Genomic DNA, 57,671 nt, shown 5'->3' on the forward strand with positions numbered 1-57,671 from the left:
ATTTTTTATAAATGGCTGGTTGGGTGGTTTTTACAAGGCAAAGTTTTTTGATCCCGGCCAGCATTAGGCGACTTGGACTGTTTTTTAAGTGTTTTTACCTCCAAGACTTATGAGAATTCCAATATTGTAAATTCCCTGACCCGCTCCGGGTCTTCTGTTCAGATTCCCAAAAGCTTCACCTTTGCCAGCTGAGTAGCTCTTTTCTATATATGTATCAAAAACAAACCCGACAGGATTTAAAACTGCCGGGTTTGTTGAACTCAGATCTTACCTTATATATAAGCAATAAAGAACTATGCTTATATAGCATTTATACTATCTATTACCTCTTTTGTAATGTGGATGCTTTTAAGCTTGGCCTGATGATCGAAAATTGGACCTGTTGCCATTAGCTCATCTACGCGCGCATAGTCAATGAACTTTTTAAGATCTCTTATTAGTTGTTCTTTATCTCCTGTAAAAGTACATGCAGTCATTTGATTGACATGAAAGCGTTCTTCCTCGCTCATAATATCATCTAATGAATCTACGGGTGGCTGTAGACCTTTACGATCACCTCGAATTAAATTGAGAAACATTTGATACAAACTTGTAGATAGTCTTTCAGCTTCTTCATTGGTGTCGGCCGCAATGATATTAACACAAGCCATTGTTTTGGGTTTGTCTAAAAATTCCGAAGGCTGGAAGTTTTCGCGGTAGAACTCAAAGGCCTGTATCATTTGGCGTGGCGCAAAATGTCCGGCAAAGGCATAAGGCAATCCGTAAGCTGCGGCAAGGGCGGCGCTCTCTGTACTTGATCCCAGAATCCAGATGGGAACATTTGTTCCTTCGGCTGGAAATGCCCTTACTTTTGCTGTGGCGTTTTCAGAAGAAAAATAATCCTGAAGTTTGGTTACGTTTTGAGGAAAGCGTTGCGCCTGTTCAAAAAAGTCTTTTCGGATCGCCTCGGCAGTGGGCTGATCTGTGCCCGGCGCTCTTCCTAATCCTAAATCGATTCGGTTGGGATAAAGCGTCTCTAGTGTTCCGAATTGCTCGGCTACTACTAAAGGAGAGTGATTGGGCAGCATGATTCCCCCTGACCCTACTCGTATGTCTTTTGTCTGACCGGCAATATAGCCAATTAAGACTACTGTTGCCGAACTGGCAACGTGCGCCATATTGTGATGTTCAGCGAGCCAGAAACGCTTATAGCCTAAGTTGTCTGCTAGTTGAGCGATTTCTTTTGTTTTTTGAAATGTTTCAGAGGCGTTGCTATCTTGTGTAATGATAGCTAATTCTAATATTGAGATTGAAATTGAGTCTTTCATATATAATGTAGCTTTTATGCAAAATTACTTCATTTGATACAAAGCTTGAATTTTTTCATGTTAAGAGAATTATAAAATTTATCAGTGTTAAATGTTTTAATGCTGTTATAAGTATAATTTAAATATGGCCACCAGGTAGCTTAAAACTTAATTTTATAACTTTATGAGCTTAAAATTATTTTTTGCAAGAATTTGCCATCGATCAAAAAAGTTGAATGATTTAAAGCCTAAATTTGTATCTCAAAAATAAATTTCGATCCTAGCCTTTTTCCTCAAATGACACATAAAATTTTAATTATAGACGACGAAGAAAAACTCAGAAGTCTATTGGCACGTATTATAAAATCAGAAGGCTTTGAAGTTTTTGAGGCCAAAGATTTAAAATCAGGTTTTAAAAAACTCGAGCAAACCGATATTGATGTTGTTTTATGTGATGTAAAATTACCTGACGGAAACGGGGTTGATTTTCTGCAAAACATAAAGGGAAGTTTTCCTTTGATCGAAGTTATTCTCTTAACTGCTTTTGGAAATATCCCCGATGGTGTTCAGGCCATGAAAAATGGCGCTTTTGATTATATAGTCAAAGGTGATGATAACGACAAAATTATTCCGCTTTTGTACAAAGCTGTCGAGAAAGCGCATTTGCAGAAAAAGGTTAAACAACTCGAAAAGCGCATTGGCGATAAATATTCCTTTACTACCATTATAGGAAAATCTAAAGCAATCGAACAAGTTATTGATCTTGCCAAAAAAGTAGCCAAAACCGATTCGACTGTTTTGCTTACCGGGGAGACCGGGACAGGAAAAGAAGTTTTTGCGCAAGCAATTCATGAGAACAGCAATCGCGTCGGTAAATCGTTTGTGGCCTTAAACTGCAGTACTTTTAGCAAAGAAATTCTGGAAAGCGAACTTTTTGGTCATAAACAAGGGGCTTTTACAGGAGCTTTGAAGGATAAAAAAGGGTTTATTGAAGAGGCCAACGGCGGAACTTTATTCCTGGATGAAATTGGAGAAATGCCAATTGAACTGCAAGCCAAGTTACTGCGCGTTTTAGAAACCAGCCAGTATATCCCCATTGGTGATACAACTCCAAAAAAGTCAAATTTCAGATTAATAGCGGCAACCAACAGAGATTTAAAAACAGAAAGCGAAGAGCACCGTTTTCGTTCGGATCTGTATTTTCGTTTGAATATTTTCGAGATTACACTTCCCCCTTTACGCGAAAGAATAAAAGACATTGCTCCTATTACTCAATATTTTGTGAAGCAATTCTCTGAAAAAACAAATAAAAAGAACCTGAATGTAACAGATGATTTTCTTCAGAAACTAGAGCATTATTCCTGGCCGGGAAATATTCGTGAGCTTAAAAACGTGATCGAAAGATCTGTTATTCTAAGCAATGGAGATACCCTAACTTCCGATGTTTTACCATACGAGATGCAGCATCAGCCCGAGAAAGCAACCAAATCAATGTCAGCTTTCTCTATGCAAAGTGTTGAGAAACTCCATATCCAGAAAGTGCTGAACTATACTAAAGGCAATAAGGCTGAAACGGCGCGATTACTTGAAATTGGGATTGCTACTTTGTATCGAAAATTGGAAGAGTACAGTATACAGTAAGTAAAATTCCAAATTACAAGGCCAATACTAATTTTAATCAACACCTTATCATTTCAATAAAAGCTTATCATTTTGATAGGCTTTTTTTATGCCTGATTTTTGGCATAAAACCACAACTCCTTTACTGGCAACACCTTAGGTGATACTGCTGCTTTTCGGTCTGACTTTTGGCATAAGTGGGAAGAACATAAAAATTCATTCTCATGAAAAATCAAGTCACTTCAATCTACAAACAAGCGGAACGTTTTGCCGATATCACCAAAAAATCTATTATTTCGGGTAATATCGTTCGTGCCAAAAAATGTCTGGCACTTGCCGAGCGTCTATTTATTAATGGAAGTATCGAAACAAAAAATGCCATTTCTAATGTGTACGTTTTCTCAGTTTCTTCTTTTATGGAAGTGCGTCACTGCAACATTTCACACCTTTTTCCTCAAACGCTAAAAGCCGAATATATCAAACAGGTGAATACCTCGGGCGTATAAAGTGTAATGGGTTAACTCTTTAATTGGTTAATCTTCTGAAAAATCTAAAATCCAATAATCTAAATAATTCTAAAACCTATGTTAATCACTTTTCTTTTACTCGCATTGGCTGTTGTGCTTTTTGCCATTTGTTTTAAATCAGTTGAATTCTTTGAAAAAATCTAAATCATGACTGCACTATTTATTATTTCCATCGCTGTTTTTGGCTATTTGGTTTATGTATTAATTAAACCTGAAAAATTCTAAAAAAATGAAAAAGTCACAATCAAAAAAAACGCTGTTGGTATCTGTTTATGTGGCTTGGACATTAGCCTTTATAACACTTATTGCGTTTTTATAAAAACCCAAATTTTTATTTAATTTCTAACAAACAAAATATGAACACAGAGTTATTTGGTGTCATCAGTATCTTTATCGTTTCGATAGTTTTAGCCATTCCATTAGGAAAATATATCGCTAAAGTTTATTTGGGTGATAAAACATTCTTTGACCCGATTTTCAATCCAATTGAAAAATTTATTTTTAAAATCAGCGGTATCAATTCCACTGAAGAAATGAACTGGAAAGAGCACTTAAAAGCACTTTTAAGTATCAACATGATCTGGTTCTTTCTTTGCTTTTTTGTCTTATTGTTTCAAGGGTCATTATTTTTAAATCCTGACAATAATCCATCTATGAGCCCGGATCTGGCCTTTAACACTGCCATTTCATTTGTTGTCAATTGTAATTTACAACATTATTCAGGCGAAAGCGGAGTTTCTTACCTATCGCAAATGTTCTTGATGTTCTTGCAATTTGTTTCTGCTGGTGTGGGAATGGCCGCTGCAGCGATGATTTTCACTGCAATGAAAGAAAGAACTACAGATAAACTAGGTAATTTTTACAACTATTTCATTAAAAGCTGTACGCGTATTTTATTGCCACTTTCAGTTATTGTAGCCACTATTTTAGCCTTTAGCGGCACTCCAATGAATTTTGACAGCAAAGATTCTATCACGACTCTACAAGGGGATCACGTTGATGTTTCCCGCGGACCTGCTGCTGCATTTATAGCAATTAAACACTTAGGTACAAATGGTGGTGGATTCTTTGGAGCCAACTCAGCGCATCCCCTAGAGAACCCAACTTATCTTACCAATGCCGTTGAATTATGGTCTCAGTTAATTGTTCCCTTTGCTATGATTTTTGCTTTAGGTTTTTATCTAAAGAAAAGAAAATTATCCTACGTAATCTTCGGGGTCATGACAGTTGGATTCTTACTGCTGGTTATCCCAACAATGATATCAGAGATGAACGGAAATCCGGCTATCGAGAAAATGGGAATTGCCCAAGCAACCGGGGCTATGGAAGGAAAAGAGGTTCGGTTTGGACCTGCCGTTTCAGGATTCTGGAGCATCGCAACTACTGTAATTTCTACAGGTTCTGTAAATAGTATGCACGATAGTTCAATGCCGGTTTCCGGTGCTATGGAATTGCTTGCCATGATGGTCAATGCGTTTTACGGAGGTTGTGGAGTGGGTATTTTAAACTTTTATATTTTCATCATTCTGGCTGTATTTATCTCCGGATTAATGGTGGGTCGAACACCTGAATTTTTAGGAAAGAAAATCGAAGCGCGGGAAGTTAAAATTGCTGCTTTTATCGCCATTTTGCACCCTTTATTAATATTATCAGGTACAGCTTTGGCTTCTTATTTTGCTGCAAATGATACTGCAATGGGCTATTGGTTTAGCGGAAATGCAACAGGCTGGCTCAATAACCCGGGACATCACGGATTCTCTGAAATGTTATATGAATATACTTCGAGCGCTGCCAACAACGGATCTGGTTTTGAAGGTTTAGGAGATAACAATCCGTTTTGGAATATCACTACAGGAATTGTGCTTCTGTTAAGCCGTTTCATTCCTATCGTTGGGCCACTGGCAATCGCAGGATTACTGGCCAATAAAAAATACATTCCCGAAAGCGCCGGAACCCTAAAAACTGATACTTCAATTTTTGGTGTAATGGTTTTTGCCGTAATCGCAATTATTGCCGCTTTATCCTTCTTCCCGGCGCTAGCTTTAGGTCCATTGGCAGAATATTTTACTTTAAAATAATATAAAAGAAAAATGACAACTAATAAATCCAATTCATTGTTTGAAAGCAAACAGGTAAAAGAAGCCTTAGCGCAATCTTTTGTGAAGCTGAATCCAAAAATGATGATCAAAAATCCGGTAATGTTTACCGTAGAGATAGGAACTGCCATTATGTTTGCTGTTTGTGTTTCCATTTTAATGGGAGCAACAGATCAGGGTAGTTTCACTTATAACCTAATTGTGTTTTTAATTTTACTTGCAACGCTTTTGTTTGCCAATTTCGCTGAAGCTATTGCCGAGGCCAGAGGAAAAGCGCAAGCCGATAGTTTAAGAAAAACACGCGAAGAAACTCCTGCCAGACAAATTTTGCCTAACGGAGAAATCAAAAACATCAGTTCATCTGAATTGAAAAAAGGAGATATTTTCGTTTGTGAAGCCGGTGATTTAATTGCAACCGACGGGGAAATCATCGAAGGTTTGGCCACTATTGATGAAAGCGCCATTACAGGAGAAAGTGCTCCTGTGATTCGGGAAGCCGGTGGTGATAAATCATCAGTAACGGGAGGAACAAAAGTACTATCTGATAAAATTAAAGTAATTGTAACTTCTGAGCCTGGCGAAAGTTTCTTGGACAAAATGATTGCTCTGGTTGAAGGGGCGAGCCGCCAGAAAACACCAAACGAGATTGCCTTAACTATTTTATTAGCCGCATTTACTTTAATTTTCGTGATTGTGTGCGTTACGCTAAAACCGTTTGCCGACTATGCAAATGCACCCATCACGATTGCGGCTTTTATTGCACTATTTGTTTGTTTGATTCCAACTACAATTGGAGGTTTACTCTCTGCAATTGGTATTGCCGGTATGGACAGAGCCTTGCGAGCTAATGTAATTACAAAATCCGGAAAAGCGGTTGAAACTGCCGGAGATATCGACGTACTTCTTTTGGATAAAACCGGAACCATTACCATTGGAAACAGAAAAGCAACAAATTTCTACCCAGCAAAAGGTGTTACTCCGGAAGATTTTATAAAGTCTGCTGTACTGAGTTCACTGGCCGATGACACTCCGGAAGGGAAAAGTATCGTGGAACTGGCAGGAGCCGAAACTGCCAATAAATTATCAATTGAAGGTGCTACTTTAATCAAATTTACCGCTGAGACCAGAACTTCCGGAGTTATTTTAAAAGACGGAACCAATATTAGAAAAGGGGCTCAGGATGCTGCAAAAAACATTGCAAAACAAGCCGGGAATTCTTTTCCTGAGGATACTGCCCAAAAAGTAATTGATATCTCTACAAATGGAGGAACGCCACTAGTTGTAATTAAAAATGACCAGGTTCAAGGTGTTATCGAATTGCAGGATATCATAAAAACGGGAATGAAAGAACGTTTTGACCGCCTGAGAAAAATGGGTGTAAAAACAGTGATGGTTACCGGAGATAATCCCCTAACGGCCAAGTTTATTGCCGAGGCTGCCGGTGTTGATGATTTTATTGCCGAGGCGAAACCTGAGGATAAAATGAACTATATCAAAAACGAGCAAAACCTGGGTAAATTAGTGGCTATGATGGGCGATGGAACCAATGATGCTCCTGCCCTTGCCCAAGCCAATGTAGGTGTTGCCATGAACAGTGGAACCCAGGCTGCAAAAGAGGCCGGAAACATGGTGGATCTTGATAATGACCCAACCAAGTTAATTGAGATTATCGAAATTGGGAAACAGCTTTTAATGACCCGAGGTACTTTAACTACTTTTTCTATTGCAAATGACGTTGCGAAATATTTTGCTATTGTTCCTGCTCTTTTTATTACTGCGATTCCTGCGCTTGAAGGTCTGAACATCATGCATTTACACAGCCCTGAGAGTGCGATTTTATCAGCAGTAATTTTCAATGCCATTATCATTCCCATATTGATTCCACTGGCACTTAGAGGAGTTGATTACAAACCAATTGGTGCAAGTGCAATTCTAAAAAGGAATCTTTTGATTTATGGTCTAGGCGGACTTATAGTCCCTTTTATTGGAATTAAATTAATTGATTTGTTGGTTGCCCTATTTATGTAAATCTAAGCTTGTGAGATACTAAGTCACTAAGGTTCTAAGGTTTTTCCTTAGCATCTTAGAAACTTAGGACCTTAGAGCCTCAAAAAATAAAAAAATGAAAACAATATTTTCACTATTAAAATTGACACTGCTTACCTTAATTCTCTTTGCAGTTATTTATCCTCTTGCCATTTACGCAATTGCACAATTTGCTCCAAATCATGGAAAAGGAGAAACTATTTCGGTGAACGGAAAAGTGGTGGGATACCAAAAAATTGGTCAGAAATTCGATAAGTCGAATTATTTCTGGGGAAGACCTTCAGCTGTTGATTATAATGCTGCCGGAAGTGCAGGTAGTAATAAAGGACCAAGTAATGCTGAATATCTGGCTTTGGTTCAAAAAAGAATCGATACGTTTTTAGTTGTTCATCCTTATTTGAAAAAATCAGAAATTCCTGCCGATATGGTTACCGCTTCAGGAAGTGGACTCGATCCAAATATTTCTCCACAAGGTGCTTTAATCCAGGTCAAACGTGTTGCTAAAGAAAGAAAACTCGACGAGAATAAAGTAAAAGCTTTGGTTGAATCTAAAATTAACACAGCTGTTATGGGACCTGAAACAGTTAATGTTTTGGAATTGAATGTTGCACTTGATAGATTGAAGTAATACGTTTTTAAATAACCAAATCTTACAATAAATACCTAACAGGTTTTAAAAACCTGTTAGGATAATAAACACCCTTTTTTACCCCAAAAGACCTAGCCCCGTAGTAGTTGAAAATCTTTTTTTGTCGGGTTCGACACAAAGAATTACTTCCTCAGTTCGCTTTCGCTCGCGCGACAGAGATAGCGGGGAAAAATCTACTAATAAATAATTGAATACCAGAAAAATGAAAAAAATAATACTTACCGCTTTAATCGCTTTTGGTTTTAGCAATTTACACGCGCAAGAAGAAACAAAAAGTCCCTTTACCTTTTCGGGATATGTAGAGACTTATTATAGTTATGATTTTGCAAAACCCGATGATCATACCCGACCAAACTTTTTTTACAATTTTAATAAAAGCAATGAGGTGAACATCAATTTGGGTCTGGCTAAAGTGAATTATTCCAAAGATAATGTTCGTGGAAATTTTGCTTTAATGGCCGGAACTTACGCCGAATATAATATGGCCGCTGAACAAGGTTTATTGAAAAACATTTACGAGGCCAATGTTGGTGTAAAGATCTCGCAAAACCATAATTTATGGATTGATGCGGGCATCATGCCAGCTCATATAGGTTTTGAAAGTGCCATTGGTAAAGATTGCCAGACTCTGAGCAGAAGTATTTTGGCTGAAAACTCGCCTTATTATGAAACGGGAGTAAAAATTGGTTATACCTCTGAGTCCGGAGAATGGTATCTGGCCGGAATGTACTTAAATGGATGGCAACGCATTGAGAAAGTAAAAGGCAATCAAACGCCTGCTTTTGGAACGCAGGTTACCTATAAACCATCGCAGAGCGTAGTTTTGAACTGGAGCACCTATGTTGGAAATGAGCAAGCGGATATTGAGAAAAAATGGCGTTATTTTAATAACTTTTACGGGCAATTTAAGCTAGGCGACAAAACAAATCTTACGGCTGGTTTTGATATTGGATCGCAACAAGCGGCTAAAGACAGCAATAAATACGATACCTGGTTTTCGCCTGTTTTGATTCTGCAATACAAACCAACAGATAAAATTCAGCTTGCAGCCCGTGGCGAATATTATAGTGATGAAAAAGGAGTTATTATTTCAACAGGAACTCCAAACGGTTTTAAAACTTACGGATTTTCAGCTAACTTTGATTACTTAGTTACTGATAATGTAATGTTTAGAATCGAGGCAAGAAATCTTTCAAGTAAAGATGAAATATTTACAAAAGACAATCTCCCAACCGATACCAATACCTTTGTAACGACTTCGCTGGCGATTAGTTTTTAAACATTAAAATTTGTTTTTTTACCATTAAGATAGTAAGAAAGTTAAGCTTTGTCTTTATTGGCTTACTATCTTAATGGTTTAATTATTAAAAAAACTTTATGACTTAGCACCTTCAGTCAAAATCATGGAACAGGAAAAAGAAAATAATGCACAGCACTTTCTCGATTTAATTCAGAAATCACGAAAAGGAAAGTTTAAGGTCTATATTGGGATGAGCGCCGGTGTGGGAAAAACGTATCGGATGCTACAAGAGGCGCATTCATTACTGAAAAACGGAATCGACGTGAAAATTGGTTACATCGAAACCCATATGCGAAAGGAAACGCATGAACTTTTATCTGGTTTGCCCCTTATTCCGCGGCGAACCATTTTCTATAAAGGCAAAGAGCTCGAGGAGCTAGATGTACAGGCCATTATCAATCTGAGACCTGAAGTGGTAATTGTGGATGAATTGGCCCATACCAATGTTGAAGGAAGTAAAAACGAAAAACGCTGGCAGGATGTTCTGGAGATTCTCGAGGCGGGAATCAATGTAATCTCGGCAGTGAATATTCAGCATATTGAGAGTCTGAATGAAGATGTAAAACGCATTACAAATGTTGATGTTCAGGAACGAATTCCCGATAATGTTTTGCGGTTGGCAGATGAAGTGGTCAATATCGATTTAACGGCTGAAGATTTGATTGCGCGTTTAAAAGAAGGGAAAATTTACACACCTGATAAAATTCAGACCGCGTTGACCAACTTTTTTAAATCCGATCAGATTTTACAATTGCGTGAATTGGCCCTGAAAGAAGTAGCAAGTCAGGTGGTTCGAAAAGTGGAAAGCGAAGTGCCTCAGCTACATGCTTTAAGACACGAAAAACTTTTGGCCTGTATTAGCAGTAATGATAAAACGGCTAAAATCGTAATTAGAAAGGCAGCGCGTTTGGCGAGTTATTACAACGGGTCCTGGTATGTTTTGTATGTAGAAACGCCAAAGGAAAGCAGTACTAAAATAGCGCTGGACAAACAACGCCATTTGATTAATAATTTTAAACTGGCCGTACAATTGGGCGCGGAAGTCATTAAATTAGAAAATAAAAATATTGCCGATGCTATTTTAATGGCGGTGGAAGAAAAACACATCACAACTGTTTGCATCGGAAAACCGCATTTGAATTTATTTAAAGTAATTTTGTCTACAACGATTTTCAGACGTTTACTAAACAGTCTGTCTTTATCGAATGTAGACCTTGTTATTTTATCGTAATTTTTTTTACCATTAAGAAATTAAGAAAACTTAAAGCTTTGAACTTACAAAACTTAATAACTTAACGGTTCCTATATAGAAAAACTTGTTTTTAAATAAACGTCATGAGAATTAAAACTAAATTGAATCTGGGAGTTGGATTGTTATTTTTAATGATTATTATACTCTCGCTAGTGAGTGGGTATTCTGTTTTTTTGATAAAAGCAGACACTGAGAATATTCTCAAAGCCAATTATAATACCCTGGAATATTCCAGAAATATGATTTTGTCTTTGGATGGAACTACAATCAGTACCGATAACAAGCTTCATACTTTTAAAGAATATTTGCAAAAACAAATACAAAATGTTACTGAGCCCGGTGAAAAAGAAGCAACAGCAAGTCTGGAGAAAAGCTTTTCTCTTTTAGAAAAAAACAGTTCAAATGAAGCGGTAAAAACACAAATCAGACAGGATATTTTTGCCATTATGAAACTCAATCTCGATGCCATAAAGCAGAAAAGCGATATTGCCAAACATACCGCCGAGACGGCCAATTTATGGATTGCCATTGTGGGAACTTTATGTTTTTTAATTGCCTTTAATTTACTGGTGAATCTGCCCAATAATATTGCCAACCCTATTAAAGAACTCACCCAGAGTATTAAAGAGATTGCCAATAAAAATTATTCGGAACGTGTGCATTTTACCAATCATAACGAATATGGAGATCTGGCCAAATCCTTTAATACCATGGCGCAAAAACTTCAGGAATACAACAATAGTAATTTGTACAAATTATTCTTCGAGAAAAAACGACTTGAAACCCTTATCAACAATATGCACGATCCTATTATTGGGTTGGATAATGAAGGTCTGGTGTTGTTTGCAAATGATGAAGCCTTGAAAATTATCGGAATGAAATCTGAAGATCTTATTGGTCAATCGGCTTCGACTTTGGCTTTATCCAATGACCTAATTCGTTCTTTGATCTTGAAAGAATTAGCCTCTGATTCTCAGAAAAAACAGCCTTTGAAGATTTTTGCTAACGCAAAAGAAAGTTATTTTGATAAGGAAACCATCAATATTACCATAACACCAACGGGAGAAGAAAAACAAATCAATATTGGCGATGTGATTATCCTTCGAAATATTACCTTATTTAAAGAACTTGATTTTGCCAAAACCAATTTTATAGCGACGGTTTCCCATGAATTAAAAACACCAATTGCTTCTATAAAACTAAGTCTTCAATTGCTTGAAAATACCAAAACTGGCCAGATGAATGATGACCAGAAACAATTGGTGGAAAGTATTAAAGATGACAGTCAGCGTTTATTGAAAATAACAGGTGAATTGCTGAATTTATCACAACTGGAAACCGGAAACATTCAGTTGAATATCGAGAAAAGTAATCCCTATGCTATTGTACATTATGCTACCGAAGCGGTAAAGATTCAGGCCGATCAAAAACAAATCAAACTCCTAATTGATGCCGATGAAAATCTACAGGATGTAAGAGCCGACAGCGAGAAAACAGGCTGGGTTTTAATTAATTATCTCTCCAATGCCATTACCTATTCATCTGAAAAAAGTACGATTGTCATTAAATTAAAACAGGAAAATGATCAGATCATATTTCAGGTGATCGATACCGGAAAAGGAATTGATGCCAGATATAAAGACAAGGTTTTCGATAAATATTTTCAGATTCCCGGAAGTCAAAAATCAGGAACAGGACTTGGTCTGGCCATCAGTAAAGAATTTATTGAAGCCCAGAATGGTAGCATTGGCGTTGAAAGCAATTTAGGTTTGGGAAGTACTTTTTGGTTTTCGCTCAAAGTTTAATTATTATTTATTTTTATTAAAATTATTTTAGATTATGAATAAAGAAGAAACATCTGAAAAGCATTTATATGAATTAACTACTAAAGAGGAGTCTTCTATTGAAATAAGTCGAGCTCAAATCAAAAACGGTAAATTTCACAAAAATGAAGATGTAATTTCAGAAATGAAAAAATGGTTAAAAACAATAGCTTGATCGATCTTTAAAAAATACAATATTTTAGTCAATCTTAATTAAACTATCTGTTTTAAAACCAACAGATTAATATTAACTTAAGGTTCAATTAAGCTCCAAATAATTGCATCAGGCATTCGTTATTATTGCAACTTATAACAATAACGACAGATGTTTTACAAAGCGGTTTCTCTGGTATTTTTATTCGTTTTTTTAAGTGCAAATGCACAACAAAACGATTCTATAACAAAACTTGACAGTACTTCAAATCATTTAAAATTCAATTACAAGCAATTGATCATTCCAGGAGTATTAATTGGATATGGCGTAATTGGAATTGGAAATGATCAGCTCTTAAGCTTCAATCACCAAATCAAGGCTGAAGTTACCGAAGATATTGATGAGAAAATCACCATTGATGACTTCTCGCAATATGCCCCTGCGGCATCTGTGTATGCTTTGAATGCTTTTGGAGTAAAGGGCAAGAACAATATGCGCGATCGCTCGGTGATTTTTGTAACGTCTTATGTTATAATGGCTTCAACGGTTTTGGGTTTAAAGTCAATTGTAAAAGAAGAACGACCAGATGCAAGTTCGAAGAACTCTTTCCCCTCCGGACATACAGCAACTGCTTTTGCAGGAGCCGAGTTTTTATGGCAGGAATACAAAGACAAATCGATCTGGTATGGAATTGCAGGTTATGCCGTCGCAACGGGAACGGGATTATTTAGAATTTACAACAACCGCCATTGGCTCACTGATGTTGCCGCGGGAGCAGGAATTGGGATTTTGAGTACTAAATTGGCCTATTGGATCAATCCGTATATTACCAGAAAATTATTCAAATCATCTTCTGAAAGTAATTCAGCTTCTATGATAATGCCTTTTTATAATGGGCAACAATATGGGCTTGGTTTTGTGAAGGTCTTTTAGAAATTCATTGTCTTAATGGTCTTTTTAAAGGAAGTTTTAATCTGCATTTAGAGTAATTTTCTATCCTGTAAAATTGCTGTTTCATACTCAATTGAATTGTTCAGTCTTTTTAAATCATCAATTAAATAGTCTATTTGTGCCAATCCAATCTCTTTATACCTTTCGATATGCTCTTCACTCAATTTAATTTCTCTTTGAATATCTGCTATTCCCCCTAAAAAGCACCAAAGAAAATATTCTTCATTAAATCTTCGAAATATGAAATCCCAATCTTCAAAATATAAAATCTGCCCTTTTACATTAGTAAAATCAAAATAGTTCTCAGCATATCTAAATCCTTCAAAAGCTTTATTTTGAAATCTAATATTTTTGAAGTTATCTTTAACAATGATGCTATTAATACATTCAATATCCTTATGATCCAGATGATATACAAATTTCAATTCTTCCAGTAATTCTTTATCATCAATAAAGCCTACCAACTTTTGAAATCTATACAATTTTTCATTCCATTGTGTAACTGTAAAATTTGTTCTGGTTATAAAACTTCCAATTCCTGTGTAAAGAATAAATATCATTTAGCTTTTATTTTTTCCCTTAAAATTATTCAGACCGACTTCATGTATCCTATAAGGCCACATTTCAGTTCCTTTTGCCCCTTTGAATGTCCCCTATTTGATGTTTTTTATATCCTGCATCTTCTTTGCTTTGACTATCAGAATCATAACTCATAGCATATTGAGAAATGCAAATAGAAGAGGTAAATCATATTTGATGAAATTTTGTTTATCTCACCCAGTATAAACTCTTACGTATTTGACGTATTATTTTTAATTTCCATTACTTCTCTTTTCACTTCCAAAAGCAAATCCTTCATACTTTGAGATTCTGTTTGTTCATGGCGTTTATCACTTCGCCCGATGCTGCATTCATACTCCCAGATTTCTAAAATATCTGAAGCCTTCACTTCATAATTGGGATAAAAACGATTGTCGGATTCCAAAACCAAAGCATTCTTTTTATTCTTGTTCAGACGTTTGTAGACCATCCCTTCATTTTTGGTAATCAAGATATAGGTTCTGCCATCCATGACCTCTCCTAGCCTCTCTACATAGCGACCAATGATAATAGATCCGTCCTCATGTGGGGGCATTGAATCGCCTTCTACGGGAAATCCGCGGTGTTTTCCCGGTCCTAAAAACGGAAGAGAAACCTGTTGCAGACTCTCGATATATTCCGGATCGGCATATCCGTTTAGGTAACCTGCTTTGGCCTTTTGAGATACAATCTCGATATAATTCTCCCCAAAACTATCTACTTGTATGGGTAAAATAAGTCGGTTGCCTTCTAATTTTATCAAGTTTTCTATATTGATTTTACGTATGTCCACAGACAATAATAAATCAATACTCATATGAAAATATAAAGCAATCTGCTTTAAAATATCATATGGCGCCTCGGAGGTTCCATCTTCGTATTTAACGTATCTTCCTCGGGTAATTCTAAGGTTTTCAGCTAATTTCTCCTGAGATATTTTATGCTTAACCCTCAATGCTCTGATGTTATCTGAAAATAAGGACATAATTAATTTGTTATAATTTGGAACAACAAATATACAAAAAAATGTTATCATCTGTACTAATTTTGTTTCATACAAAAACAAGGAGATGACAAGGGCAATTGTACACATGGATTTGGATACTTTTTTTGTATCCTGCGAGAGGTTAACCAACTCAGCATTAAGAGGTATTCCGCTTATTATTGGCGGGGGTGATCGTGGCGTTGTAGCGTCCTGTTCCTATGAAGCCCGTCGTTTTGGAGTACGCTCAGCCATGCCTATCCATATGGCGATGAAACTTTGTCCTCAAGCCAAAATAATGAAAGGTGATATGGAATTATATTCTCAACTATCACATGATGTTACCCAGGTGATTCAGGAAAAAGCGCCGATAATGGAGAAAGCCAGCATCGATGAATTTTATCTCGATATTACCGGAATGGACAAATTTCACGGCAGTTACAAATGGACAGATGAACTGGCTCAATCGGTGATTAAAGAAACCGGATTACCCATTAGTTTTTCACTATCGGTCAATAAAACCGTTTCTAAAATTGCCACCGGCGAGGGCAAACCAAAAGGAAATTTAGAAATCCCCCAGGGAAATGTACAGGCTTTTCTCAATCCCTTATCGATTCAGAAAATACCCATGGTTGGCAGTGTGACTTTTCAGTTGTTATCGCGAATTGGCGTTCGTAAAATTCAGACTTTATCTGAAATGCCTCCCGAGGTTCTCCAGCAAATGATTGGTAAGAATGGTCTGGATATCTGGAAAAAAGCCAATGGAATTGACAACACCCCTGTAGAGCCTTACACGGAGAGAAAATCGATTTCTACCGAACATACTTTCTCTCAGGACACCATCGATATTATCATGCTAAAATCCATATTGATTGGCATGGTTGAAAAACTGGCCTTTCAATTACGCTCTGAGCAATGGCTAACTTCAACCATTACAGTTAAAATACGTTACGCCAATTTTGATACCGAAACCAAGCAATGCAAAATTGCCTATACCTCTGCAGATCACATTCTGACCAAAAATGTAATGGAGCTATTTGATAAAGTGTATCAGCGTCGTATGCGATTGCGTTTGATTGGTATTCGCTTTAGCGGACTGGTTCGGGGAACCTATCAAATTAATCTTTTTGAAGATACAGAGGAAATGCTTTCCCTTTATGCCGCGATGGATAAAATGAAAAGCCGTTATGGTTTTGATGCCGTCATGCGCTGCGCAGGGGCTTCTTTTAAACCCAATAATAAAGACGAAATTTTAAAACGCACCAAATAAAATCATGTATCTCAACTCTCATTCCTATCATTCGCTACGCTACGGCACGATTCCTCTTGATGAGCTTATCGGGCAGGCTGTCTCATGTGGTGTAAAAGCGATGGCACTTACCGATATTAATACGGTAACTGGAATTTATGATTTTATAAGAAAGTGCGATGAGAAAGGCATCAAGGCTCTTGTGGGAATGGAATTTCGCTCTGATCATCAATTCAGATATATTGGTCTGGCTAAAAATGCTCACGGACTTGGCCAAATGAATCGTTTTTTGACAGAACATAATTTTAGCGGAGAACCCTTACCATTAATTGCTCCTGAATTTGATTCGGTTTTTGTAATTTATACCTTAGAGAATGCTCCGGCAGTCTTGCGGGAGAATGAATTTATCGGAATTCGCCCCGATGAAGTTCTAAGGCTTCTTACCTCGGAACATAAAAATAAAACAGCAAAAATGCTTGTGCTTCAATCGGTGACTGTTAGCAATAAAAGAGAATTTAACCTGCATAAAATTCTACGGGCCATTGATACCAATATCATTTTATCAAAGTTAACAGAGTCTGATTATTGCAAGGCTTCGGAGAAAATGTTGCCTTTAGAAGACCTTTTACCCTATTATGAAAGTTATCCTGAAATTATAGCCAACACAAAGCAAATAATTGACTGCTGCAATTTTGAATATGATTTTAAAACGCCAAAAAACAAGAAGTTTTTTACTGAAAACCGTCAAACTGATATTGCAAAGCTAACCCAATTAGCTCAAGAAGGTTTACGATGGCGTTATGGTGAGAATAATCAGGCGGCACAAAAACGTGTCGAGAAAGAACTAAAAGTAATTGACCAATTAGAATTCAGCGGTTATTTTCTGATCACCTGGGATATTGTTCAATATAGCAACAGTCAGGGTTTTATGCATATTGGCCGGGGCAGCGGAGCCAATAGTATTATTGCCTATTGTTTGGGAATTACCGATATCTGCCCCATAGAACTGGATTTGTATTTTGAGCGTTTTTTGAATTTAAACCGAAAAAGCCCTCCGGATTTTGACATCGACTGGAGCTGGAAGGAGCGCAACACCATTTTAGAATATATCTTCGGTAAATATGGAAAGGACCATGTTGCTTTTTGCGGAACCAATGTCGAATTCAAACACCGCTCTATTTTCAGGGAAGTAGGAAAAGTGTTTGGCCTTCCAAAAGAAGAACTCGATATGCTGGCCAAAAATCCCATGGCATTACACCAAAGCAATTCTATTGTAAAACTGGTTCAGCAATATAGCCTGATGATGAATAAATATCCCAATCAGCGCAGTATGCATTCTTGCGGGATTATCATTTCTGAAGAGCCCATTACCAATTATACACCCCTGGAAATGCCTCCAAAAGGATTTCCTATTGTACTTTTTGATATGCACATTGCCGAGGAAATTGGTTTTGAAAAATTCGATATTCTAAGTCAGCGCGGTATTGGGCATATTGATGACAGCGTGAAACTCATTGAGAAAAACAGGGGCATAAAAGTCGATATTCGCAATACTTCGATCTCAAAAGATGAAGCTATGTGCAATGTTCATTTGGCACAAGGCAAAACCATTGGTTGTTTTTATATTGAAAGTCCTGCCATGCGTGGATTATTGCGCCGACTCAATTGTGATAATTATAAAATACTGGTAGCGGCATCTTCTATTATTCGTCCCGGCGTGGCACAATCGGGCATGATGAAGGAGTATATTTTTCGTCATAATAATCCCGATCAGTTTGAGTATTTTCATCAGGTGTTTAAGGAGCATCTGGGCGAGACTTACGGTATTATGGTCTATCAGGAAGATGTGATCAAAATTGCCCAGCATTATGGCGGACTCCCTGCCCCTGATGGTGATATCCTGCGCCGGGCCATGTCCGGAAAAGGGAGATCTGTCGAGGCTTTACAAAAAGTAAAAGATAATTTCTTTGCCTCTTGCGCCCAGAAAGGACATCCTGAAGGGCTTAGTCAGGAAATTTACCGCCAGATTGAATCCTTTGCCGGATTTTCATTTTGCAAAGCGCACTCGGCTTCTTATGCTGTTGAGAGTTATCAGAGTTTATATCTCAAGATCAATTATCCTGTAGAATTTATGACAGCGGTAATCAACAATCAGGGCGGATTTTACAGAACCGAGGTTTATATACACGAGGCGAGAATGTCCGGGGCAAGAATTCATAATCCGTGCGTGAATAAAAGCGAATATCAAACTACGGTTTATGGAACTGATATTTATCTGGGCTTTATGCATCTGCAAAGCCTGGAATCAAAAACGGCTCATTTGATTGAATCGGATCGGGAGAAAAACGGTGCTTTTCTTTCTTTGGAAGATTTTATCAATCGAATTCCAATTGGAATTGAAAGCATGAAAATTTTGATTTTCATAGATGCTTTTCGTTTTACAGGAAAAACCAAAAATCAGCTTTTGGTTATCGCCAGCTTGCTTTTAAACAATTTCAAACCCGAAAACAGAAGTTTGATGCTCCTGCAGGAACCCGTTAAAGAATACAAACTTCCAACACTGGAACGCTCTTTATACGAAGATGCTTTTGATGAAATTGAATTACTGAGTTTCCCTGTATCGTGCAGCGTTTTTGACCTTTTGCAAACCAAACATCGCGGCGATATTATGGCCAAGGATTTAGTGGCTCATCATAAAAAACAAGTCCGTATGCTGGCGTATCTGATCTCCAGAAAACAGGTTCCTACCAAAAAAGGCAATATGTATTTCGGGACCTGGATTGATCATGAGGGTACTTATTTTGACACGGCACATTTCCCGGATTGCCTGGCTCAACATCCTTTTAAAGGTGGCGGCTGTTATCTGCTTTTAGGAACTGTCGAGGTCGATTATCATTTCCCGACAATCACCATTACCAAAATGGCCAAAATGCCTTTTATTGCCGACCCGCGTTATATGGATGCCAAAGATCAATATAAAACCCAGCGTTTGATCAAAGAAGATGTTAGCCCTACCCATCGGGAACCTTATCCGCAAGGACATGAGATTAATTTGCCCCGACACCGAATGAAATTTCAGAACACATAATGCAAAGATTTCACAAGAATAAGAATCTGTTTTACGTTATATACATAAGATGAAAAAGCAAGAATATGCCATAGTAGATATTGAAACCACCGGTGGAAACGCCAGTGGTAGCCGCATTACAGAAATTGCCATTATCATTCATGACGGAGAAAACGTGATTGACCGATATGAAACACTTGTGAATCCGCAAAAAGAAATCCCGATTTCTATTTTTGCCCTGACAGGGATTAACAATGAAATGGTGGCTAATGCGCCGATCTTTGATGATATTTCAGATAAGGTTTTAGAAATGCTTACCGATCGTGTTTTTGTGGCCCATAATGTCAACTTTGATTATTCCTTTGTTCGCCACCAACTCGAACAGGCAGGTTTTAAATGGACAGCAAGAAAATTGTGTACTGTTCGCGCAGCCAGAAAAATCAGGCCCGGTTTGGGATCGTATAGTTTAGGGAATCTCTGCAATTCACTCGATATATCTTTAGAGAACCGACATCGCGCCGGGGGTGATGCAGATGCTACGGCTATATTATTCTCGCGATTACTTCAATGGGACAAGGAAGGTCATATTGAAAAGATGATCAAAGCCACATCACAAGATCAGCGTTTACCCCCTAATCTTCCCCCTGAAGATTTTAATAATTTGCCGGAAAAACCAGGCGTATATTATTTTTATAATGAGGTAAAAAAAGTAATCTATGTGGGTAAAGCCATTAACTTAAAAAAACGTGTAGCTTCACACTTTAGCGGTCATAAGATCAATCCCCAAAGACAACATTTCCTGCGGGATATACACTCTATTTCCTTTGAAGTCTGTGGCAATGAATTAATGGCCCTTCTGTTAGAATGTACCGAAATCAAGCACCTTTGGCCCACTTATAACAGAGCTTTAAAACGCTTTGAGCCCAAATTTGGATTGTATCAATATGAAGCGCGCAACGGATACAAATATCTGGCAATGGGAAAACTCAATAAATTTCAGTCCTGCATTGAGCATTTCAGCAGTATACACGAGGGAACGAATATATTGCGGGGTTTGGCAGAACAATTTAAAATTGATTATAGGTTTTGTAAATATTTAAGAGCTCAGGACGCAGAAATATTTAAAAATAATGACACAACAGAGCTTCCCGATGTTTCACTCCACAATGAGCAAGTTGACAATGCTATTGATTTTTTATTAAACAACAGACCCACTTTTGCCATTATAGAGAAAGGAAGAACATCACAAGAGCGAAGTTGTATCTGGATAGAAAATGGTCATTTTTATGGTATGGGATATATCCCTTTAGATGTTTCAATTACGGATCCCTTAGAGGTAAAAAATTATACTACGCCTTATAAAAGCAATCAATACATTGTGCAATTGATTTTTGCTTATGCAGAAAAAAATCCGCGTAAAGTATTCTTTAACAAAGAGTTTCTGAAATAAGAATAGGAAGTTGTGTAAATATAAAGGCGCAAAAAGCTGTAAATTTAATGATCCAACTAATTGAATCTACTATGAAAATAGCAACTTATAACGTAAACGGAGTCAACGGGCGTTTAAATGTATTACTAAAATGGCTTGAAGAAGCCACTCCGGATATTGTATGTCTGCAGGAATTAAAAGCGCCTCAGGATAATTTTCCTCTCAAAGCGATTAATGACGCCGGCTACAATGCCATTTGGCACGGGCAAAAACAATGGAATGGCGTTGCGATTCTGGCCCGTAATATGGAAATTGAGGAAGTAACGCGCGTTCTTCCGGGAGACGACAAGGATATACAAAGTCGGTATATCGAAGCTTTGATAAACGGAATTGTGATTGCCTGTCTTTATCTGCCAAACGGAAATCCCGCTCCGGGGCCTAAATTAGACTATAAACTAAAATGGTTTGATCGTCTAAGTGATCGCGCAGCAACACTTTTGAGTTTAAAAGTTCCGGTAATTCTAGTTGGAGATTATAATGTGATGCCAACAGAACTGGATGTTTACAAACCCGAGAAATGGGTAAACGATGCCCTTTTCAGACCCGAAGTTAGAAAAGCTTTTGCAGCTATTGTCTCCCAGGGATGGACAGATGCCATTCGAAGATTATATCCTGAAGAGAAAATTTACACCTTTTGGGATTATTTCAGAGAGGCTTACCAGCGGGACGCAGGACTTAGAATTGATCATTTCTTACTAAGTCCTCAATTAGCAAAAAAACTGCTTTCCGCAGGAGTTGACCGCCATGTGCGGGGATGGGAAAAAACAAGCGACCATGCTCCGGTATGGATTGAAATTGACACAAAATAACCAAACAATGACACTATTTAGCGATACCGAATTATTTGCCACTGGTCTGTCGGGAAAAAAAGTATTTGACCTGCCGGATGCAGAACTTATTTTGATCGATAATTTCTTCACCAAAGAAGAATCTGATCGCTTTTACGAAAGAATACTCCACAAGACCAAATGGAGAGAATATGAAATGGAAATTTATGATAAAACCTATACTGTTCCCCGAATGATTTGCTGGTATGAAGACAAGGATAATCCTGGAGCAGACCAAAACGGACCTGACTGGACTTATGAACTATTGACCATCAGAGGCAGGGTGGAGAGAGAAACGCAGCTTGATTTTAATAGTCTTCTTTTAAATTTATACCGAGACGGAAATGATGGTGTTGGCTGGCACAGTGACAAAGAACACAATACGGGGCCTAACCCAGTTATTGCTTCGGTGACTTTTGGCGAGACCAGGATGTTCAAACTCCGTCATAAATTCAGAAAAGAGATTCCGCAAATAGAGATTCCATTGCATCACGGATCCTTTTTATTAATGGGGGGAACAACCAATAGTTTTTGGCAGCATCATGTCCCTAAAACAGCCAAAAATGTATTGCCAAGAATAAATTTAACCTTTAGAAGAACCAATCGAAGTGAATGATTATAAACCACTCAAAATGAGTTTTTTTTCATTACAAAACCATGAGGAAAATTCCTCCTCTAAAAGTTAAAATACTCAGTACATGAACCTTTTATTAGGCAGAACCTATCTTTTTTACTATTTTTGCAACCTTTTTTTATATATACATTACCACAATGGCTTATTCAAACAATGATTTATTGCGTTTTTTAGATGCGCAAAACAAACTTTATCTTACTGCTCTTTCTGAAATCAAAAAAGGCAAAAAAGAAACACACTGGATGTGGTTTATTTTTCCTCAGATTAAAGGATTAGGCAAGAGCGATACTGCAAATTATTACGCCATTAACGATCTGAAAGAAGCAACCGAATTCCTTGAACATCCCATTCTTGGAAAACATCTTATAGAAATCTCTGAGCTGTTTCTGACTTTCAAAAGAAAATCAGCAGACGGGATTTTAGGAGATCTGGATGCGCGTAAATTACGCTCTTCTATGACGCTTTTTTCTTTGGTAGAAAATACAAATCCTGTATTCAAGGAAGTATTAGAAGCTTTTTTCTCAGGAGAATCAGATCCACTTACTTTGTCTATTATTAATTCATCTATAAAATCTTCTCTTGAGACTGAAATGGCATAATTGCCACTAACAATTCATTAGATTATTACATTTAAAGACACTACATGTTTTGCTTTGCAAATGGTAGTGTCTTTTTTTTTAGCCCGCGGGTCTCGCGAATTCAACCACATTAGACCAATTTTTTTTATTGCTTAAAATACAGTACAAAAAATGCCTTGCTAGAAACAAGGCATTTATATTTTGAAGTAAAATCAAAGTTTGAAAAAAGAAAACTTCTAAATTGCTTAATGGGTAAAATCCCTTAGCCAATTTTATCTCTCATTTACCCTTTGTTTGTTTTATTCTCCTTTGGGTTTGGTTAAGTAATATACAGGAATTCCCGTTAGCATGATTAAAACTCCCCAACCACAGGTTGAGAATTTTGTAATTAATAACGAAATACAAATTGCCGCTGCAATCACGATGTACAATAAAGGCAGAAACGGATATCCAAAAGCTTTATAAGGTCTTTCTGCATCGGGCATTTTTTTGCGCAAAATAAAGATTCCGTAGATTGTTAGTATGTAAAAAATTAAAACAATAATAATTACGAAATCTAATAAATCTCCGTATTTCCCTGTCAAACACAAAGCCGAAGCCCAAATACATTGCGCCCATAAAGCCCATGAGGGTACACTGAATTTATTTAAAACAGCCGCTTTTTTAAAAAATAAGCCATCTTTTGCCATTGTATAATACACTCTGGCACCGGCCATGATTAATCCGTTGTTACACGCAAAAGTCGAAATCATAATCATAATGGCAATAATGAGCGTTCCTATGTTACCAAAGATATATTGTGAAGCCACAACCGCTACCCTATCGGATTTTGCCGTTGCAATTTCGTCTAGCGGAATTACTGCCAAATACATCAAATTGGTCAGAACATAAATAATGGTCACAATAAAAGTTCCTAAAAATAAACTGAAACCCACATTACGTTTTGGGTTTTTAATTTCCCCTGCAATAAACGTTACTCCATTCCAGGCATCACTAGAGAATAAAGATCCCACCATTGCAGCCGAAATTCCACTAATCAAAGCCGTTCCGCTAATCGGTAGCCATGAACCGGTATCTTTATTAAAAGAACGTGTCGTCCAGGCATCTGCCCAGTTAGCATCCCAAACAGAAGCCTTTGCGGCTAATGTTAGTCCGAAAATGATCAAACCCAACAGCGATAAAATTTTGATAATCGTTAAAACCGTTTGCAGAATCTTTCCGTTTTTAACCCCACGGCTATTAATAAAGGTGAGTAAAACAATTGTCAGAATCGAAACAATTTGCGCTGCATTAAGTTTAAAAGATCCTATCTCATACAATATATTCTCGTCGCTAAAAGGCTCATACAAATAAGCGGCAAACTTCGAGAAAGCCACACCAACGGCAGCAATTGTTCCGGTCTGGATTACAGCAAAAAAACTCCAGCCGTACAAAAAGGCAATTAACTTGTTGTAAGCTTCTTTTAGATAAACGTATTGTCCACCTGCTTTTGGAAACATTGCGCTTAGCTCACCATAGCTCACAGCGGCAATAATAGTAATCAATCCTGAGATGAGCCAAATCAGTGTCAGCCATCCCGCTGATCCTACCTGTCTGGCGATATCGGCACTCACGATAAATATCCCCGATCCGATCATAGAACCTACCACAAGCATGGTTCCGTCTAATAATCCGAGTTCTCTTTTAAAATTTTCCTGGTCGTTTTCTTGCATCGTTTTTGGTTTTTTGGGTTGGTTAAAGATATACTTTTTTCTCAAATTTTAGATTTATAAAACAATCGGTTGAATAAGAAATTTAAAGTAATAATTTACTTTTATGGTTTCCCGTAAAACTTTAAGAAAGTATTAATTTATATTTGAAAAACAATTTTATAAAATCCATAATACCATGATTCGGAAAATAGGGTTCTCTAATTACAAAGCCTTTGATAATGACAGTATAGAATTAAAACCAATTACAATTTTATTGGGGGCAAATAGTTCAGGAAAAAGTAGTTTACTACAATTAATTCTCCTTTTCAAACAAACATTAAATATAGAAGGTTCCTACGAATCTGCACTAAAATTAAATGGAAAATATATTGGATTAGGAGAAATAGAAAATATTTTCAAGAATCGTAATACTGATAAAGATTTAACTTTTTCATTTGGCCTTGATTCTGCCAAATCAAGTTTTCAATTAAACGAAATAACTAGATTAAAACGAAACATTGAAACTGAAATTATTGATTTATATTTTGATTTTTTAAAAATAGAACAGTTATCATTAAAATCAAAAAAAGAATTTGAAAGAGTTAGAAAATTCAGGTTTGACGATAATATTTCTATTAATGTAATAACTGAAATCATAAAAGAGATTAAGAGAATACAAAGAAAATATAAAAATTTTGATCTAAAAGTTTCGGATTCTTATGATGTCAATATACATCATCAACTTCTAAGAGATAACATTCAATTTAAAGATACAAATTTTAAAAAATTTTTAGAAATAGATATTAATGAATATTTAGATACTTACAAATTTATTTCTGAAATTAATAATCATAAATCAGGAGAGTTTGATATAGAGTTTGATATTTCTTATTCAAAAAAGAACAATAATCTTTTAGTTAATCGAATTTCGGTCATTCAAGAAAGACTTACTTTAATTGAATATCATATTCAAAAAAAACAAGGTAATATAAAACACATTCTTCGAAGTGATATTTTTGAAAATAGATCTCTAGACAAATATAGAGTTAGGTTTGGTAAAAATGTAAAATTTGATACTTTAAATCTAATACCTAAATCTGATGAATTAGTAGAAACAAGCAGATTTAGAAGAACAGTTATTGAAAATGAAATATTTTGCAATTCAATTCTAAAAATTTTCTACGTATTTAATTACAGATTAAACCATTCTTTTAATAGTACTAGAATTAATTACATCAGTCCGTTACGAGCTTTTCCTAAACGTTATTATTTTTTGGATGAATCAAATGTATCGAATTCGCTAGATTCAATAGATGGAGACAATCTAACTGAAACACTAAAAAAAGAATCTAATGTAATTTCCAAAGTAAATAAATGGCTCAATAATTTTGGTCTATCAGTTAGCGTTGAAGATGTAAAAGAAGTAATACATAGATTAAAAGTAAATCAAAATGGTTTAAGTCTCGATATTACAGACGTAGGCTTTGGGATATCACAAGTATTACCCATAATAGTTCAAGGTTTTCTTTCCAAAGATGATTCAATTACAATTGTAGAGCAACCCGAAATACATTTGCACCCTATGATGCAAGCAGAATTAGCTGATTTATTTATTGATGTAATATGTAATACAACTTCTAAAGAGAAAAAAACTTTACTTATAGAGACGCATAGTGAATCCATTTTAAAAAGGTTAAGGAGAAGAATAGCGGAAGGAAAAATTAAAAATACAGATGTGGCAATCTATTTTGTCCATGGAAGAAAAAAGAAAACCGATGCTGCAAAAATAGAAAGGATAGAAATTGGCGAAAAAGGAAATTTTGATTGGCCTAAAGAATTTTATTCGACAGATTTTGAAGACACCAATGAATTCTTAAAACATCAATAATATGTCAGCATACACAATATGTCCTAAGTTCATAGAATTTGCAAAACAAAATAAAAAATATATCAATGATGTATTAATGGTGTTTGTTCCTGATAATTCTAAAACAATTTGCATTGACAAAGAAGAAGATATTTTAAAAGAATATGGCCAAATTATACAAAGCGATAAAGACCTAACAGATTGGTATAAATTTCTCTGCATGACAAAAGATTCTAATTTCACTAAAGTTGATATTAAAAAACCTATTACAAGCTTACCTATTCAAATCTGTGAAAAATCATTTGAAAAACTATTAATTACTAATTGTAATTCAAATTATTCTCTTTTAAAATCTGAAATACAAGACAAAGGAATTTCTTTATTGGACAAAGATTTAGCAAAAGTGAAATTAAATTATGGTAATGAAGCTTTTCCTAAAACAACCAAATCATCTTTTACAACAGTTACACCTCAAAATGTATTTGATGTAGTAAATGAAATATGCTTTCAATTCAAAGATGTCATTGAAAATAAAGGATTATTTAAACTTATAGTAAATAAGGACGGAATAAGAGTGTCTGAAAGTAAAGCTCAACTCTTATTTTTTGGTGTAGCTTATTCCCATTGCGCTGCAAATGATTTAAAACTGTCTCCAGAAGTAGATTCCGGAAATGGCCCTGTAGATTTTAATATATCAAAAGGATTCAAAGCAAATGTAAATGTTGAAATGAAATTTGCAGATAATCCAAAACTAGAAAAAGGCTTATGGTCGCAATTAGACATTTACAACAAAGCAGAAAACACAGAAAAAAGTATATACCTAATTATAAAAACAAATAATGTTTATGATAAAAAGATATCTAAATTAACATCAATTCTGCAATATAGAAAAAATAGAGGAATGATTCTACCCGATATTTATATTATAGACTCTTCATATAAAGCATCTGCAAGTGTAAGACCTTAAAGAAAAAATCAACAGTAAGTCAAAAAAAATGGAGTTTAAAAATCTCTATTTTTTTCTCTATAAATTCGCTTAATATTTCAAATAAAACTTAAGCAATCAAGTTTTAATCATATTAAATATAAAAAGAATAAATGTACCCTCTTATTTTTAAAATACTATAGAAGCTACTACCCTAAAAAGTTGTAGCTTTTTTTATATCCTGTAAAAAACTTCCCTTTCAATCAAACGAAAAATTGTTAAACAAAATAACGATTTATTATAAGAATTTATTTACTAATAAAAAATTCTACTTATAAATTAATCTATCAATATTACAGTATGCAATATGCTGTTAAAACTCAAAAACAACAATAAAACTCATAATATCAGCAAATTATACTTCAAATTAATTTTTAAAATAAATTTAACAAGAAAAAATAACTCATTTGTAAAACTATATCCTTTTTTTATTAAATTTATAAAAATGATAATTGATTACTGCATCTAAAATATTTCATTAACAGTTGTTCATTTTTAAAATACACTGATAATCGCCCCCAAACGATTATAAATGCTGAAGAATAAAACAAAAGCAAAAGACTTTTATAAGGCCACTAACCTGCTAACTTAAAAATTATGCATAAGAATCCGTTTTTTAAGAACATACGTTTTCCCAATGTTTTTATTCTTCTCATAATTGTATTTGTTTCCTGCGCCTTACTTATTTGTATCAATTTTTTTACCATCAAAATATTATCTGCTAACAGGGCCTATGTCAATGGAGAGTCACATTACTCAAAAGGACAAAAAGATGCTTCCAGACACCTGATCACCTATCTTTATACTAAAGATGAGAACCAGTGGAAATTATATTTAGAAGAGTTAGAAGTCCCTCAAGGGGATGGCATTGCCAGAAAAACACTTTTAAAGGTAGGCGATAATAAAGTCGCGCGAGAAGGATTTTTGATTGGCCGAAATCATAAAGATGATTTAGATGATCTTGTCTGGCTTTTTGTAAATTTTCAACAAGTCTCTTTTTTGGCAAAAGCCATTGATGAGTGGGGCCAGGGTGATGAACTTATTTTTAAATTATTCATCGTTGGTCAGCAAATAAATGCCCAGATAAAATACAATCAATTAACTGCTGCCAGCCAGAAAAATTTCCTAAATAAGATTAGTTCAATCAGCGATAAACTTACCGTTAATGAACGCAACTTCTCCAATACTTTAGGAGAAGGAACACGTAAAATTAAAAGCCTTCTAATTATTACCAATATTGTATTTATCTTAATTATTGTGCTAAGTGTCTGCTCCTATTATTCTATAATGGTAAAGCGGCTGCTTGTTTCTAAAAAAGAGATTGAGATCAAAAATGAAAACCTGATTATCGTGAATCGTGAATTGGACCGATTTGTGTATAGCGCCTCACATGATTTGAGATCCCCTATAACATCTTTAAAAGGCTTAATTGAAATTACCCAGCTAGAAGATGATATTGACCAAATTAAGACCTATTTAGATCTTATGCACAAAAGCCTGACCAAACAGGATCAGTTTATAATTGATATCATAGATTACTCTAAGAACAAGCGAAAACAAGTCGTTATGGAGCCTGTAAGTTTACAGGAATTATTCAAGGAGGCGATCTCACAATTAATGCATATCGAAAATGCCAATCGAATCACTTTTACCCAGGAGTTATTAGTGGATCAGATTCACAGTGATGGGTTGCGCTTGAGAATCATTATTTCAAATTTACTTTCAAACGCAATAAAATATGCCGATATCAACAAACAGGAAATGTTTATCAATATCAAAACCTATTTCGATGATGGTTACAATAAAATAGAAATCACCGATAACGGAATTGGAATTAAAGAAGAATTTAAAGATAATATCTTTGAGATGTATTTTGGTACTAATAAGAACAAAGGTTCCGGATTAGGGCTCTATATCGTAAAAGAAGCTATAGAAAACATACAAGGGAATATTTCGGTTTTCTCTGAAAGTACAATTGGAAGTAGATTTGTTGTAACAATACCCAACTAATATGGAACCTAACCCCATCTTTCTTGTCATTGAGGACAATTTGATTGATCAGCTTGTGATTAGCAAATTATTAAAAAAAGTACTGCACGTCGAGCAAATTGTAATTGCCAATAATGGCAGGGAGGGAATTGAGTGGCTTACAACCAAAAAAAAGAATCAATCACTAATTATTTTATTAGACATACAAATGCCAATAATGAATGGGTTTGAATTCCTGAATGCTTTTCAAAAACTAAATAAAGAGATCCGCCAAGAAATTCAAATTTACGTGCTTTCATCAACCTTAGATCCTGATGAACTTCAAGACATTAATAAAAATGATAATGTTACGGGATTTTTAAACAAACCTTTTCCCATTGAGGAATTTAAAAGAAAATTTACCTGAAAGATTTACTTTATTGTAAAATGCGATTTACCTGAGTGAAGGTTCTTTGATAATAAGGCTCTTTTGTGGAAGAAATTATCACACCGCCATGAGTTGAGGAATGTACAAATTTAATTTCTCCATCAGCTACTTCAACTACCATTCCCACATGATTGATTTGTCGTCTTCCATTGGTTCTAAAGAAAATTAAATCTCCTTTTTGAGCTTCCTCTGTCCCAACTTTGAAACCAACACGAGATTGCTCAATAGAACTTCTGGGTAATTTTATATCAAAATTATTAAAAGTACAAATCATTAATCCTGAACAATCAAAACCAGCTTTTGTGGTTCCGCCCGAGCGGTAACGAGTTCCTATATTTTCAGTTGCATTCATCACCAACTGATTCACTAAATCCGAATGATTACTAACCCTAAATATTGTAGTTGTATCTTTTTCAACCCCTGAATTATCAGCTACCTGCGGGGTGCCTGCTAAACTGTCATTAATTTGCGGAGTTGCAACTAGTGCCACCGCGTCGGCCTTTTCTTTTGATGTATTAATTTTAAGTACATAACCAACAGGCAATTTGGCTTTGATAGATGGATTCTGCCGCTCTAATTCTGCAACAGTTATTCCGTATTTCTTTGCAATGGCATATTTTGTTTCTTTTGGCTGTACCTCAACTAATACTTCAAGGTTTTGTGCGGGTATAATTTCCCCCTTTACTTCATCTGTTGCAGCTTTATTATCTGAAGTAAGAACCGGGCTTTGAGCAATCTGAGTTTCTGATGCAAGAGCAGTATCTTTTATTTCCTGATTTGCTTTTTCTTTTGAAGTTCTAATTTTGAGAAGATAACCAACTGGCAACTTTCTTTTAATAGATGGATTTTGCCTTTCTAATTCTGCGACGGTTATTCCGTACTTTTTGGCAATAAGATATTTTGTTTCTTTTGGTTTTACCTCAACGAGAACTTCTAGATCTGTTGAAGGGATTATTTCGGGCTTTTCTAGGTTCTGATTTTTCTTTGTATTCTTTTCACTCGCTGCAATAGCATTAGAGGGAATAGTTAGTTTCTGTCCTATTTTTAGATCTTCGCTTTCCAGCGACGGATTTGCTTTTTTTAACTCATCAACAGAAACATTGTATTTTTTTGAAATAACCCAAAGGTTTTCTTTTTGCTGTACTTCGTGCTGATCTGAATTTAAAGTTGCCCTGGGCGTTGTACTGGCAAGAATTTCAGTTTTTTTTGCAGTGACCTTTTTATTGGTATTGGGAATTAAGAGAACCGAATTTAATTTTAAAATCGTAGGAGCCTGTGGATTGGCATCCTGGATATCTTTAGTTTTTACACCATATTTTTTAGCAATTACAGATAGGTTTTCTCCTTTGGATATTTTGTGCTTGATAAACTTTTCCTGAGAAAAAACACCAACACTGAAAAAAAACAACACTATAATTAATCTAACAACCATACCTATTAAAGTTTAATGAATACTTCTTTAAGTTTAAATAATATAACTTTTCGCCTGAATAATATAAACTAGAAAAATGTAAATATATTACGTAAAAAGCGAATTTACCCTTTTAATGTAAAAGATACACGTTTTTTAACAACAAATTTATCCCGAATTAATCTTGTCAAGATAAAAATTGCCTCAACTCTTTGAAATCAGGTCTTTTATAAAATATGTATTTATTTTTAATAAAAGCCAATTATAATGGAACAAACCTCTTATTTCAAAATATTCTTTTGCCGATAGTTTATAAAAATTATAAACTAATTTTCTTTCAAAGAATATTCTCGGCATAAAAATTGTGCGAATATTTTTAGAATACAATTGTCTTTCTCGACCAAGAACTAACCTTAATTCAAAAACAGTGTGAAAAAACTACTCTTAATTTTTATTCTTTTTCCTTTATTATCCATTGCTCAGACTATAAAGGGAACGATAGTTTCTACAAACAACAATCTTCCACTTGAAAACACCAATATCCTGGCGCTATCCAGCAAAGTGGGAACGATATCAGATGAAGATGGTACGTTTTCTTTAAAACTTCTTACAAAATACAATAGCGATGAAATCTTAGAGTTTTCTCACATTGGTTACACTACTACACGAATCTCTTTAAGCTATCTGGCAAAGCAAAACTTTATCGTTACTCTTGAAGAAAACATTGAGAATTTGTCAGGGGTAACTATTGCTGCCGATCAAAAACTACAATCTAAACTTTCCTTTACCCAATTGACTTCTTTAAAACATCGTATATTCTCATTTGGCTCTCTTGTGCAAGATGACAAAATTTATGTTAGTGGCGGAGATGCTTATCCAGAAATTAACCATATGGAAAAAGCGCGATCAGAGAAAGCCGATATGGACTTGGTGAAATTTTTAAATGAAGAGCAATATACTTCGACTAAACGACATTATAAACAAGATCTTTGTATCTATGATATTAAAACTGATACTTGGGAGATTGCCAAATTAAAACTTCAAAACAGGGCGTATCACAACATTCATTTTTATAACAATTTGATTTATGTAATAGGCGGAAAAAAAATGTTTGTAAATAAAATAAGCAGTTGGGAATACCTGCAGGATCAAATTGAAGTTGTAGACCTGGAGAAGCAAACCGTTAAAACAGATCATACAAATCCACATCAGGCTGCTGATTTTGCTTCATTTACTTATAAAGACAATATTATTGTAATGGGAGGTTCTGTAAAATCTACCGAAAGTGGCCTAAAGGATTTCACAGACAAAGTGCATTTATATAACATTTCTTCAGGTTATTGGTATGAACTTACCCATATGCCAATAGCAAAAGAAACATCAGGAGTTTTGGTTGAAGATAAAATTTATCTTGTCGGAGGAAATAATGGAAAACCAATCTCACAAATAGAATCTTTTGACCTAGCAACGGAAAAATGGCAAACAGAAGGAGAATTATTCTCTGCATTAGAAAGACCTGCCATAACTTATCACGACAATATTATTTATTTTTTTGAGGATCAAAAAATGTGCGTTTATGACCTAAAAACAAAACTATTGAAAGAATATGAAATTGGATTACCTCTGAAATATTCAGCCATGTATTATTACAATAATAAACTATATATTTTAGCAGGACGCATTGACAATAGCTTTTCTAAATTGCCTGCTTCAAAGGTATATAGTATTAATGTAAATGAATTTGAAATTACAAAACCTACCAGATCTAAAACTCTACCCCAAGAAGTACGCTCAGTTAAAGATAACGGGTAGATTCTTTTTTTATAATTTCTGTTATGTTGAAGATGAATTATAATAGAAAGATTTAAAACCGTATTAAATACATAGCGAATCCCCAAGTTTAGGAAAAGATTAGCTACAAATAAAAAAACGCTCTGTTCTCACAGAGCGTTTCTAGTATAATTGAATCTTAAAGCTTAAGCTTTTCCGGCAGCAATTAGGTTTAATGCTGAACCTGCAACAAACCAGCCAATCTGACCTGCATTGTAGGTATGGTTTGCCAGGATGATATCTTTGGTACCATTGGCATGAACAAACTCTAATGTTAATGGTTTTCCTGGAGCGAACTCAGTTAAATCAGTAAAATTAATAGTATCGTCTTCCTGAATTTTATCGTAATCGGCTTCGTTTGCGAATGTTAATCCTAAAAGACCTTGTTTTTTAAGGTTTGTTTCGTGAATACGGGCAAAAGATTTTACCAATACTGCTTTAACTCCCAAGAAACGTGGCTCCATTGCAGCATGCTCACGAGATGAACCTTCACCATAGTTATGATCTCCCACAACAATAGAAGGGACCCCAGCGGCTTTATACGCGCGTGCTACAGCAGGAACGGCATCGTAGGTAGCTGTTAATTGATTTTTAACCGAGTTTGTTTTTTGGTTGAATGCATTTACAGCGCCAATTAACATATTGTTTGAAATATTATCCAGGTGTCCGCGGAAACGCAACCATGGTCCAGCCATAGAGATATGATCTGTTGTACATTTTCCGAATGCTTTGATTAGCAATTTAGCACCTGTAATGTTTTTACCGTCCCAGGCATCAAAAGGAGCTAATAGTTGCAAACGCTCAGATGTTGGACTTACCACAACCTGAACTCCTGAACCGTCTTCTGCCGGAACCTGGAATCCTGGATCCTTTACATCAAATCCTCTTGGAGGCAATTCGTCTCCGGTTGGGGCTTCAAGTCTTACCTCTTCTCCATCTTCGTTGATCAGGGTATCTGTCAAAGGATTAAAACCTAGATCTCCTGCAATAGCCATAGCGGTCACCAACTCTGGAGAACCCACAAATGCTAAAGTATTTGGATTACCATCTGCACGTTTTGAGAAGTTACGGTTAAAAGAGTGCACAATGGTGTTTCTTTCTTCTTTCTCCGCGCCGTCTCTGTCCCACATACCAATACATGGTCCGCAGGCATTGGCAAAAACAGTAGCTCCAATTTTCTCGAAAGTATCAATAAATCCGTCTCTCTCGATGGTATAGCGCACTACTTCAGATCCTGGAGTAATGGTGAATTGAGATTTAGTTTTTAAGTTTTTAGCGCTTACTTGTCTGGCCAGAGAAGCTGCACGGGCAATATCTTCATAAGAAGAGTTGGTACATGAACCAATTAAACCTACCTGGATTTGTAATGGCCAGTTGTTTTTAATGGCTGCTTCTTTCATTTTAGAAATTGGCGTAGCTAAATCGGGAGTAAAAGGACCGTTTAAGTGTGGCTCTAATTCTGTTAAGTTGATTTCGATAACCTGATCAAAATATTGCTCCGGGTTAGCATAAACTTCTGGATCTCCTGTTAAGTATGGAGCTATTTTATCTGCAGCATCGGCAACATCGGCTCTGTTTGTAGAACGAAGGTAACGACTCATAGAATCATCATATCCAAAAGTTGAAGTTGTGGCTCCAATCTCTGCTCCCATATTACAAATAGTACCTTTACCAGTACATGACATAGAAGTTGCACCTTCTCCAAAATATTCAACAATAGCTCCAGTTCCTCCCTTTACAGTCAAGATACCGGCAACTTTTAGAATAACATCTTTAGGAGCTGTCCATCCTGATAATTTACCAGTTAGTTTTACTCCAATTAATTTAGGAAATTTTAATTCCCAGGCCATACCGGACATTACATCTACAGCATCAGCTCCACCAACACCAATGGCTACCATTCCCAATCCACCTGCGTTTACCGTGTGGGAATCCGTACCAATCATCATTCCGCCAGGGAAAGCGTAATTCTCAAGTACTACCTGGTGAATAATTCCGGCTCCGGGTTTCCAAAAACCAATTCCGTATTTATTAGAAACTGAGGACAAGAAGTCGAAAACTTCGTTGCTTTGTGTTTTTGCTCTGGCCAAATCGGTTGCTGCATCTACTTTTGCCTGAATCAAGTGATCACAGTGCACTGTTGTAGGTACTGCCACCTTAGCTTTTCCGGCGTGCATAAATTGCAACAATGCCATTTGAGCAGTTGCATCCTGACATGCTACACGATCGGGCGCAAAATCAACATAATCTACTCCTCTGCCAAACGCCTTTGTTGGATTTCCATCCCAAAGGTGATTGTATAAAATTTTCTCAGTTAATGTAAGTGGACGACCAACAATCTCGCGTGCTTTATCAACACGATCCGGCATGTTCTCATACACTTTTTTTATCATTTCAATATCAAAAGCCATAAGTATAATTGTTTTTGTTTTTTTTTTATTTTCAACATGACAAGTTACAAAAAATAGAGCAGCCAGAAAAGAAAAAGCCCGAGTTTATCAACTCGGGCTTTTTATATATAATGATTATAACTAATGGCAAATTACATTACCAGCAATTTATGAGAAGGTGCAAATCTGGTAAGGCTAATACCTTCTACTGCTGCTGTATATTCAGCAAGTGTAGGAGTTCTTCCTAAAATTGTAGATAAAACTACTACCGGTGTAGAAGAAAGTAATGATTCTCCTTTTTTACCTTCAGTATCCTCTACAACTCTTCCCTGGAAAAGACGTGTTGAAGTTGCCATTACAGTATCTCCTTTTGCCGCTTTTTCCTGGTTCCCCATACAAAGGTTACACCCAGGGCGCTCTAAGTATAACATGTTCTCATATTCAGTACGCGCCGCTCCCTTAGGCGCATTATCGTTGAATTCAAAACCAGAGTATTTTTGTAAAACTTCCCAGTCACCTTCAGCCTTAAGTTCATCTACAATGTTATATGTAGGTGGCGCTACTACAAGAGGCGCTTTGAACTCAACCTTACCGTGTTGGTCTTCTATATTTTTAAGCATTTGCGCTAAAATCTTCATATCTCCCTTGTGCACCATACAAGATCCGATAAATCCAAGATCTACTTTTTTCTCTCCTCGGTAGAAAGAAAGAGGTCTAATGGTATCGTGGGTATATCTTTTAGAAACATCAACATTGTTTACATCCGGATCAGCAATCATTGGCTCGATAATCTGATCCAAATCTACTACAACTTCAGCATAATATTTTGCATTTGCATCTGGAGTCAACGCTGGTTTTTCAGCTGATTTGATCTCCGTGATTCTCTTATCTGCCTTATTGATCAATCCCTGAAGAACTTGTTTTTCATTGTCCATTCCTTTGTCGATCATGATCTGGATTCTGCTTTTCGCAATTTCCAATGATTCAATTAAGGTATCATCTTCAGAAATACAGATAGACGCTTTTGCTTTCATCTCTGCAGTCCAGTCTGTAAATGTAAAGGCCTGGTCAGCAGTTAGAGTTCCAAGATGAACCTCGATGATTCTTCCCTGGAAAACATTCTCTCCACCAAACTTTTTAAGCATTTGAGCTTGCGTTGAATGAACAACATCACGGAAGTCCATGTAGTCTTTCATCTCACCTTTAAAAGTCACCTTTACAGATTCCGGAATCGGCATTGAAGCCTCACCTGTAGCCAGTGCAAGAGCAACTGTTCCTGAGTCAGCACCAAAAGCAACACCTTTTGACATTCTTGTATGAGAATCACCACCAATAATGATCGCCCACTCATCAATTGTAATGTCATTCAGAACTTTATGAATTACATCTGTCATTGCGTGATAAACTCCTTTTGGATCACGAGCTGTGATTAAACCAAAATCGTTCATGAATTTCATCAGTTTTGGAATGTTTGCCTGCGCTTTTTTATCCCAAACCGAAGCGGTGTGACAACCTGATTGGTAAGCCCCGTCAACAATTGGTGAAATTACTGTAGCAGCCATAGACTCTAACTCCTGAGCAGTCATAAGACCAGTAGTATCCTGAGATCCTACGATATTTACTTCTACACGAACATCAGAACCTGCATGTAATACTTTACCGGCAGTGATACCAACAGCATTTCTGTTAAAGATTTTCTCTACTGCTGTAAGTCCTTGCCCTTCAACAGAAATTTCTTTTGATGGAGCAAATACAAGAGGAGCTTCGATATCTAAAACTTTTGCTGCTAATGTTTGAAGCTTTTTACCAAATACAATTGCATATGATCCTCCAGCTTTTATAAATTCCATTTTCTGAGGCGTGAATGCCTTAGAGATGTCTATCAATTCCTGATCACCGTTGTATAATTTTTTTGTTTTTGTGTTTATTGTAAGTACAGTTCCTGTAGCCACAGAGTAAGCTTCTTCAAGAATTGGCTCATTATTCTCATTTCGAATAATGTTTCCTTCTGCGTCAAGCTTTTTAACCCAGTTTTTAAGATCTAAACCAATACCACCTGTAACATCAACAGTTGTTAGGAAAATTGGAGAAATTCCGTTTGTTCCCGCAACAATTGGAGCAATATTGATAAAGGGAACATAAGGACTTGCTTGTTTACCTGTCCAAAGTGCCACGTTGTTTACTCCTGACATTCTGGATGAACCTACACCCATTGTACCTTTCTCAGCAATCAACATAACGCTCGCGTCAGGATGTTTTGCCTGTAATGCTTTGATTTCCTCCTGAGCCTGAGGCGTAATCATACATTTACCATGAAGTTCACGGTCAGAACGTGAGTGCGCCTGGTTACCCGGAGAAAGTAAATCTGTCGAAATATCTCCTTCACCAGCGATATAAGTAACTACTTTAATTTCTTCAACTACTTCTGGCAGTGAGGTAAAAAACTCTGCCTGTGCGTAACTTTTAAGAATTTCAATAGCAATTGGATTACCATTTTTAAATGCTTCTTTAAGACGGTCTGTGTCTGCCTCATAAAGGTAAACCTGTGTCTTAAGAACATCTCCTGCTTGTTTTGCAATAGAAGTATGATCACCAAGCGCTAAATCCAACAGCACTTCAATTGAAGGCCCGCCTTTCATGTGTGATAATAACTCAAAAGCAAAAGCAGGTGTTATTTCTTTTACTTCGGATTGACCGAGAATAATTTCCTTCAAAAACTTAGCTTTCGTACCGGCTGCACTAGTAGTACCTGGTACAACATTATAAATAAAAAAGTTCAGAGAATCTTCTCTGTACTCATTATTCACATCTTTAATTTGTTCAATGATTTCGCTTAATAATTCAGCGCCATCAATTGGTTTCGGGTTAAGCCCTTGACCTTTTCGTTCTTCAATTTCTTGGATGTAATCCTGATAAATATTCATAATAAAAGTCTTTTCTAGGTATTTTATTTTTTTGTACGCAAATTTAGGTATTAAAGCCGACAATTAAAAAAAATATAATAGAAGTCGCCTTTTCAAAAATTATTATTGCTAAAAAACGATTTTCACTGCTTGTTTTTGTCAAAATATCAATTTTGAATTAAAAAAATAAATTATTGATATTTTAAAATCTTTTCTTTAACAAAGTCGGAATTTGCTGTTATAAATGAAGTCAGATTTTACCTCTATTTAAGCAAAGAATGGTTCTAAATAAGTAATTATAACGTTATAGTGATCCTTTATTCCCACTTTTTCTTCTACATTTTTAGAAAAATCAATTGCTCATTTTCCATTTTTCATTCCATCCAAAAAAAATCAAATAAAAAACTTGTAAATCAAATTATTTTATAGCTTTGCAATTCAAAGTACTTTTAAATAAATACAACTATGAAACACAAATTAGATATTTTAGAATATTACACTCAAAAACCAGGAGTAGTAATTAGTTTAATTGTAACACTGCTAAGCAGCATTTTCCTAATTATTGCTCTTCTCTCTCAAGAGCATCATTTTCGTAATTATCAATCCATTGATGTACTAAGTCTCATATTCGAATTTGTATATGGAGTTGGAGTTTCTTTTTTAATTCTTAGAAAAAGGCAAACCTATATTCACTTAGTTCCTTTCCTTGTCCTAAACTGGTTTATTGGCTGCTTTAGTTTAAATACATTTATTCCTGTTTTTCAGGATCTGCCCCTATGGGTTTATTTAGCCACTTTGGCTTTTTGTCTCTCTAATTTTTTTATTTACAGAAATTCAGATCAAAAAGCAAATACCTCTATCGCCTTTTTCATAAATGGGGTATCGTTCTCAATCATCTTATATTTTGCGATTTACCTCATTCCCATTATGCCATTCTCTTTTATGGGACTTATAGCTTTAGGAGTAGGTTTCTATGGCTTGGTACCGGCCCTTGTTATTATTATCCATACAATCACCATTATTGGATATCTCAATAACAATAAAAATTATGCTGTTTGTTTTAGCGGAGGATTTTTGGTGGTATTAACTAGCATGATCCTCTTTACTGTAGGATTAAATATTGAAAGCAGAAAAATAACTCAATTGAATACTATCAATTCATTTGACCAAAACAATGAGCTGCCACATTACATCTCCGTTTCTCAGAATTTAAAACCTAATTTTTTTAACGAAATTCTATTAAAAAAAGACCTCGTATACATTCCGCTTCACGATATATTTTCTTTTAGCACTTTTAATTCCTTTGGCAGCAAACAATTCAACGAGCGTAAAACTCATAATCCGTTTATATCTATTGCCTATTTGTTTTGCCAGGACCTTAATCTGGATTACGATGATAAAATAAACATTCTAAAATCAAACTTTGATAAACGATTAGAAACCGAGGAACAATTATGGAGCGGAGATGATTTATTTACCAAAAGCATTAAAGAAGATGTAAAAATCTATCCCCAAGCACGCTTGGCCTATACGGAGATCACAATGAAAATTGCCTGCGAGCAAGAATCCTCGAGAAACGACAAGGAGGCTATTTATTCTTTTCAATTACCGGAAGGTTCTGTGGCAACATCCTTATCATTATGGGTAAACGGAATGGAAAGAAAAGGAGTTCTCACTACAAAAGAAAAAGCGAAAGCGGCGTACAAACAAATTGTTGGTGTAGAATACCGCGATCCCTCTTTAATGCAATGGAAAGAAGGAAATAAAGTGGTTGTCAGGGTTTTTCCCATTAACTATAAAACCCCACGCACCTTTAAATGTGGTTTTACAACTCCTTTAAAAGTGGAAGACAATCAAATGAAATACCAAAGTCTATCTATAAAAGGCCCGAATATTTCCAATGCCCAAACCATATCAAGAATCCAGAGCGTTGGAAATACAAAAATAGAAACCAGCAAAGATTTTGAGCTTAATAAGGATTACTACATCAATCAATCCAAAGGACTAGACCACTGGGAAGCCACTATGCCATTATCTAAAACTCTAGAATCAAATTCCTTTGTCTGGAAAGATAAAGTTTATAAGGTCAGAGACATTGAGAAAACAGCTATCGCGTTTAGACCTTCTGAAATTATACTAGACCTGAATAGCAGCTGGACAACCAAACAAATAGAATCTTTTGTGGACTTAAATAAAACGAATTTGTTTGTTATCCTAAATGGACAAAAAAAAGAAATCAACAAAGACAATTTTAAAGCTATCGCATTAGAATTTGAAGATCTGCAATATTCTTTACTGCCTCTTTATAAAATGACTCCGAAGAGCTTAATCATTACAAAATGCGGTACATTTTCGGCCAATTTTGAAGAACTTGAAGATTCCCGTTATTTAAAGAAAATAAGAACCCAAACAAAAGAGAGAAATTTAAAAGTCATTAATATCTCATCGGATATCAACCCGTTTTGGCAGACTGTCAAGGAGCAAAAATATGTAGATTATTTTCAAACCAGCTTAAAAAACAGCTTAGAACTCATTGATAAAAATCAATTTATTTTATTTAAAACAGAAGCAAACACGGTCAATATAGAACCTTCAAATATTTCGATTGTAGAAAGCGCGCAAACCAGCGCTACTAAAAGCAATGGACCAAATCATATTTACAGAATGTATGCTTTTGGAAAAGTATTAGACCAGCAAGTCAAAATTCAGAACGATTCACTGGTTCAAAACCAATATGTAGATCTGGCAAAAGACGCCAATATTGTAACGCCTATATCTTCTTTAATCGTTCTTGAAACTGATGCAGATTACAAAAATAACGGAATTGAGAAAAACGTTGACACACTAGGAAATGCCTCTATAAACAACGATGGCGCTGTTCCTGAACCACACGAATGGTTACTGATTATTCTGGGATCTACAATACTTTTCTTCTATTACAGAAAAAACAAAAAGCAAACTATCTAATGAATATTATATTTCAATACAAAAACGCAATTGCGATACTTATTCTGATTTGCTTATTGGCTCTAAATGCCAATATAGTGATGTCCGGGCTTGATAGTAATCTCTTCGGAATTGTATTTTCAATCGTATTGTTTCTAATTGGGGGTAGAAAAACTTCATTTAATATAAGCTACCCTCTTTTAGTTTTAATTTTTGCATTAGAATTTATAAGCTTTCGTTTGCATACCAAATCTTTGCATTTTTTAGCTTTGGCATTGCTAGCCTGCTTTTTATATTATAGTCTTACCGGAAAATTTTCATTCATCGCCTTTATCTGTATTTTATTATTCTCATCTGTTTTCAGTACTTTTTTTGATTATTTGACTGTAGAAATCAAACAAACTCTTTGTTACGGCGTATATCTGACTTTAAAAGATTTCATCCCAATAACAAAGATCGAAGGTGTTAATTTTTTTATCAACAATGCGAAAATCACTATAGATACGGCATGTATGGGATTGTCGATGTTTAAAACCGGTTTGCTAGTTGGAGCTTTTTTACTGACTCTGGAAGAACGAAAACAACATAAATATTTCAATATAAAACAAATCTTTCTGTTCTGTTTTATGGTGATTTTATTCAATATCATTTCGAATTATTTTAGAATCGTAACTTTAATTTTATTTAATTGCACAGAAGAGAATACTCTACATTACACTATTGGTTTACTTTGTTTTGCATTTTATCAAATTATACCAATGTTATTCTTCATTGGTTTTTTCAAACCGGATCAAGAAGAAACACTTCATTCAAATTCTAATAAATCTGCCTTCTTTCTTATTTCAATAGCATTTTCAATTGTACTGGTAACCAGCTTAGAAATCAAAAAAGAATTGAAACATAATTTGCTCGAAAATTTAAATGCAACTTATAATCTTGAAAAAGGAATCTGGATAAGTCCAGAAGTTTTTAAAATTGTAACTCATGAAAAACTTATCTATATTAAAACTCCGTCGCACAATCCTTTGGTTTGCTGGACAGGAACGGGGTATAAAATTATTGAATCCAAAGTGATCAAAAAAAACAACGAAGAAATATGTTTTGTTCGAATGGAGAAAAATAACATTCAATATCACTCCTATTGGTGGTACGAGTGCGACAATAAAAAATATACTTCACTTGCAGAAGTACTTCTAATAAAGCTTTTTCAAAATAAATCTGTTCGATTAATCAACGAAACCAGGATTCCAAAATAGACAAAAAAAAGCCTGATATTTTTTTAATATCAGGCTTTTATATATTTACATCAACTTCTGGATGATAACTTCTTCGGTTATTCCTTCCGCATCTGCTTTGTAGTTTTTAATAATTCTGTGTCGTAATATTCCCGTTGCAACTGCTTTTACATCTTCTATGTCCGGTGAGAATTTTCCATTAAAAGCCGCGTGGGCTTTTGCAGCTAAAATTAAGTTTTGAGAGGCTCTTGGTCCTGCTCCCCAATCCAGGTAATTTTTTACAAAATCATTCGACAATGCATTATCTGGACGTGTTTTACTCACCAGGGTTACAGCATATTCAATCACATTATCGGCAACAGGTATTCTGCGAATCAAATGCTGAAAATCGATAATTTCCTGAGCCGTAAAGAGTGGATTGATAGTTGTTTTAGCATCAGAAGTTGTTCGTTTTACTACCTGAACTTCTTCTTCAAAAGTTGGGTATTCTAGCTTTATAGCAAACATAAAACGGTCTAATTGCGCTTCCGGCAAGGGATAAGTCCCTTCCTGCTCAATTGGGTTTTGAGTGGCTAATACAAAATAAGGTAAATCTAATTTATAGTTTTGCCCTGCAATGGTCACTGAGCGTTCCTGCATGGCTTCCAGTAAAGCGGCCTGTGTTTTTGGCGGTGTTCTGTTGATCTCATCGGCTAAAATGATATTTGAGAAGATGGGTCCTTTTATAAATTTAAACTGTCTGTTTTCATCCAGAATTTCACTTCCTAAAATATCAGACGGCATTAAATCAGGCGTAAACTGAATTCTTTTAAAATCTAATCCTAAGGCTTGCGCCAAAGTATTGATCATTAACGTTTTTGCCAATCCCGGAACACCTATCAAAAGTGCGTGTCCGCCGGAAAATATACAAAGCAAAATTTGGTCTACAACTTCATCCTGGCCTACAATGATTTTTGCTATTTCGGTTTTTAATTCATTTCGTTTCTGAACTAAATTATGAATTGCTGCTACGTCAGACATTTAGATATATTTTTAAAATTGAAAAGAGTTAGCTTTATGAATTCATAAAACTAACTCTTTTTATTTATTTAATAAAACTTATTTTTTCAACCAGTTGTACACAAAATTACAATCTCTGTACTCTCCAATAATTTTAATGTAAGTATCTTTTATTTTAGTATCAAACCACTTTGAGATTGTTGTGATTTGTTTTTCTTTCAATGCTAATTCTTTAATCTTAGTATAATCCTTAGCATAATCAGCCGTATGGGCATCAATTCTATTGGTGATAGTAATAAGCTTGTAAGTCTTTTTACCTTTATCATCTGTATTTAAAACCGGCTGAGAAATTTCATTATCCTTCAGATTAGAAACCTGGCTGTATAGAGTTGGATCCATTTTAGTTAACTCAAAACGTGTATCCTGAGTATTAGGATTGATCAATGTTCCACCGTTTGCTCTTGTCTCTTTCTCATCAGATTCAGTTCTGGCAGCCTCAGCAAAAGTAATTTCTTTGTTTTCTATTTTATTTCTGATATTGGTAATTCTCTCTTTTGCATCTTTCAAAGCTGTCTCAGAAACTGTAGGTGCAATTAAAATATGACGTAACTCCACTTCCTGTCCTTTTATTTTGTCTACCATAATAATATGATATCCAAAATTAGTTTTAAAAGGTTCTGAAATCTCGCCTTCACCTAAACTAAAAGCAACATCTTTAAACTCTTTTACAAATGGAGTTTTTCTGGTCATTTTATAAAACCCTCCATTTGGCGAGGATCCCGGATCTTGCGAATACAAAACTGCTTTGGTAGCAAAACTAGATCCTTCCAAAACATCTTTTCTAATAGCGTTTAATCTGTCTTTTACCTTTTGCTCATCTTCTGCAGAAACTTTAGGTTCTACCACGATTTGTGCTACTTCCATTTCAGCTCCAAAAGTTGGCAATTCCTCTTTTGGTATTTTCTTAAAGAAATTACGAACTTCCTCAGGTGTAATTTCTACTGCGTCAACAATTTTCTTGGTCATTTCAGAAGCTAATTTTTGCTCCTTTAAGATATCGGAAAAATAAGTTTTAAATTCTTCTACCGAATTTTTCTTATAATAAGCAACCACTTTATTGATATCTCCTACCTGCTGAATCATATAATTCAATCGGTCATCCATCATGCCTCTTATCTCTGCATCACTCACAACGATACTATCCTGAATCGCCTGGTGCGCGTACAATTTATCTTCTAAAAGTTTACCAAGCATCTGGCATCTTGTAATATCTTTTACAGAACCTCCCTGAGCACTAATTTCTAAATATGCCTTATCAATATCTGAATCTAAAACAATATAATCTCCCACATTGGCTATAATACCGTCAACTTTTTGCTTCTGTCCACTTTGTAGTTGAACTGGTTTCTGGATCACAGTATCTTTAATAATTTCCTGAGCCGAAATGATTGAGTTGAAAAAAAATAAAAAACACATTGTCAACACTAATTTGTAATCAATTGTTTTTAACTGTAATTTTTTTAATAACATTATTTTAAATTTAATTTGAATCTTGCTTTAGAATTTCGTTTTAAACCACAATCACTTTAAATGTATTTCCCCTATATTCTACTGAAAATACTAAATAATTAAGATCTAGTTCTTTTTAACTTATAACGAACAAAAATAACAATTCAATTACATAATACAACTATCGGCTATACTATTAACAAAAAATTATAGGGATGATCGCTGAATTTCATATAGAAGAACTCTTTCCATGCGATTAATCTCTTTAAAAAAAGGCCTAAATCCTTGCCAGAACACTCACAAAGACCTATTTGAGCAATATTTTAAATCGATTTAAAAGAAGCAAACTTTTGATGAAATAAAAAAAGTTATCAATACTACAACGTTTTCGTGACATAAATATTTTCCTATAAAAACAAACCGAATCAAAAAACCTATACTTTAGATGAATAATTGATAATTATTAGATATAAAAATTACGAATAACCATTGTAAAACCTTTAATAAATATCAAATTAAAAACTTTATTATCTAACCTAAACCAAATCTTATTATGAAAAAACCTATTGTAAAGATGTATTTGCTTGCAGTAAGCGCTGCATTGTTTTATTGCTGCTCGCAAAACGAAACAAACCAAGCGGAATCACAGGCAAAGAGTGAGCAATTTGAAATCATTAATGTTACGCATCACGAGGGAAAACCTTTTAGCACGGGAACTTCCAGTTCCTCCCAAACGGGAAAATACGTCGATAATCCCGGAGGTGGGGTTATGATGCAGGCTTTTTATTGGGATGTTCCATCGGGTGGAAATTGGTGGAACACCCTAAGTGGTAAAGTAGCCGCCTGGGGTAATGCAGGAATTGGATCTATTTGGCTTCCGCCAGCCTCTAAGGCTCAAAACGGAGCTTTTTCTATGGGATACGATCCAACTGATTACTTTGATTTTGGAGATTATAATCAAAATGGATCTGTCGAAACCCGTTTTGGTTCCAAAACCGAACTGGTGAGTTTAATTACCAATGCACATGCCCAAAATATAAAGGTATATGCTGATATTGTCATTAATCACAATAGTGGCGGACAATCTGAAGCAAATCCCTTTACAGGAACCAATACCTGGACCAATTTTAGTGGGGTTGCTTCAGGAAAATTCACCCGTAATTATAATGACTTTTATAAAAATAGTTACGGCAATAATGACGAAGGTGCTTTTGGCGGTTTCCCTGATTTGTGCCACGCAAATCCTCATGTACAGGATTGGCTTTGGCTAAGAGCTGACGCAGTGGGTAAATATTATAAAAATACCATGAAATTTGACGGCTGGAGATTTGATTACGTCAAAGGATTTGGCGCCTGGGTTGTAAATGCATGGAATGCGAATGTAGGGGGTTTCTCGGTGGGGGAATTATGGGATTCCAATGTAAATGTACTCAATGACTGGGCTAATAATGCCAATAGTTCTGTTTTTGATTTTGCGTGTTATTATAAAATGAATGATGCTTTTGACGGAAATAATCTGGCTCTCTTAAATGATGATATGATGTGGAAGAGAAATCCATACAAAGCCGTGACATTTGTAACCAATCATGATACAGACGAAATTTCTAATAAACTACTAGCCTATTCTTATATCCTGACTCACGAAGGGTATCCAACAATATTCTATAGAGATTACGAGGAATGGCTCGATAAAAACAAATTAAACAACCTGATCTGGATTCATAACAACAAAGCAACGGGTACCACTTCAATTTTATATTCAGATGATGATGAATATGTGGCCAGAAGAAATGGATATAACGGAAATCCTGGATTGGTAGTTTACATCAACAATTCAAATTCGTGGCAAGAACGATGGATTCAGACCAATTGGACAAACGCTCAAATTAAGGATTTCACCGGAGCATCTACTTGGTATCCAACAACACAGGCTGATAAATGGGTAAAAATTCAATGTCCGCCAAAAGGATATACTGTTTGGTCACTTAATCAATAATTTAAAAATTAATAATTTCAGGGCTGTTCTAAAAAGACAGCCCTTTTTTTGTTTCGAATTTATCTTTAATAAAACCAAAGACTTCCTAATTTAAGAAGTGAATATTTTTATTAAGCCGTAATTAATAGTACTTTTGCAACCTATTTATACGAAATATGAGCTTTTTAAAAGAAATACAACGCAGAAGAACATTTGGAATTATATCGCATCCCGATGCCGGTAAAACAACTCTAACAGAGAAGTTATTGTTATTTGGAGGGGCAATTCAGGAAGCAGGAGCTGTAAAAAACAATAAAATTAAAAAAGGAGCAACCAGTGATTTCATGGAAATCGAACGCCAAAGAGGTATTTCGGTTTCAACATCCGTACTTGCTTTTAATTATAAAGAGAAAAAAATCAACATTCTTGATACTCCCGGACACAAGGATTTTGCCGAAGATACTTTTAGAACTTTAACAGCTGTTGACAGTGTTATTGTTGTAATCGACGTTGCAAAAGGGGTCGAGGAACAAACGGAAAAATTAGTAGCTGTTTGTAGAATGAGAAATATCCCGATGATTGTTTTCATCAATAAATTAGACCGTGAAGGAAAAGATGCTTTTGACTTAATGGATGAAGTAGAGCAAAAACTAGGTCTAACGGTTACTCCTTTGAGTTTCCCTATTGGTATGGGGTATGACTTTCAGGGAATTTACAATTTATGGGAGCAAAACATTAATCTTTTTAGTGGAGACAGCCGTAAAAACATCGAAGAAACTATTGCTTTCTCTGATGTTCAAAGCCCTGAACTGGAAAAAATTATTGGCGCAAAACCAGCTGATAGATTGCGTGAAGAATTGGAACTCATCGATGAAGTATATCCAAAATTTGATCGTCAGGATTATTTAGATGGAAAACTGCAGCCTGTATTTTTTGGTTCGGCCTTGAATAATTTTGGAGTTCGCGAACTCCTGGATTGTTTTGTAACAATCGCTCCCTCTCCAAGACCAAAAGATTCTGAAACTCGCCTGGTAGATCCTACTGAAGAAAAAATGACTGGTTTTGTTTTTAAAATCCACGCTAATATGGATCCAAAACACAGAGACCGTTTGGCATTTATTAAAATCGTTTCGGGAACTTTCGAAAGAAACAAACCCTATTACCATGTTCGCCAAAAGAAAAATTTAAAATTCTCCAGCCCAAATGCCTTTTTTGCTGAGAAAAAAGAAATCGTTGATATTTCATATCCAGGGGATATTGTTGGTCTGCACGATACAGGAAACTTTAAAATTGGTGATACGCTAACAGAAGGTGAAATCATGAGTTTCAAAGGAATTCCGAGTTTCTCTCCAGAGCACTTTAGATACATCAACAATGCTGATCCTATGAAAGCTAAGCAATTAGAAAAAGGAGTTGATCAGTTAATGGATGAAGGTGTGGCGCAGTTATTTACACTGGAGATGAACAACCGTAAAGTAATTGGAACTGTTGGAGCGCTTCAATATGAGGTTATCCAATATCGTTTAGAGCATGAATATGGCGCTAAATGTACCTATGAAAACTTCCCGGTTCATAAAGCGTGCTGGGTAAAACCTGATGATGCTAAAAATGATGAATTCAAAGAATTCAAACGTATCAAACAGAAATTCCTCGCTCATGATAAATACGGCCAATTAGTTTTCTTAGCTGATTCTGACTTTACAATTCAAATGACTCAAAACAAATATCCAAGTGTGAAGTTATTCTTTACCTCGGAATTTGATTAATATTTTCTTTAAAAGAAAAATACCTAAAAAGGCTGTCTAAAAATTAAGACAGCCTTTTTTATTAAATCCCAAAAGATATTACTTATAGTTGATGCCTAATCCTCCGGCAATCATAATTTTAGTAAGTTCTCCTTCCCCAACAATGATATCTTGCACTAAAATATTATTCTTAACGGACTCTATTGCAAAAGGTATTTCTTTTGAAAGGTAATAATCATCACCTGTTATGGTAACTATTAGACTTTTGCTGCTTTTTAAAACTTTTACAGCAATAGAAAACTCTCCGGTTTTAGCATTTATTCTATAGGTGTTTTCAGAATCATTAATTCTTAGTTCTAAATTTGGGTAGTTTTTTCGGGCAAATGGCTTATTTGTGGTAGCATCTAATAATTTTCCCTTAACTGTTATCAATAATTCCTCTCTAACATTATGATGATAGGCAACTTTACCCATTAAATGCTTGCCTGGTTTTGGACTCACTATTTCAGTTTTAACGCTCGTTTTTTCCTGTCCCGATACATTGGAAGCCAATAAAAGTGAAGCGGCTACTGCGGCGTATTTCAGCTTATTAATTCCCGATGTCTGATGATGTTCAAACTCATGATCTAATTGTGCTGCCCGCAAGCGGGCACAAATATTGGTATCTTTTGTCTCTGCGATGAATTTAGCTACTTCAGCATTTGATTTTTTACTCAAATCAATTACGTTTTTCGCACATGAATTACAAAACGAACCTGTTGCATTGGGAATCATTTTATTAAAATTTTCAGAACAAGGACTTGCTATTGCTAGGGTGAATTTCTTTTTCATATCGCACTTTTTTAAGTTAAGATCTCTTTCAGATCCTTATTTACTTATATAGAGTACATTTCTGGTAAAAAGGTTGGGAAGAAGATAAAATAATTTTAGCCCAGAATACTATTGCTGGATAAAAACGACACAGAAATGCATAAAAAAAGCGCTAATAGTTAGCGCTTTTTTTTAATTTGAATTAATGCAACCTTAATAGTTTATTATATCCACCAAATTAATCCCATTTTATTAGGAGAAACCAATTTAGGATAATAAATCCCAAACAGGAAATTTATCCGACCAAAGGAAGGCTAAATCCGTTGAAATACATCTATTGTGATTTTACTTGAAATAAAAAAGCCCCATTAAAAAATGGGGCTTTAAGAATTTATGCTTGTCCTGTTGGACCAAAATTAAGCGGGATTGGTGCTTGTTCTGTCTCTTTGATCTCGCCATGAGCGGCTTCAAAACGATGAATATTCTCACCAATTGCTTTTAATAATCTCTTAGCATGTTGTGGTGTCAAAACAATTCTTGACTTTACCTTGGCTTTAGGAATACCCGGCATAATGCTTACAAAATCTAAAACAAACTCTGATGATGAGTGATTGATAATGGCAAGATTAGAATAAATTCCCTCTGCAATTGTTTCGTCTAACTCAATATTGATTTGCTCTTGTTGTTGTTTCGGATTACTCATAGTTTCCTAATTAATAAATGTATTCTTCTTTATTAGCCATCATTTCATTGTAATCGTCTTTAGATCCTACAATAGTGTTATCGTATTCTCTCATACCAGTTCCCGCAGGAATTCTGTGTCCAACAATTACATTTTCTTTCAATCCTTCTAAGTCATCTACTTTACCAGCTACAGCAGCTTCGTTAAGTACTTTTGTTGTTTCCTGGAAGGAAGCAGCAGAGATGAATGATTTAGTTTGTAGCGAAGCTCTTGTAATACCTTGTAAAACTGGCGTTGCAGTTGCAGTAATTACGTCTCTTGCTACAACAAGATTTTTATCATTTCGTTTTAGCAATGAGTTCTCATCACGTAAATCACGAGGCGAAATAATCTGACCTGGTTTCAATACGGCAGAGTCTCCAGAATCTTCAACTACTTTCATACCATATAATTTATCGTTTTGAACGATGAAATCTTTAGTGTGAATCAATTGATCTTCTAAAAATAATGTATCTCCCGGATCCTGAACCCTTACTTTACGCATCATTTGACGAATAACTACCTCAAAGTGCTTGTCATTAATTTTTACCCCTTGTAAACGGTATACCTCTTGAATTTCATTTACTAGGTACTGTTGAACAGCAGCTGGTCCTTGAATTCTTAAAATATCATCCGGTGTAATTGCACCGTCAGACAATGGTACTCCTGCTCTTACGAAGTCATTTTCCTGTACTAAGATCTGGCTTGAAAGTTTAACTAAATACTTTTTAATCTCACCAAATTTAGATTCGATAACAATCTCACGGTTACCTCTTTTGATTTTTCCAAAAGATACAACACCGTCAATTTCAGAAACAACCGCTGGGTTAGAAGGGTTACGAGCCTCAAGAAGCTCAGTAATTCTTGGTAGACCTCCCGTGATATCTCCTGCTTTAGAAGAACGACGTGGGATTTTTACCAATACTTTACCTGCTTTAATTTTCTCACCGTTCTCAACCATAAGGTGGGCTCCTACTGGTAAGTTATACGAACGAATCAATTCACCTTCTTTACCGTAAACCAATAAAGTTGGAATTAATTTTTTATTTCTAGCCTCAGAAATTACTTTTTCCTGGAATCCTGTTTGCTCATCGATCTCCACCATGAACGATTGTCCTTGCTCTAAATCCTCGTAAGCGATCTTACCTGTGAATTCAGAAACAATTACACCATTATATGGATCCCACTTACAGATCACAGATCCTTTAGTAACTACCTCACCATCCTTAACGAAAATACTAGATCCGTAAGGGATATTATGTGTATTTAAAACGATTCCAGTTTTCTCGTCAACTAATTTTAATTCAGTTGAACGTGATACTACGATATCTACCGCATTACCTTCACTATCCTCACCTTTTACAGTTTTTAAATCTTCAATCTCAAGTCTACCGTTGAATCTTGTAACAATACTAGATTCTTCAGAAATACCTCCGGCAACCCCTCCAACGTGGAAGGTACGAAGTGTTAACTGTGTACCTGGCTCTCCAATAGACTGAGCTGCAATAACTCCGACAGCTTCACCTCTTTGTGTCATCTTACCAGTAGCTAAGTTTCTACCGTAACATTTGGCACAAATACCTTTTAAAGCCTCACAAGTTAATGGAGATCTAACCTCTACTCTTTCAATCGGAGAAGCTTCGATAACTCTCATGATCGCTTCAGTAATTTGTTGTCCGGATTCAACCAGAACTTCATTAGTAAGAGGATTAATAACATCTTGCAATGCAACACGTCCTAAAATTCTTTCTCCTAAAGATTCAACAATTTCCTCATTTTTCTTCAAAGCAGAAACTTCAACACCTCTAAGGGTACCACAATCTTCGATGTTTACAATAACATCTTGTGATACGTCATGAAGCCTTCTTGTCAAGTATCCGGCATCGGCAGTTTTAAGGGCCGTATCGGCAAGTCCTTTACGAGCACCGTGAGTAGAAATGAAGTACTCAAGGATCGAAAGACCTTCCTTAAAGTTAGAAAGAATCGGGTTTTCAATAATCTCACCACCACCGGCAGTAGATTTTTTAGGCTTAGCCATCAAACCACGCATACCAGTTAACTGACGAATCTGTTCCTTAGAACCCCTCGCCCCAGAGTCAAGCATCATATATACAGAGTTGAAACCTTGTTGGTCTTCTCTAATATTTTTCATTGCTAATTCTGTCAACTGAGCATTTGCTGAAGTCCATACGTCAATAACCTGGTTGTAACGCTCGTTATTGGTAATAAGACCCATGTTATAATTCACAGAAATACCTTCAACTTGCTCTCTGGCATCTGCAATTAATTTTGTTTTTTGCTCTGGAATTCTAATATCACCTAAAGAGAATGATAAACCTCCTCTAAATGCGAATTTATACCCCATATCTTTCATATTGTCCAAGAAAGCAGCAGTAGTAGGTACATTAGTCACACTTAAAATGTGTCCAATAATATCTCTAAGGTTTTTCTTAGTCAATACATCATTGATATATCCGGCTGCTTCAGGTACTACTTCGTTAAATAATACACGTCCTGCAGTTGTTTGGATAATTTTATATACCAATTCTCCGGCTTCATTAAAATCTTTTGCTCTAATTTTCACACGAGCATTCAATTCTAATCTTCCTTCGTTTAATGCAATATTTACTTCTTCAGCAGAATAGAAAGTTAAGTCTTGACCTAAAATTACATGTTCTGGTGTAGAGATACGTTCTTTGGTCATATAATATAGACCCAAGACCATATCCTGAGAAGGTACAGTAATTGGAGCACCATTTGCAGGGTTCAAGATATTGTGAGAAGCCAACATTAATAATTGTGCCTCTAAAATAGCCTCTGGTCCTAATGGTAAGTGAACCGCCATCTGATCCCCATCAAAATCGGCGTTGAAAGCCGTACATACTAATGGGTGTAACTGGATCGCTTTTCCTTCAATTAATTTTGGCTGGAAAGCCTGGATACCAAGTCTGTGTAAGGTAGGAGCACGGTTAAGTAATACCGGGTGACCTTTAATTACATTCTCAAGGATATCCCAAACTACAGGCTCTTTTTTGTCTATAATTTTCTTAGCAGATTTTACAGTCTTAACAATACCTCTTTCAATCAATTTACGGATAACAAAAGGTTTGTATAACTCAGATGCCATATCTTTTGGCAATCCGCATTCGAATAATTTTAATTCAGGACCAACAACAATTACCGAACGAGCAGAATAATCCACACGTTTTCCAAGTAAGTTTTGACGGAAACGTCCTTGCTTACCTTTTAAGGAATCAGATAATGATTTTAATGGTCTGTTAGATTCTGTTTTAACAGCAGAAGCTTTACGAGTGTTATCAAATAATGAATCTACAGATTCTTGTAACATACGTTTTTCGTTTCTTAAGATAACCTCTGGAGCTTTAATCTCCATTAATCTTTTCAAACGGTTGTTACGGATAATTACACGACGGTATAAGTCATTCAAATCTGAAGTTGCAAAACGACCTCCATCAAGTGGTACAAGCGGACGTAATTCTGGTGGGATAACTGGAACCACTTTCATAATCATCCACTCAGGACGATTCTCGCGGTTTAAGTTAGACTCACGGAAAGACTCCACAACTTGTAATCTTTTTAAAGCTTCCGTTTTACGTTGTTTAGATGTTTCGTTATTAGCGCTGTGTCTTAATTGGTAAGACAACTCATCCAAATCGATACGTGCTAATAAATCCATAATACATTCTGCTCCCATTTTGGCAACAAATTTATTAGGATCCATATCATCTAAATATTGATTTTCTTGCGGAAGAGTATCTAAGATATTCAAATATTCTTCTTCAGTTAAGAAATCTAATCTTTGTAAAGATTCTCCATCTGCATTCTTAGCAATACCAGCCTGAATTACTACATATCTCTCGTAGTAAATGATCATATCTAATTTCTTAGATGGAAGACCAAGGATATAACCAATTTTATTTGGAAGAGAACGGAAGTACCAGATATGAGCAATTGGCACAACAAGGTTGATGTGTCCTACTCTGTCACGACGTACTTTTTTCTCGGTAACTTCAACACCACAACGGTCGCAAATAATACCTTTGTAACGAATTCTTTTATATTTTCCACAAGCACACTCAAAATCCTTAACAGGTCCGAAGATTCTTTCACAGAAAAGTCCGTCACGCTCTGGTTTGTGAGTTCTGTAGTTGATAGTTTCTGGTTTCAAAACCTCTCCTCTTGATTCTTTCAAGATAGATTCAGGTGAAGCCAATCCAATTGAAATTTTATTAAATCTCTTAACCGGATTTTTATCTTTATTATTATTTCTATTATTCATCATAGTTTTTACTATTGATTTATCTGCAATTAAAAAATTGATTTTAACTTATAAGTTACTCTTGAAAAAGTAGACTATTAAGTCGCTACCTCGGATTACTTCTCTAAACTTCAAACGTCAATTTTGAAGTGCTAATTATAAAACTTTTCAGCTTTAAATAAAAAATCGGAACGGGTTACGGGTATAAATCCTAAAAACTTTTATTTTCATAAACAGCTTCAGTCTCAGCTTTCAGTGTTGAACTGAATACTGAGACTGTAACTGAAAACTTTATTATTCTTCTAAACGAATGTCAAGTCCAAGACCTTTCAATTCATGCATCAATACATTGAATGATTCAGGTAATCCTGGTTCTGGCATAGACTCACCCTTAACGATAGCCTCGTAAGTTTTAGCTCTACCAATAACGTCATCCGATTTAACTGTTAAGATCTCACGTAGTGTACTTGATGCTCCATAAGCCTCAAGTGCCCAAACCTCCATCTCTCCAAAACGCTGACCTCCAAATTGAGCTTTACCTCCAAGTGGTTGTTGAGTGATCAACGAGTATGGTCCGATAGAACGTGCGTGCATCTTATCATCAACCATGTGTCCTAATTTAAGCATGTAAATCACACCCACAGTTGCAGCTTGATGGAAACGCTCTCCAGTACCACCATCATAAAGATGTGTATGTCCAAAACGTGGTACTCCAGCCTCATCAGTTAATTCATTGATTTGATCTAAAGATGCACCGTCAAAAATTGGAGTAGCAAATTTTCTACCCAAGTTCATACCAGCCCATCCAAGAACAGTCTCATAAATCTGACCAATGTTCATACGTGAAGGTACCCCAAGTGGATTCAATACGATATCAACCGGTGTTCCGTCTTCAAGGAAAGGCATATCTTCATGACGAACGATTCTTGCAACAATACCTTTGTTACCGTGACGTCCTGCCATTTTATCCCCTACTTTCAGTTTACGTTTCTTAGCGATATAAATTTTCGCTAATTTCAGGATTCCAGATGGTAATTCATCTCCAACTGTAATGGTGAATTTTTCTCTTCTTAAAGATCCTTGTAAGTCGTTTAGCTTAATTTTATAGTTATGAATTAAATCATTAACCATTTTATTAGTAGCATCATCAGCAACCCATTGACCTTTGCTTAAGTGAGCAAAATCCTCTACTGCGTAAAGCATTTTTTGAGTATATTTTTTACCTTTTGGTAAAACTTCTTCACCCAAATCATTCATTACACCCTGAGATGTTTTTCCGTTTACAATCAGGAATAATTTCTCCACCAATCTGTCTTTTAATTCAACAAATTTAGTTTCGAACTCCATTTCTAAAGCGCCTAAAGCATCCTTATCCTGAGTACGTTTACGTTTATCTTTTACGGCTCTTGCAAATAATTTTTTGTCAAGAACTACACCATGTAAAGATGGAGAAGCTTTTAATGAAGCATCTTTTACATCTCCTGCTTTATCCCCGAAGATTGCACGAAGCAATTTCTCTTCCGGAGTAGGATCTGATTCTCCTTTTGGTGTAATTTTTCCAATTAGAATGTCGCCAGGTTTAACCTCTGCTCCAATTCTGATCATACCGTTTTCATCTAAATCTTTAGTAGCTTCTTCAGAAACGTTAGGAATATCGTTTGTTAACTCTTCATTTCCTAACTTAGTATCTCTAACCTCTAATGAATAATCATCAACGTGGATAGAAGTAAAAATATCATCACGAACTACTTTCTCAGAAATTACAATGGCATCCTCAAAGTTATACCCTTTCCATGGCATGAACGCAACTTTTAAGTTTCTACCTAAAGCTAATTCACCATTTTGAGTCGCATATCCTTCTGATAATACCTGACCAAGAACCACTCTGTCACCTTTTCTCACGATTGGTTTTAGGTTGATACTTGTTCCCTGATTGGTTTTTCTAAATTTAATTAAGTTGTATGTTTTCTCATCAGCATCAAAACTTACCATTCTTTCTTCTTCAGTACGGTCGTATTTGATAGTAATGATGTTTGCATCAACATATTCTACAGTTCCATCTCCTTCAGCATTAATCAATACTCTAGAATCTGAAGCTACCTGACGCTCTAAACCTGTACCAACAATTGGCGCTTCGGGACGGATCAAAGGAACCGCCTGACGCATCATGTTAGATCCCATCAAGGCTCTATTGGCATCATCATGCTCCAGGAAAGGAATCAATGAAGCCGAAATCGAAGCAATCTGGTTAGGTGCAACGTCTGTATAATGTACCGCAGAAGGCTCAACAACCGGGAAGTCACCTTCCTCACGAGCAATAACATTACTTGCCGTGATTTTTCCTGTCTCATCCATTTCAATGTTTGCCTGAGCAATCATTTTTCCTTCTTCTTCTTCAGCACTTAAATAGATAGGTGTACTCTCTAAATCCACTACACCATCTGTAACTTTACGGTAAGGAGTTTCGATGAAACCCATTCCGTTAACTTTTGCATATACACCAAGAGATGAAATCAAACCAATGTTTGGTCCCTCTGGAGTTTCAATCGGACATAAACGACCATAGTGTGTATAGTGAACGTCACGAACCTCAAATCCAGCTCTCTCTCTGGAAAGTCCACCAGGTCCAAGTGCAGAAAGTCTTCTTTTGTGTGTAATCTCAGCCAATGGATTGGTTTGATCCATAAATTGAGACAACTGGTTAGTACCAAAGAAAGAGTTGATAACCGATGATAATGTTTTAGCATTAATCAAATCAATTGGTGTAAACACCTCGTTATCTCTAACGTTCATTCTCTCACGAATAGTTCTAGCCATACGTGCTAAACCAACACCGAATTGTTGAGACAA

39 protein-coding genes (1 of these 39 running past the window's edge) are annotated in these 57,671 nt (G+C 35.6%); 26 read left to right on the forward strand and 13 right to left on the reverse strand.

Annotation, left to right across the window (positions count from 1 at the left end):
• Window positions 1-299: 299 nt before the first annotated feature.
• On the reverse strand, window positions 300-1,307 hold the full coding sequence (locus IRZ78_RS17755; RefSeq protein WP_194617810.1) for an LLM class flavin-dependent oxidoreductase: 1,008 nt from the start codon (window positions 1,305-1,307) through the stop codon (window positions 300-302).
• Window positions 1,308-1,583: 276 nt separating this feature from the next.
• Between IRZ78_RS17755 and IRZ78_RS17760 the strand changes: the two genes are divergently transcribed.
• The 11 genes from IRZ78_RS17760 (at window position 1,584) to IRZ78_RS17810 (ending at window position 13,686) form a co-directional block, all read left to right on the forward strand.
• Entirely contained in the window at window positions 1,584-2,927 is a 1,344-nt protein-coding gene (locus IRZ78_RS17760) for a sigma-54 dependent transcriptional regulator (RefSeq protein WP_194617811.1), read from the forward strand.
• A gap of 203 nt (window positions 2,928-3,130) precedes the next feature.
• Window positions 3,131-3,412, forward strand: a complete 282-nt coding sequence (locus IRZ78_RS17765; protein WP_055094560.1) for a hypothetical protein — start codon at window positions 3,131-3,133, stop codon at window positions 3,410-3,412.
• Between the two features lie 168 nt (window positions 3,413-3,580).
• Complete coding sequence (gene kdpF / locus IRZ78_RS17770; protein WP_072975519.1) at window positions 3,581-3,658, forward strand: K(+)-transporting ATPase subunit F; 78 nt, start codon at window positions 3,581-3,583, stop codon at window positions 3,656-3,658.
• Window positions 3,659-3,789: 131 nt separating this feature from the next.
• On the forward strand, window positions 3,790-5,511 hold the full coding sequence (gene kdpA / locus IRZ78_RS17775; RefSeq protein ID WP_194617812.1) for a potassium-transporting ATPase subunit KdpA: 1,722 nt from the start codon (window positions 3,790-3,792) through the stop codon (window positions 5,509-5,511).
• Between the two features lie 12 nt (window positions 5,512-5,523).
• Window positions 5,524-7,557, forward strand: coding sequence for a potassium-transporting ATPase subunit KdpB (gene kdpB / locus IRZ78_RS17780; protein WP_194617813.1), 2,034 nt, complete (start codon window positions 5,524-5,526; stop codon window positions 7,555-7,557).
• A gap of 94 nt (window positions 7,558-7,651) precedes the next feature.
• Window positions 7,652-8,203, forward strand: a complete 552-nt coding sequence (locus tag IRZ78_RS17785; protein WP_194617814.1) for a K(+)-transporting ATPase subunit C — start codon at window positions 7,652-7,654, stop codon at window positions 8,201-8,203.
• Window positions 8,204-8,426: 223 nt separating this feature from the next.
• Window positions 8,427-9,503, forward strand: a complete 1,077-nt coding sequence (locus tag IRZ78_RS17790; protein WP_194617815.1) for a porin — start codon at window positions 8,427-8,429, stop codon at window positions 9,501-9,503.
• A 124-nt stretch (window positions 9,504-9,627) separates the two neighbouring features.
• Window positions 9,628-10,755 (forward strand): sensor protein KdpD, encoded by a 1,128-nt coding sequence (locus tag IRZ78_RS17795; protein WP_194617816.1) that lies wholly within the window; start codon window positions 9,628-9,630, stop codon window positions 10,753-10,755.
• Window positions 10,756-10,859: 104 nt separating this feature from the next.
• Window positions 10,860-12,581: an ATP-binding protein gene (locus tag IRZ78_RS17800; RefSeq protein WP_194617817.1), complete on the forward strand. Its 1,722-nt coding sequence runs from the start codon at window positions 10,860-10,862 to the stop codon at window positions 12,579-12,581.
• A gap of 34 nt (window positions 12,582-12,615) precedes the next feature.
• Window positions 12,616-12,774 (forward strand): hypothetical protein, encoded by a 159-nt coding sequence (locus tag IRZ78_RS17805; protein ID WP_194617818.1) that lies wholly within the window; start codon window positions 12,616-12,618, stop codon window positions 12,772-12,774.
• 150 nt (window positions 12,775-12,924) lie between these two features.
• Window positions 12,925-13,686 (forward strand): phosphatase PAP2 family protein, encoded by a 762-nt coding sequence (locus tag IRZ78_RS17810; protein ID WP_194617819.1) that lies wholly within the window; start codon window positions 12,925-12,927, stop codon window positions 13,684-13,686.
• Window positions 13,687-13,733: 47 nt separating this feature from the next.
• Here the strand turns inward: IRZ78_RS17810 and IRZ78_RS17815 are convergent, their stop codons facing one another.
• The gene (locus IRZ78_RS17815) at window positions 13,734-14,264 is read right to left on the reverse strand and encodes a hypothetical protein (protein WP_194617820.1); all 531 of its coding nucleotides are present in this window, start codon (window positions 14,262-14,264) and stop codon (window positions 13,734-13,736) included.
• A 230-nt stretch (window positions 14,265-14,494) separates the two neighbouring features.
• Entirely contained in the window at window positions 14,495-15,268 is a 774-nt protein-coding gene (locus tag IRZ78_RS17820; protein ID WP_194617821.1) for a LexA family transcriptional regulator, read from the reverse strand.
• A gap of 85 nt (window positions 15,269-15,353) precedes the next feature.
• On the opposite strand from IRZ78_RS17820, the gene dinB reads away from it, so the two are divergent.
• The 6 genes from dinB (at window position 15,354) to IRZ78_RS17850 (ending at window position 23,130) form a co-directional block, all read left to right on the forward strand.
• Window positions 15,354-16,535, forward strand: a complete 1,182-nt coding sequence (gene dinB / locus IRZ78_RS17825) for a DNA polymerase IV (RefSeq protein WP_194617822.1) — start codon at window positions 15,354-15,356, stop codon at window positions 16,533-16,535.
• A 4-nt stretch (window positions 16,536-16,539) separates the two neighbouring features.
• The gene (gene dnaE / locus IRZ78_RS17830) at window positions 16,540-19,602 is read left to right on the forward strand and encodes a DNA polymerase III subunit alpha (RefSeq protein WP_194617823.1); all 3,063 of its coding nucleotides are present in this window, start codon (window positions 16,540-16,542) and stop codon (window positions 19,600-19,602) included.
• A 49-nt stretch (window positions 19,603-19,651) separates the two neighbouring features.
• A complete protein-coding gene (locus IRZ78_RS17835; RefSeq protein WP_194617824.1) occupies window positions 19,652-21,031 on the forward strand; it encodes an exonuclease domain-containing protein in 1,380 nt (459 codons plus the stop codon).
• A gap of 47 nt (window positions 21,032-21,078) precedes the next feature.
• Window positions 21,079-21,879: an exodeoxyribonuclease III gene (xth, locus tag IRZ78_RS17840; RefSeq protein WP_228520518.1), complete on the forward strand. Its 801-nt coding sequence runs from the start codon at window positions 21,079-21,081 to the stop codon at window positions 21,877-21,879.
• Window positions 21,880-21,886: 7 nt separating this feature from the next.
• On the forward strand, window positions 21,887-22,513 hold the full coding sequence (locus tag IRZ78_RS17845) for an alpha-ketoglutarate-dependent dioxygenase AlkB (protein ID WP_194617825.1): 627 nt from the start codon (window positions 21,887-21,889) through the stop codon (window positions 22,511-22,513).
• Window positions 22,514-22,668: 155 nt separating this feature from the next.
• Entirely contained in the window at window positions 22,669-23,130 is a 462-nt protein-coding gene (locus IRZ78_RS17850; protein WP_194617826.1) for a DUF1810 domain-containing protein, read from the forward strand.
• Window positions 23,131-23,408: 278 nt separating this feature from the next.
• Here IRZ78_RS17850 and IRZ78_RS17855 read toward each other — a convergent pair whose 3' ends face one another.
• Window positions 23,409-24,821: an amino acid permease gene (locus tag IRZ78_RS17855; protein WP_194617827.1), complete on the reverse strand. Its 1,413-nt coding sequence runs from the start codon at window positions 24,819-24,821 to the stop codon at window positions 23,409-23,411.
• Window positions 24,822-24,996: 175 nt separating this feature from the next.
• Between IRZ78_RS17855 and IRZ78_RS17860 the strand changes: the two genes are divergently transcribed.
• From IRZ78_RS17860 to IRZ78_RS17875, 4 genes are all read left to right on the forward strand, one after another.
• Entirely contained in the window at window positions 24,997-26,688 is a 1,692-nt protein-coding gene (locus tag IRZ78_RS17860; RefSeq protein ID WP_194617828.1) for an AAA family ATPase, read from the forward strand.
• A 1-nt stretch (window position 26,689) separates the two neighbouring features.
• Window positions 26,690-27,634, forward strand: coding sequence for a hypothetical protein (locus tag IRZ78_RS17865; RefSeq protein ID WP_194617829.1), 945 nt, complete (start codon window positions 26,690-26,692; stop codon window positions 27,632-27,634).
• A 615-nt stretch (window positions 27,635-28,249) separates the two neighbouring features.
• Window positions 28,250-29,662, forward strand: coding sequence for a HAMP domain-containing sensor histidine kinase (locus tag IRZ78_RS17870; RefSeq protein WP_194617830.1), 1,413 nt, complete (start codon window positions 28,250-28,252; stop codon window positions 29,660-29,662).
• Window position 29,663: 1 nt separating this feature from the next.
• Window positions 29,664-30,047, forward strand: a complete 384-nt coding sequence (locus tag IRZ78_RS17875; protein ID WP_194617831.1) for a response regulator — start codon at window positions 29,664-29,666, stop codon at window positions 30,045-30,047.
• Between the two features lie 10 nt (window positions 30,048-30,057).
• Here the strand turns inward: IRZ78_RS17875 and IRZ78_RS17880 are convergent, their stop codons facing one another.
• Window positions 30,058-31,500 (reverse strand): C40 family peptidase, encoded by a 1,443-nt coding sequence (locus tag IRZ78_RS17880; protein ID WP_194617832.1) that lies wholly within the window; start codon window positions 31,498-31,500, stop codon window positions 30,058-30,060.
• A 408-nt stretch (window positions 31,501-31,908) separates the two neighbouring features.
• Between IRZ78_RS17880 and IRZ78_RS26430 the strand changes: the two genes are divergently transcribed.
• Window positions 31,909-33,291 carry a carboxypeptidase-like regulatory domain-containing protein gene (locus IRZ78_RS26430; RefSeq protein WP_194617833.1) on the forward strand — a complete coding sequence of 461 codons (1,383 nt, stop codon included), beginning with the start codon at window positions 31,909-31,911 and terminating at the stop codon, window positions 33,289-33,291.
• Window positions 33,292-33,455: 164 nt separating this feature from the next.
• Here the strand turns inward: IRZ78_RS26430 and IRZ78_RS17890 are convergent, their stop codons facing one another.
• On the reverse strand, window positions 33,456-35,720 hold the full coding sequence (locus tag IRZ78_RS17890) for an aconitate hydratase (protein ID WP_194617834.1): 2,265 nt from the start codon (window positions 35,718-35,720) through the stop codon (window positions 33,456-33,458).
• 131 nt (window positions 35,721-35,851) lie between these two features.
• Window positions 35,852-38,623, reverse strand: a complete 2,772-nt coding sequence (locus IRZ78_RS17895) for a bifunctional aconitate hydratase 2/2-methylisocitrate dehydratase (RefSeq protein WP_194617835.1) — start codon at window positions 38,621-38,623, stop codon at window positions 35,852-35,854.
• Window positions 38,624-39,067: 444 nt separating this feature from the next.
• On the opposite strand from IRZ78_RS17895, the gene IRZ78_RS17900 reads away from it, so the two are divergent.
• Both IRZ78_RS17900 and xrtN read left to right on the forward strand, forming a co-directional pair.
• A complete protein-coding gene (locus IRZ78_RS17900; RefSeq protein ID WP_194617836.1) occupies window positions 39,068-41,569 on the forward strand; it encodes an XrtN system VIT domain-containing protein in 2,502 nt (833 codons plus the stop codon).
• Window positions 41,569-42,804, forward strand: a complete 1,236-nt coding sequence (gene xrtN, locus IRZ78_RS17905; protein ID WP_194617837.1) for an exosortase N — start codon at window positions 41,569-41,571, stop codon at window positions 42,802-42,804. Before IRZ78_RS17900 ends, xrtN begins: the two co-directional genes overlap by 1 nt.
• 45 nt (window positions 42,805-42,849) lie before the next feature.
• Here xrtN and IRZ78_RS17910 read toward each other — a convergent pair whose 3' ends face one another.
• Window positions 42,850-43,803: a MoxR family ATPase gene (locus IRZ78_RS17910; RefSeq protein WP_194617838.1), complete on the reverse strand. Its 954-nt coding sequence runs from the start codon at window positions 43,801-43,803 to the stop codon at window positions 42,850-42,852.
• A gap of 78 nt (window positions 43,804-43,881) precedes the next feature.
• Window positions 43,882-45,312, reverse strand: a complete 1,431-nt coding sequence (locus IRZ78_RS17915; protein WP_194617839.1) for a peptidylprolyl isomerase — start codon at window positions 45,310-45,312, stop codon at window positions 43,882-43,884.
• Window positions 45,313-45,844: 532 nt separating this feature from the next.
• On the opposite strand from IRZ78_RS17915, the gene IRZ78_RS17920 reads away from it, so the two are divergent.
• Together IRZ78_RS17920 and IRZ78_RS17925 are read left to right on the forward strand one after the other, a co-directional pair.
• On the forward strand, window positions 45,845-47,287 hold the full coding sequence (locus IRZ78_RS17920) for an alpha-amylase (RefSeq protein ID WP_194617840.1): 1,443 nt from the start codon (window positions 45,845-45,847) through the stop codon (window positions 47,285-47,287).
• Between the two features lie 155 nt (window positions 47,288-47,442).
• Window positions 47,443-49,032: a peptide chain release factor 3 gene (locus IRZ78_RS17925; protein ID WP_065448355.1), complete on the forward strand. Its 1,590-nt coding sequence runs from the start codon at window positions 47,443-47,445 to the stop codon at window positions 49,030-49,032.
• A 78-nt stretch (window positions 49,033-49,110) separates the two neighbouring features.
• On the opposite strand, the gene IRZ78_RS17930 is transcribed toward IRZ78_RS17925, so the two are convergent.
• The 4 genes from IRZ78_RS17930 to rpoB form a co-directional block, all read right to left on the reverse strand.
• A complete protein-coding gene (locus IRZ78_RS17930) occupies window positions 49,111-49,842 on the reverse strand; it encodes a hypothetical protein (RefSeq protein WP_194617841.1) in 732 nt (243 codons plus the stop codon).
• 370 nt (window positions 49,843-50,212) lie between these two features.
• The gene (locus IRZ78_RS17935; RefSeq protein ID WP_055094614.1) at window positions 50,213-50,524 is read right to left on the reverse strand and encodes a DUF3467 domain-containing protein; all 312 of its coding nucleotides are present in this window, start codon (window positions 50,522-50,524) and stop codon (window positions 50,213-50,215) included.
• A 10-nt stretch (window positions 50,525-50,534) separates the two neighbouring features.
• Window positions 50,535-54,845: a DNA-directed RNA polymerase subunit beta' gene (rpoC, locus tag IRZ78_RS17940; RefSeq protein ID WP_194617842.1), complete on the reverse strand. Its 4,311-nt coding sequence runs from the start codon at window positions 54,843-54,845 to the stop codon at window positions 50,535-50,537.
• 270 nt (window positions 54,846-55,115) lie between these two features.
• A protein-coding gene (gene rpoB / locus IRZ78_RS17945; protein WP_194617843.1) for a DNA-directed RNA polymerase subunit beta crosses the window boundary here: on the reverse strand, window positions 55,116-57,671 show its 3' portion. It continues 1,257 nt past the right edge of the window; only the last 2,556 of its 3,813 coding nucleotides appear in the window; its start codon lies off the right edge, out of view; its stop codon occupies window positions 55,116-55,118.

This window comes from Flavobacterium sp. CSZ (assembly GCF_015350725.1).
Classification (GTDB): domain Bacteria; phylum Bacteroidota; class Bacteroidia; order Flavobacteriales; family Flavobacteriaceae; genus Flavobacterium.

What these genes read in the sequence shown, in the direction of transcription:
- IRZ78_RS17755 (WP_194617810.1), bottom strand. Translation starts at nt 1,307, where the DNA reads ATGAAAGACTCAATTTCAATCTCAATATTAGAATTAGCTATCATTACA.
- IRZ78_RS17760 (WP_194617811.1), top strand. Translation starts at nt 1,584, where the DNA reads ATGACACATAAAATTTTAATTATAGACGACGAAGAAAAACTCAGAAGT.
- IRZ78_RS17765 (WP_055094560.1), top strand. Translation starts at nt 3,131, where the DNA reads ATGAAAAATCAAGTCACTTCAATCTACAAACAAGCGGAACGTTTTGCC.
- kdpF (WP_072975519.1), top strand. Translation starts at nt 3,581, where the DNA reads ATGACTGCACTATTTATTATTTCCATCGCTGTTTTTGGCTATTTGGTT.
- kdpA (WP_194617812.1), top strand. Translation starts at nt 3,790, where the DNA reads ATGAACACAGAGTTATTTGGTGTCATCAGTATCTTTATCGTTTCGATA.
- kdpB (WP_194617813.1), top strand. Translation starts at nt 5,524, where the DNA reads ATGACAACTAATAAATCCAATTCATTGTTTGAAAGCAAACAGGTAAAA.
- IRZ78_RS17785 (WP_194617814.1), top strand. Translation starts at nt 7,652, where the DNA reads ATGAAAACAATATTTTCACTATTAAAATTGACACTGCTTACCTTAATT.
- IRZ78_RS17790 (WP_194617815.1), top strand. Translation starts at nt 8,427, where the DNA reads ATGAAAAAAATAATACTTACCGCTTTAATCGCTTTTGGTTTTAGCAAT.
- IRZ78_RS17795 (WP_194617816.1), top strand. Translation starts at nt 9,628, where the DNA reads ATGGAACAGGAAAAAGAAAATAATGCACAGCACTTTCTCGATTTAATT.
- IRZ78_RS17800 (WP_194617817.1), top strand. Translation starts at nt 10,860, where the DNA reads ATGAGAATTAAAACTAAATTGAATCTGGGAGTTGGATTGTTATTTTTA.
- IRZ78_RS17805 (WP_194617818.1), top strand. Translation starts at nt 12,616, where the DNA reads ATGAATAAAGAAGAAACATCTGAAAAGCATTTATATGAATTAACTACT.
- IRZ78_RS17810 (WP_194617819.1), top strand. Translation starts at nt 12,925, where the DNA reads ATGTTTTACAAAGCGGTTTCTCTGGTATTTTTATTCGTTTTTTTAAGT.
- IRZ78_RS17815 (WP_194617820.1), bottom strand. Translation starts at nt 14,264, where the DNA reads ATGATATTTATTCTTTACACAGGAATTGGAAGTTTTATAACCAGAACA.
- IRZ78_RS17820 (WP_194617821.1), bottom strand. Translation starts at nt 15,268, where the DNA reads ATGTCCTTATTTTCAGATAACATCAGAGCATTGAGGGTTAAGCATAAA.
- dinB (WP_194617822.1), top strand. Translation starts at nt 15,354, where the DNA reads ATGACAAGGGCAATTGTACACATGGATTTGGATACTTTTTTTGTATCC.
- dnaE (WP_194617823.1), top strand. Translation starts at nt 16,540, where the DNA reads ATGTATCTCAACTCTCATTCCTATCATTCGCTACGCTACGGCACGATT.
- IRZ78_RS17835 (WP_194617824.1), top strand. Translation starts at nt 19,652, where the DNA reads ATGAAAAAGCAAGAATATGCCATAGTAGATATTGAAACCACCGGTGGA.
- xth (WP_228520518.1), top strand. Translation starts at nt 21,079, where the DNA reads ATGATCCAACTAATTGAATCTACTATGAAAATAGCAACTTATAACGTA.
- IRZ78_RS17845 (WP_194617825.1), top strand. Translation starts at nt 21,887, where the DNA reads ATGACACTATTTAGCGATACCGAATTATTTGCCACTGGTCTGTCGGGA.
- IRZ78_RS17850 (WP_194617826.1), top strand. Translation starts at nt 22,669, where the DNA reads ATGGCTTATTCAAACAATGATTTATTGCGTTTTTTAGATGCGCAAAAC.
- IRZ78_RS17855 (WP_194617827.1), bottom strand. Translation starts at nt 24,821, where the DNA reads ATGCAAGAAAACGACCAGGAAAATTTTAAAAGAGAACTCGGATTATTA.
- IRZ78_RS17860 (WP_194617828.1), top strand. Translation starts at nt 24,997, where the DNA reads ATGATTCGGAAAATAGGGTTCTCTAATTACAAAGCCTTTGATAATGAC.
- IRZ78_RS17865 (WP_194617829.1), top strand. Translation starts at nt 26,690, where the DNA reads ATGTCAGCATACACAATATGTCCTAAGTTCATAGAATTTGCAAAACAA.
- IRZ78_RS17870 (WP_194617830.1), top strand. Translation starts at nt 28,250, where the DNA reads ATGCATAAGAATCCGTTTTTTAAGAACATACGTTTTCCCAATGTTTTT.
- IRZ78_RS17875 (WP_194617831.1), top strand. Translation starts at nt 29,664, where the DNA reads ATGGAACCTAACCCCATCTTTCTTGTCATTGAGGACAATTTGATTGAT.
- IRZ78_RS17880 (WP_194617832.1), bottom strand. Translation starts at nt 31,500, where the DNA reads ATGGTTGTTAGATTAATTATAGTGTTGTTTTTTTTCAGTGTTGGTGTT.
- IRZ78_RS17890 (WP_194617834.1), bottom strand. Translation starts at nt 35,720, where the DNA reads ATGGCTTTTGATATTGAAATGATAAAAAAAGTGTATGAGAACATGCCG.
- IRZ78_RS17895 (WP_194617835.1), bottom strand. Translation starts at nt 38,623, where the DNA reads ATGAATATTTATCAGGATTACATCCAAGAAATTGAAGAACGAAAAGGT.
- IRZ78_RS17900 (WP_194617836.1), top strand. Translation starts at nt 39,068, where the DNA reads ATGAAACACAAATTAGATATTTTAGAATATTACACTCAAAAACCAGGA.
- xrtN (WP_194617837.1), top strand. Translation starts at nt 41,569, where the DNA reads ATGAATATTATATTTCAATACAAAAACGCAATTGCGATACTTATTCTG.
- IRZ78_RS17910 (WP_194617838.1), bottom strand. Translation starts at nt 43,803, where the DNA reads ATGTCTGACGTAGCAGCAATTCATAATTTAGTTCAGAAACGAAATGAA.
- IRZ78_RS17915 (WP_194617839.1), bottom strand. Translation starts at nt 45,312, where the DNA reads ATGTTATTAAAAAAATTACAGTTAAAAACAATTGATTACAAATTAGTG.
- IRZ78_RS17920 (WP_194617840.1), top strand. Translation starts at nt 45,845, where the DNA reads ATGAAAAAACCTATTGTAAAGATGTATTTGCTTGCAGTAAGCGCTGCA.
- IRZ78_RS17925 (WP_065448355.1), top strand. Translation starts at nt 47,443, where the DNA reads ATGAGCTTTTTAAAAGAAATACAACGCAGAAGAACATTTGGAATTATA.
- IRZ78_RS17930 (WP_194617841.1), bottom strand. Translation starts at nt 49,842, where the DNA reads ATGAAAAAGAAATTCACCCTAGCAATAGCAAGTCCTTGTTCTGAAAAT.
- IRZ78_RS17935 (WP_055094614.1), bottom strand. Translation starts at nt 50,524, where the DNA reads ATGAGTAATCCGAAACAACAACAAGAGCAAATCAATATTGAGTTAGAC.
- rpoC (WP_194617842.1), bottom strand. Translation starts at nt 54,845, where the DNA reads ATGATGAATAATAGAAATAATAATAAAGATAAAAATCCGGTTAAGAGA.